65 protein-coding genes, 1 pseudogene and 2 riboswitches (1 of these 68 running past the window's edge) are annotated in these 56,117 nt (G+C 48.6%); of the genes and pseudogenes, 19 read left to right on the top strand and 47 right to left on the bottom strand.

From position 1 onward, the window contains the following. Positions 1-337 carry the 5' portion of a TetR/AcrR family transcriptional regulator gene (locus tag FO441_RS00330; protein ID WP_145284140.1) on the bottom strand. The gene continues 263 nt to the left of window position 1, outside the view, so the window shows 337 of its 600 coding nt (coding positions 1-337); the start codon lies at positions 335-337; its stop codon lies off the left edge, out of view. A 132-nt stretch (positions 338-469) separates the two neighbouring features. Here FO441_RS00330 and FO441_RS00325 point away from each other — a divergent pair, with 132 nt between their 5' ends. After that, positions 470-3,772, top strand: a complete 3,303-nt coding sequence (locus tag FO441_RS00325) for an efflux RND transporter permease subunit (protein WP_145284136.1) — start codon at positions 470-472, stop codon at positions 3,770-3,772. 68 nt (positions 3,773-3,840) lie between these two features. Here FO441_RS00325 and FO441_RS00320 read toward each other — a convergent pair whose 3' ends face one another. The 6 genes from FO441_RS00320 to FO441_RS00295 form a co-directional block, all read right to left on the bottom strand. Then, positions 3,841-5,085, bottom strand: a complete 1,245-nt coding sequence (locus FO441_RS00320; protein ID WP_145284134.1) for a Glu/Leu/Phe/Val family dehydrogenase — start codon at positions 5,083-5,085, stop codon at positions 3,841-3,843. A 70-nt stretch (positions 5,086-5,155) separates the two neighbouring features. Beyond that, positions 5,156-6,349, bottom strand: coding sequence for an ornithine--oxo-acid transaminase (locus FO441_RS00315; RefSeq protein WP_145284130.1), 1,194 nt, complete (start codon positions 6,347-6,349; stop codon positions 5,156-5,158). 72 nt (positions 6,350-6,421) lie between these two features. Then, positions 6,422-7,963 carry an L-glutamate gamma-semialdehyde dehydrogenase gene (gene pruA, locus FO441_RS00310; protein ID WP_145284126.1) on the bottom strand — a complete coding sequence of 514 codons (1,542 nt, stop codon included), beginning with the start codon at positions 7,961-7,963 and terminating at the stop codon, positions 6,422-6,424. 298 nt (positions 7,964-8,261) lie between these two features. Then, positions 8,262-8,636: a S1 domain-containing post-transcriptional regulator Ygs gene (ygs, locus tag FO441_RS00305; protein WP_145284122.1), complete on the bottom strand. Its 375-nt coding sequence runs from the start codon at positions 8,634-8,636 to the stop codon at positions 8,262-8,264. Between the two features lie 162 nt (positions 8,637-8,798). After that, positions 8,799-9,005: a hypothetical protein gene (locus FO441_RS00300; protein ID WP_145284120.1), complete on the bottom strand. Its 207-nt coding sequence runs from the start codon at positions 9,003-9,005 to the stop codon at positions 8,799-8,801. A gap of 127 nt (positions 9,006-9,132) precedes the next feature. Next, entirely contained in the window at positions 9,133-9,723 is a 591-nt protein-coding gene (locus FO441_RS00295) for a peptidylprolyl isomerase (RefSeq protein WP_145284116.1), read from the bottom strand. 189 nt (positions 9,724-9,912) lie between these two features. Between FO441_RS00295 and FO441_RS00290 the strand changes: the two genes are divergently transcribed. From FO441_RS00290 to mnhG, 7 genes are read left to right on the top strand one after another with little or no spacing between them, the layout of a single operon-like run. Continuing rightward, positions 9,913-12,321 carry a Na+/H+ antiporter subunit A gene (locus tag FO441_RS00290; protein ID WP_145284113.1) on the top strand — a complete coding sequence of 803 codons (2,409 nt, stop codon included), beginning with the start codon at positions 9,913-9,915 and terminating at the stop codon, positions 12,319-12,321. Then, positions 12,296-12,763 carry a Na(+)/H(+) antiporter subunit B gene (locus FO441_RS00285; RefSeq protein WP_145284110.1) on the top strand — a complete coding sequence of 156 codons (468 nt, stop codon included), beginning with the start codon at positions 12,296-12,298 and terminating at the stop codon, positions 12,761-12,763. The genes FO441_RS00290 and FO441_RS00285 overlap by 26 nt, the downstream gene beginning before the upstream one ends. Next, entirely contained in the window at positions 12,763-13,104 is a 342-nt protein-coding gene (locus FO441_RS00280) for a Na(+)/H(+) antiporter subunit C (RefSeq protein WP_145284107.1), read from the top strand. Before FO441_RS00285 ends, FO441_RS00280 begins: the two co-directional genes overlap by 1 nt. After that, on the top strand, positions 13,094-14,587 hold the full coding sequence (locus tag FO441_RS00275; protein ID WP_145284104.1) for a Na+/H+ antiporter subunit D: 1,494 nt from the start codon (positions 13,094-13,096) through the stop codon (positions 14,585-14,587). The genes FO441_RS00280 and FO441_RS00275 overlap by 11 nt, the downstream gene beginning before the upstream one ends. Beyond that, entirely contained in the window at positions 14,588-15,067 is a 480-nt protein-coding gene (locus tag FO441_RS00270; RefSeq protein WP_145284102.1) for a Na+/H+ antiporter subunit E, read from the top strand. Next, entirely contained in the window at positions 15,064-15,363 is a 300-nt protein-coding gene (locus tag FO441_RS00265) for a Na(+)/H(+) antiporter subunit F1 (protein ID WP_145284099.1), read from the top strand. Before FO441_RS00270 ends, FO441_RS00265 begins: the two co-directional genes overlap by 4 nt. Continuing rightward, a complete protein-coding gene (gene mnhG / locus FO441_RS00260; RefSeq protein WP_145284096.1) occupies positions 15,341-15,739 on the top strand; it encodes a monovalent cation/H(+) antiporter subunit G in 399 nt (132 codons plus the stop codon). Before FO441_RS00265 ends, mnhG begins: the two co-directional genes overlap by 23 nt. 39 nt (positions 15,740-15,778) lie before the next feature. On the opposite strand, the gene FO441_RS00255 is transcribed toward mnhG, so the two are convergent. The 6 genes from FO441_RS00255 to FO441_RS00230 all read right to left on the bottom strand — a co-directional run bounded on the left by FO441_RS00255 (position 15,779) and on the right by FO441_RS00230 (position 20,048). Continuing rightward, positions 15,779-16,156: a PaaI family thioesterase gene (locus FO441_RS00255; protein WP_145284093.1), complete on the bottom strand. Its 378-nt coding sequence runs from the start codon at positions 16,154-16,156 to the stop codon at positions 15,779-15,781. After that, a complete protein-coding gene (locus tag FO441_RS00250; RefSeq protein ID WP_145284090.1) occupies positions 16,149-17,636 on the bottom strand; it encodes a leucyl aminopeptidase family protein in 1,488 nt (495 codons plus the stop codon). Before FO441_RS00250 ends, FO441_RS00255 begins: the two co-directional genes overlap by 8 nt. A gap of 11 nt (positions 17,637-17,647) precedes the next feature. Next, positions 17,648-17,965 (bottom strand): YuiB family protein, encoded by a 318-nt coding sequence (locus FO441_RS00245; RefSeq protein WP_186365431.1) that lies wholly within the window; start codon positions 17,963-17,965, stop codon positions 17,648-17,650. A 71-nt stretch (positions 17,966-18,036) separates the two neighbouring features. Then, on the bottom strand, positions 18,037-19,242 hold the full coding sequence (locus tag FO441_RS00240) for an NAD(P)/FAD-dependent oxidoreductase (protein ID WP_145284087.1): 1,206 nt from the start codon (positions 19,240-19,242) through the stop codon (positions 18,037-18,039). Positions 19,243-19,368: 126 nt separating this feature from the next. Then, on the bottom strand, positions 19,369-19,731 hold the full coding sequence (locus FO441_RS00235) for a HesB/IscA family protein (RefSeq protein ID WP_145284084.1): 363 nt from the start codon (positions 19,729-19,731) through the stop codon (positions 19,369-19,371). 53 nt (positions 19,732-19,784) lie between these two features. Next, positions 19,785-20,048 carry a DUF1450 domain-containing protein gene (locus FO441_RS00230; protein ID WP_145284080.1) on the bottom strand — a complete coding sequence of 88 codons (264 nt, stop codon included), beginning with the start codon at positions 20,046-20,048 and terminating at the stop codon, positions 19,785-19,787. Between the two features lie 103 nt (positions 20,049-20,151). On the opposite strand from FO441_RS00230, the gene FO441_RS00225 reads away from it, so the two are divergent. After that, positions 20,152-21,210, top strand: a complete 1,059-nt coding sequence (locus FO441_RS00225; RefSeq protein WP_145284077.1) for an NAD(P)/FAD-dependent oxidoreductase — start codon at positions 20,152-20,154, stop codon at positions 21,208-21,210. Positions 21,211-21,253: 43 nt separating this feature from the next. Here FO441_RS00225 and FO441_RS00220 read toward each other — a convergent pair whose 3' ends face one another. Further along, on the bottom strand, positions 21,254-21,496 hold the full coding sequence (locus FO441_RS00220) for a NifU family protein (protein WP_145284074.1): 243 nt from the start codon (positions 21,494-21,496) through the stop codon (positions 21,254-21,256). Positions 21,497-21,594: 98 nt separating this feature from the next. On the opposite strand from FO441_RS00220, the gene FO441_RS00215 reads away from it, so the two are divergent. After that, complete coding sequence (locus FO441_RS00215) at positions 21,595-21,903, top strand: YuzD family protein (RefSeq protein ID WP_145284071.1); 309 nt, start codon at positions 21,595-21,597, stop codon at positions 21,901-21,903. Positions 21,904-21,943: 40 nt separating this feature from the next. On the opposite strand, the gene FO441_RS00210 is transcribed toward FO441_RS00215, so the two are convergent. The 4 genes from FO441_RS00210 to FO441_RS00195 form a co-directional block, all read right to left on the bottom strand. Further along, a complete protein-coding gene (locus FO441_RS00210) occupies positions 21,944-22,486 on the bottom strand; it encodes a biotin transporter BioY (protein WP_145284068.1) in 543 nt (180 codons plus the stop codon). A 120-nt stretch (positions 22,487-22,606) separates the two neighbouring features. Continuing rightward, positions 22,607-23,563 (bottom strand): 2-hydroxyacid dehydrogenase, encoded by a 957-nt coding sequence (locus FO441_RS00205; RefSeq protein WP_145284065.1) that lies wholly within the window; start codon positions 23,561-23,563, stop codon positions 22,607-22,609. Further along, on the bottom strand, positions 23,564-24,328 hold the full coding sequence (locus FO441_RS00200; protein WP_145284062.1) for a TIGR01457 family HAD-type hydrolase: 765 nt from the start codon (positions 24,326-24,328) through the stop codon (positions 23,564-23,566). Beyond that, positions 24,318-24,749 carry a DUF86 domain-containing protein gene (locus tag FO441_RS00195; RefSeq protein ID WP_145284059.1) on the bottom strand — a complete coding sequence of 144 codons (432 nt, stop codon included), beginning with the start codon at positions 24,747-24,749 and terminating at the stop codon, positions 24,318-24,320. The genes FO441_RS00200 and FO441_RS00195 overlap by 11 nt, the downstream gene beginning before the upstream one ends. Before the next feature lie 88 nt (positions 24,750-24,837). On the opposite strand from FO441_RS00195, the gene FO441_RS00190 reads away from it, so the two are divergent. Further along, positions 24,838-25,104 carry a DUF3055 domain-containing protein gene (locus FO441_RS00190; protein WP_145284056.1) on the top strand — a complete coding sequence of 89 codons (267 nt, stop codon included), beginning with the start codon at positions 24,838-24,840 and terminating at the stop codon, positions 25,102-25,104. A 58-nt stretch (positions 25,105-25,162) separates the two neighbouring features. Here FO441_RS00190 and FO441_RS00185 read toward each other — a convergent pair whose 3' ends face one another. The 6 genes from FO441_RS00185 to FO441_RS00160 all read right to left on the bottom strand — a co-directional run bounded on the left by FO441_RS00185 (position 25,163) and on the right by FO441_RS00160 (position 31,599). Next, the gene (locus tag FO441_RS00185) at positions 25,163-25,576 is read right to left on the bottom strand and encodes a YutD family protein (RefSeq protein ID WP_145287238.1); all 414 of its coding nucleotides are present in this window, start codon (positions 25,574-25,576) and stop codon (positions 25,163-25,165) included. Between the two features lie 4 nt (positions 25,577-25,580). Continuing rightward, on the bottom strand, positions 25,581-26,501 hold the full coding sequence (lipA, locus tag FO441_RS00180) for a lipoyl synthase (protein WP_145284053.1): 921 nt from the start codon (positions 26,499-26,501) through the stop codon (positions 25,581-25,583). 141 nt (positions 26,502-26,642) lie between these two features. Continuing rightward, the gene (locus FO441_RS00175; RefSeq protein ID WP_145284050.1) at positions 26,643-28,235 is read right to left on the bottom strand and encodes a Na+/H+ antiporter NhaC family protein; all 1,593 of its coding nucleotides are present in this window, start codon (positions 28,233-28,235) and stop codon (positions 26,643-26,645) included. A gap of 81 nt (positions 28,236-28,316) precedes the next feature. Beyond that, a riboswitch (Lysine riboswitch) is annotated at positions 28,317-28,479 on the bottom strand. Between the two features lie 47 nt (positions 28,480-28,526). Beyond that, positions 28,527-29,843 carry a bifunctional metallophosphatase/5'-nucleotidase gene (locus tag FO441_RS00170; protein ID WP_145284047.1) on the bottom strand — a complete coding sequence of 439 codons (1,317 nt, stop codon included), beginning with the start codon at positions 29,841-29,843 and terminating at the stop codon, positions 28,527-28,529. A gap of 10 nt (positions 29,844-29,853) precedes the next feature. Then, positions 29,854-30,675: a sulfite exporter TauE/SafE family protein gene (locus FO441_RS00165; protein WP_145284044.1), complete on the bottom strand. Its 822-nt coding sequence runs from the start codon at positions 30,673-30,675 to the stop codon at positions 29,854-29,856. A gap of 75 nt (positions 30,676-30,750) precedes the next feature. Next, positions 30,751-31,599: a DUF72 domain-containing protein gene (locus FO441_RS00160; RefSeq protein WP_145284042.1), complete on the bottom strand. Its 849-nt coding sequence runs from the start codon at positions 31,597-31,599 to the stop codon at positions 30,751-30,753. 51 nt (positions 31,600-31,650) lie between these two features. Here FO441_RS00160 and FO441_RS00155 point away from each other — a divergent pair, with 51 nt between their 5' ends. Together FO441_RS00155 and FO441_RS00150 are read left to right on the top strand one after the other, a co-directional pair. Beyond that, positions 31,651-32,355 carry an ABC transporter ATP-binding protein gene (locus FO441_RS00155; RefSeq protein WP_145284039.1) on the top strand — a complete coding sequence of 235 codons (705 nt, stop codon included), beginning with the start codon at positions 31,651-31,653 and terminating at the stop codon, positions 32,353-32,355. Beyond that, entirely contained in the window at positions 32,352-33,113 is a 762-nt protein-coding gene (locus FO441_RS00150) for an ABC transporter permease (protein ID WP_145284036.1), read from the top strand. The genes FO441_RS00155 and FO441_RS00150 overlap by 4 nt, the downstream gene beginning before the upstream one ends. A gap of 63 nt (positions 33,114-33,176) precedes the next feature. On the opposite strand, the gene FO441_RS00145 is transcribed toward FO441_RS00150, so the two are convergent. Then, the gene (locus FO441_RS00145) at positions 33,177-33,734 is read right to left on the bottom strand and encodes a thioredoxin family protein (RefSeq protein WP_145284033.1); all 558 of its coding nucleotides are present in this window, start codon (positions 33,732-33,734) and stop codon (positions 33,177-33,179) included. Between the two features lie 127 nt (positions 33,735-33,861). On the opposite strand from FO441_RS00145, the gene FO441_RS00140 reads away from it, so the two are divergent. Further along, positions 33,862-34,803 (top strand): EamA family transporter, encoded by a 942-nt coding sequence (locus FO441_RS00140; RefSeq protein ID WP_145284030.1) that lies wholly within the window; start codon positions 33,862-33,864, stop codon positions 34,801-34,803. A 23-nt stretch (positions 34,804-34,826) separates the two neighbouring features. On the opposite strand, the gene FO441_RS00135 is transcribed toward FO441_RS00140, so the two are convergent. Genes FO441_RS00135 through FO441_RS00125 form a run of 3 tightly spaced genes read right to left on the bottom strand, consistent with a single transcriptional unit; the run spans position 34,827 to position 37,645 of the window. Beyond that, positions 34,827-35,759 carry a prenyltransferase gene (locus FO441_RS00135; RefSeq protein WP_145284027.1) on the bottom strand — a complete coding sequence of 311 codons (933 nt, stop codon included), beginning with the start codon at positions 35,757-35,759 and terminating at the stop codon, positions 34,827-34,829. A gap of 21 nt (positions 35,760-35,780) precedes the next feature. Continuing rightward, on the bottom strand, positions 35,781-36,107 hold the full coding sequence (locus tag FO441_RS00130; protein ID WP_145284024.1) for a hypothetical protein: 327 nt from the start codon (positions 36,105-36,107) through the stop codon (positions 35,781-35,783). Beyond that, positions 36,104-37,645: an NAD(P)H-hydrate dehydratase gene (locus tag FO441_RS00125; RefSeq protein ID WP_145284021.1), complete on the bottom strand. Its 1,542-nt coding sequence runs from the start codon at positions 37,643-37,645 to the stop codon at positions 36,104-36,106. The genes FO441_RS00130 and FO441_RS00125 overlap by 4 nt, the downstream gene beginning before the upstream one ends. A gap of 252 nt (positions 37,646-37,897) precedes the next feature. Between FO441_RS00125 and FO441_RS00120 the strand changes: the two genes are divergently transcribed. Together FO441_RS00120 and FO441_RS00115 are read left to right on the top strand one after the other, a co-directional pair. Next, on the top strand, positions 37,898-38,500 hold the full coding sequence (locus FO441_RS00120) for a M15 family metallopeptidase (RefSeq protein WP_281287263.1): 603 nt from the start codon (positions 37,898-37,900) through the stop codon (positions 38,498-38,500). A 208-nt stretch (positions 38,501-38,708) separates the two neighbouring features. Further along, complete coding sequence (locus tag FO441_RS00115) at positions 38,709-39,263, top strand: M15 family metallopeptidase (protein ID WP_186365476.1); 555 nt, start codon at positions 38,709-38,711, stop codon at positions 39,261-39,263. A gap of 93 nt (positions 39,264-39,356) precedes the next feature. Here FO441_RS00115 and FO441_RS00110 read toward each other — a convergent pair whose 3' ends face one another. The 14 genes from FO441_RS00110 to FO441_RS00045 form a co-directional block, all read right to left on the bottom strand. Beyond that, on the bottom strand, positions 39,357-40,235 hold the full coding sequence (locus tag FO441_RS00110; protein WP_145284018.1) for a YitT family protein: 879 nt from the start codon (positions 40,233-40,235) through the stop codon (positions 39,357-39,359). A gap of 81 nt (positions 40,236-40,316) precedes the next feature. Beyond that, positions 40,317-41,714 (bottom strand): Fe-S cluster assembly protein SufB, encoded by a 1,398-nt coding sequence (sufB, locus tag FO441_RS00105; RefSeq protein ID WP_145284015.1) that lies wholly within the window; start codon positions 41,712-41,714, stop codon positions 40,317-40,319. Between the two features lie 5 nt (positions 41,715-41,719). Next, positions 41,720-42,172: a Fe-S cluster assembly sulfur transfer protein SufU gene (gene sufU, locus FO441_RS00100; protein WP_145284012.1), complete on the bottom strand. Its 453-nt coding sequence runs from the start codon at positions 42,170-42,172 to the stop codon at positions 41,720-41,722. Continuing rightward, positions 42,162-43,382 carry an aminotransferase class V-fold PLP-dependent enzyme gene (locus FO441_RS00095; protein ID WP_145284009.1) on the bottom strand — a complete coding sequence of 407 codons (1,221 nt, stop codon included), beginning with the start codon at positions 43,380-43,382 and terminating at the stop codon, positions 42,162-42,164. Before FO441_RS00095 ends, sufU begins: the two co-directional genes overlap by 11 nt. A 21-nt stretch (positions 43,383-43,403) precedes the next feature. Next, positions 43,404-44,720, bottom strand: a complete 1,317-nt coding sequence (gene sufD, locus FO441_RS00090) for a Fe-S cluster assembly protein SufD (RefSeq protein ID WP_145284006.1) — start codon at positions 44,718-44,720, stop codon at positions 43,404-43,406. 14 nt (positions 44,721-44,734) lie between these two features. After that, complete coding sequence (gene sufC / locus FO441_RS00085) at positions 44,735-45,520, bottom strand: Fe-S cluster assembly ATPase SufC (RefSeq protein ID WP_145284003.1); 786 nt, start codon at positions 45,518-45,520, stop codon at positions 44,735-44,737. 212 nt (positions 45,521-45,732) lie between these two features. Continuing rightward, complete coding sequence (locus FO441_RS00080; protein ID WP_145284000.1) at positions 45,733-46,068, bottom strand: DUF4870 domain-containing protein; 336 nt, start codon at positions 46,066-46,068, stop codon at positions 45,733-45,735. Between the two features lie 148 nt (positions 46,069-46,216). Next, positions 46,217-47,104: a MetQ/NlpA family ABC transporter substrate-binding protein gene (locus FO441_RS00075; RefSeq protein ID WP_145283998.1), complete on the bottom strand. Its 888-nt coding sequence runs from the start codon at positions 47,102-47,104 to the stop codon at positions 46,217-46,219. A gap of 39 nt (positions 47,105-47,143) precedes the next feature. Beyond that, entirely contained in the window at positions 47,144-47,839 is a 696-nt protein-coding gene (locus FO441_RS00070) for a methionine ABC transporter permease (protein ID WP_145283995.1), read from the bottom strand. After that, positions 47,836-48,855, bottom strand: coding sequence for a methionine ABC transporter ATP-binding protein (locus FO441_RS00065; protein ID WP_145283992.1), 1,020 nt, complete (start codon positions 48,853-48,855; stop codon positions 47,836-47,838). Before FO441_RS00065 ends, FO441_RS00070 begins: the two co-directional genes overlap by 4 nt. Positions 48,856-48,952: 97 nt before the next feature. Beyond that, a riboswitch (SAM riboswitch) is annotated at positions 48,953-49,053 on the bottom strand. 38 nt (positions 49,054-49,091) lie between these two features. Next, positions 49,092-49,409 carry a thioredoxin family protein gene (locus FO441_RS00060; RefSeq protein ID WP_145283989.1) on the bottom strand — a complete coding sequence of 106 codons (318 nt, stop codon included), beginning with the start codon at positions 49,407-49,409 and terminating at the stop codon, positions 49,092-49,094. Further along, the gene (locus tag FO441_RS00055) at positions 49,360-49,767 is read right to left on the bottom strand and encodes a toprim domain-containing protein (protein WP_186365430.1); all 408 of its coding nucleotides are present in this window, start codon (positions 49,765-49,767) and stop codon (positions 49,360-49,362) included. Before FO441_RS00055 ends, FO441_RS00060 begins: the two co-directional genes overlap by 50 nt. A gap of 61 nt (positions 49,768-49,828) precedes the next feature. Continuing rightward, positions 49,829-50,209 (bottom strand): glycine cleavage system protein GcvH, encoded by a 381-nt coding sequence (gene gcvH, locus FO441_RS00050; protein ID WP_145283986.1) that lies wholly within the window; start codon positions 50,207-50,209, stop codon positions 49,829-49,831. 68 nt (positions 50,210-50,277) lie between these two features. Further along, positions 50,278-50,634, bottom strand: coding sequence for a Spx/MgsR family RNA polymerase-binding regulatory protein (locus tag FO441_RS00045; RefSeq protein WP_145283983.1), 357 nt, complete (start codon positions 50,632-50,634; stop codon positions 50,278-50,280). 141 nt (positions 50,635-50,775) lie between these two features. Between FO441_RS00045 and FO441_RS00040 the strand changes: the two genes are divergently transcribed. Then, entirely contained in the window at positions 50,776-51,093 is a 318-nt protein-coding gene (locus FO441_RS00040; RefSeq protein ID WP_145283980.1) for a thioredoxin family protein, read from the top strand. A 43-nt stretch (positions 51,094-51,136) separates the two neighbouring features. On the opposite strand, the gene aroD is transcribed toward FO441_RS00040, so the two are convergent. Next, positions 51,137-51,880: a type I 3-dehydroquinate dehydratase gene (gene aroD / locus FO441_RS00035; RefSeq protein ID WP_145283978.1), complete on the bottom strand. Its 744-nt coding sequence runs from the start codon at positions 51,878-51,880 to the stop codon at positions 51,137-51,139. 250 nt (positions 51,881-52,130) lie between these two features. Here aroD and FO441_RS00030 point away from each other — a divergent pair, with 250 nt between their 5' ends. Then, the gene (locus FO441_RS00030; protein ID WP_145283975.1) at positions 52,131-52,451 is read left to right on the top strand and encodes a DUF3243 family protein; all 321 of its coding nucleotides are present in this window, start codon (positions 52,131-52,133) and stop codon (positions 52,449-52,451) included. A 47-nt stretch (positions 52,452-52,498) separates the two neighbouring features. Here FO441_RS00030 and FO441_RS00025 read toward each other — a convergent pair whose 3' ends face one another. Together FO441_RS00025 and FO441_RS00020 are read right to left on the bottom strand one after the other, a co-directional pair. Then, on the bottom strand, positions 52,499-53,956 hold the full coding sequence (locus FO441_RS00025) for a Mur ligase family protein (RefSeq protein ID WP_145283972.1): 1,458 nt from the start codon (positions 53,954-53,956) through the stop codon (positions 52,499-52,501). Between the two features lie 107 nt (positions 53,957-54,063). After that, positions 54,064-54,435 (bottom strand): YbgA family protein, encoded by a 372-nt coding sequence (locus FO441_RS00020; RefSeq protein WP_145283969.1) that lies wholly within the window; start codon positions 54,433-54,435, stop codon positions 54,064-54,066. Positions 54,436-54,586: 151 nt separating this feature from the next. Between FO441_RS00020 and FO441_RS00015 the strand changes: the two genes are divergently transcribed. After that, positions 54,587-55,042 (top strand): DUF305 domain-containing protein, encoded by a 456-nt coding sequence (locus FO441_RS00015; protein WP_145283966.1) that lies wholly within the window; start codon positions 54,587-54,589, stop codon positions 55,040-55,042. 170 nt (positions 55,043-55,212) lie between these two features. Here the strand turns inward: FO441_RS00015 and FO441_RS00010 are convergent, their stop codons facing one another. Continuing rightward, positions 55,213-55,635: a universal stress protein gene (locus FO441_RS00010; protein ID WP_145283964.1), complete on the bottom strand. Its 423-nt coding sequence runs from the start codon at positions 55,633-55,635 to the stop codon at positions 55,213-55,215. Positions 55,636-55,999: 364 nt separating this feature from the next. Continuing rightward, positions 56,000-56,117, bottom strand: a pseudogene (locus FO441_RS12675) (IS30 family transposase); the annotation flags it as partial.

Here is a 56,117-nt window from a genome sequence, read left to right as displayed (position 1 = left end):
GGTCTCCCCCTGGGCCAAGCAGAATGGCGATGCGCTCTCCGTGATTCTTGATATACTCGGACACGCCGTTGATCGACTCTTCAATAACACCATCGTTATTCTGTATTTCTTTCAATGGATCTATTATCATATCTTCTGTAGGCATCAATGCCGATTTCTGTATTTCCAGCACTTCATAAACATCCGAAAAATATGTATAGAATGTTCCTCTATTGTACCCGGCGAGGTCTGTAATATCTCTGACGGTGATCCTTTCTATCGGCTTTTCGACATAAAGCGACCAGAAGGCTTCCAGCAGATTATTCCGTGTCACTTCTTTTCGACTTAAATTCGCCATATTTCCCTCTCCTTTTCAACACTCGTCGCTCGATTGTTTATTGATTCCTTTATATAATTTAACTAGCATTGAATATTGTACAACATGTTGTTGGATTTTAGTAAACATATAAAATAATTAGGAGTGAAAATTTTGAAGTTAGCGGATTTTTCGATAAGAAGACCGAAATTTACCATCGTCGTCATGATCATTCTGATACTTCTCGGAGCTGTATCACTGACCAGACTGCCTCTCCAGCTTCTGCCGAATGTGCAGCCGCCGGTTGCTGCGGTGGCAACCACATACCAGGGCGCCGGACCTGAGGAAGTGATGCAGGATGTTACACGGCCACTGGAAGCCGAACTGTCGACCGTCAGCGGTCTGACGAACATCAGCTCGCAATCACAGGAGAGTTCATCCATCGTCATTCTTGAGTTCGGCTATGATATGACAATCGATGAAGTGGAAAATGAAATCACCCGCACCATCGGTGATGTCGATCTGCCTGAGCAGGCGGGTGAACCTTCCTTCCTTGAATTCGATATTACCATGTTCCCGAGCATGACCATGGCTGTTACATCCGAAAACGAAAGTGTCAGCGAATTCCAGGGTCAGGTGGACGACCTGATCAGTGAACTTGAAAATATCAACGGTGTCGCTTCAATCAGTGAAACCGGAAATATTACGGAAGAGATCAGTGTCACACTGGACACCGAAGCACTGGAGCAGTATCAGCTGAGCCAGAGTGATGTCGCAGGCATCATCGAAGCGAACAACATCTCCATTCCGAACGCCACCATCGTCGATGAAGAGGCGGGAGAGTCCATCACTACACGCACAGTCAGCAGCATCGACGGCGTGGAGTCCCTCCAGCAGCTGACTCTGCTCGATCTGCCTGAGAATGGCGGCACCGTGACACTGGATGATGTGGCGGACGTCGCCATCACCGAGGTGGAGAACGATGTCATTACACGCCTGAACCAGGAAGATGCCATGCAGATCGACATGAGCCTGTCTTCAGATGCCAATGCTTCGACTGTAAATGCCGAATTCCGCTCCGTACTGGAAGAGCAGCTCGCCATGGAGGAGTTCGAAAACCTGACGGTGGAGACGCTGTACGATGAAGGGGAATACATAGATGTTGCCATCAACAGCGTCTACCTTTCACTGATCAGTGGTGCGATTCTTGCGATGGTTGTCCTGTTCGCCTTCCTGCGCAACCTCAAATCACCGCTCATCATCGGTATCGCCATTCCATTTTCAGTCATCACGACATTTGCACTGCTGTTCTTCACCGACATCAGCATCAATATGATGACGCTCGGTGGACTTGCACTCGGAATCGGTATGCTTGTCGACAATGCCGTTGTCGTCATTGAAAACATATACAGGCACCTATCCATGGGCAAATCACCAAAGCAGGCAGCAAGCGACGGCGCCAAGGAAGTTGCAGGTGCAATCACTGCATCGACCATGACGACTGCTGCCGTCTTCCTGCCGGTCATATTCGTCAGTGGACTGGTCGGCCAGCTGTTTACGCCATTTGCGATCACCGTCGTATTCAGTCTGCTGGCATCACTGTTTGTTGCACTGACTGTCGTACCCATGCTTTCAAGCCGCATCCTCAAGCCACTGCCGGAAAATGCAGAACACAGACGTCAGAACCGCTCCTACATGAAAGGCATCAGAAAACTGTCACGCTGGACACTTGCCCACCGCATGCTGGTGCTTTTCCTGACAGCAGTAATACTTGTCGCTGGTGCTGCCGGCATCTATCTGCAGGGCATCAACCTGCTGCCTGAGAGTGACGAAGGCGCACTGACTGTTGAAGTCACCATGCCGCAGGATGCCATCCTTTCCGACACAGAAGAGACTGTGCAGCGTATAGAAGAAAAACTTGAAGAATATTCCGAAGTGGATTTCTATATGAGTACCATCGGCTCCGGTTCCACCATGAGCCCGGTCAATGAAAGCAACGTCGGCAGTGTCATGGTTACACTTGTCGATCCAGGTGAACGCAACGTGACAACCAATGAATTCATCAGTGAAATTGAAAATGAAATAGAGAATGTCAACACTGCAGCCGAAATCGGTGTCAATCCGGTATCGCAGACAGGCACCGGATCCGACCCGAATACGTTGACACTGAATGTTGCCGATGAAAATTCAGAGCGTCTTGTGGAGTCTGAACAGACCATCATCGAAGCTTTGGAAGAGGACAGCAGAATAGAGAGCGTTGCTTCAAGCCGTGAGGATTCAGTTCAGGAACTCCAGGTCAGAGTCGATCGTGCTGCTGCACGTGAAAATGGCCTCCAGCCTGCTGAAATCGGTACGTCCATCTACGAGGCGACAAATGGCATTTCTGCTTCGACTGTAGATGAGGGAAGCAACTTCCTGACAATCAACGTCAAGTATCCTGAAAGTGTTACATCCAGCCTGGATGCGTTTGAAGATATCCAGATTGCAAATGGTCAGGGAGAATATATCCCGATCGGTGATGTATCAGAATTCCAGGAGGCTGAAACACTGCCATTGATCAATCGGGATGACCAGAGAGAAACATCAGAACTTACAGTCAGCTATGACCCGCAGATGAGCCTGAATGAAGCCGGAAGCCATGTACAGTCGATTCTGGATGATACCGACTTCAGTGATGAAACCGAGACTTCCATCGGTGGCGATCTTGAGCTGCTGACTGATGCAATCCCTCAGCTGGCACTTGCAGTCGTACTCGGCATCGTTTTCATCTACCTTGTCATGGTTGCCCAGTTCGAATCGTTCAAGCACCCATTTGTCGTACTGTTCTCCCTGCCACTCAGCATCATCGGTGTGATGTTCTCGCTGATCATCACAAACAATCCGCTCAGCGTCATTGCTGTAGTCGGCTTCATCCTCCTGCTTGGTATCGTCGTCAACAATGCAATACTTCTGATCGACTACATCAATCAGCAGAAGGAAAAAGGCATGCCGACGCTTGAAGCAATCGAAAAGAGCGTCCAGGACCGTTTCCGTCCGATCGTCATCACCGCACTGACCACTGCACTTGGTATGCTGCCGCTTGCCATCGGTATCGGTGAAGGTGCCGAACTTGTCGCACCGATGGGTATTGTTGTCATCGGCGGACTGGTCAGTAGTACATTCCTGACACTGTTCATCATTCCGATCATATACAGCTATTTTGACAGCGAAACAAGCAAGATGAACAAGAAGTATATGACGCCGGACGGTGACATCATTACACAGAAGGAAATTGATGCACAAAAACGCGAGGAAGAAAAGAACAGCCAGTCCGATGACTATGGCTACAGCTACAGCCCAGCCACGGACGACACAGACTATGATGCACCGAAAGTACAGGAGGAAGCACCATCACACGAAAAACGTGATGGCGATGCCGACTATATCGAAGAGCTCAAACAACTGCTCGACAGAATGAAAGAAGACAGAAGAAAGTAATAGAGAATCGCAAAAAAACCGGCTATCCGATGGATAGCCGGTTTTACTATGCAATGTAATGGATGGACCTATGCCCAGCCTCTGTAGCGTGCAGCTTCTGCAGTACGCTTGATGCCGATGATGTATGCTGCAAGTCTCATATCAATATGACGCTTCTCATGAAGATCGTAGATGTCATTGAACGCTTTCTTAAGCTTTATTTCGAGCTTCTCGTTCACTTCATTCTCATCCCAATAGTAGCCCTGGTTGTTCTGTACCCATTCAAAATAAGAAACGGTTACGCCACCGGCTGATGCAAGAACATCCGGTACGATGAGTTTCCCGTTGTCTGTAAGAATACGGGTCGCTTCCTTCGTTGTCGGGCCATTGGCCGCTTCACATATGATATCCGCCTTGACATCGTATGCATTATCTTCAGTAATCTGATTGGCGATTGCCGCCGGAATGAGTACATCACAGTCGATGCTGAAAAGCTCCTCATTCTTCAGTACTTCATCGAACAGGTTCGTCACCATGCCGAAGCTGTCACGACGATCGAGAAGATAGTCGATATCGAGACCATTCGGGTCATGAAGCGCACCGTTGGCATCCGAAATACCGACGATCTTGGCACCTTTGTCGGATAGGATTTTCGACAGGAAACTGCCGGCGTTGCCGAAGCCCTGGATGACGACCCGTATATCCTCCATTTTCATGCCGCGCTTCAGAAGTGCCTGTTCCAGGCAGATGATGACGCCCATCGCTGTGGCACGGTCCCGCCCCTGGGAACCGCCGAGAACAAGCGGTTTTCCGGTGATGAATCCAGGAGAGTTGAATTCATCGATCATGCTGTACTCATCCATCATCCACGCCATGATCTGGGAGTTCGTGAAGACGTCCGGTGCCGGTATATCCTTTGTCGGTCCGACAATCTGGGAAATGGCACGTACGTAACCGCGGCTGAGCCTTTCGACTTCTGCAATGCTCATCTCACGCGGATCGCATACGATGCCCCCTTTGCCCCCACCATACGGCAGGTTCACTATGCCCGATTTCAAAGTCATCCACATCGATAGTGCGACAACCTCTTCCTCATTGACATCAGGATGGAATCGCACGCCCCCCTTGGTCGGTCCAACAGCATCATTGTGCTGTGCACGGTAGCCGGTGAAGACTTTCACGGAACCGTCGTCCATGCGTACTGGAATACGCACTTTCAGAAGACGCATCGGCTCTTTGATCAGTTCATACATTCCCTCATCAAAGCCCAGCTTGTCCAGAGCTTCATGGATGATGGCCTGTGTGGAAGTGATAAGATTAGATTTATCTGACATTTTATATCCGCCTCTTTTATGGAACTGTTTTCACTGTTATTGTAACATATTAACTGCTGTTTGAAAGGGTTTATTTGGAGAGGACCTGCTTCACTTTTTCAAGCGCCCAGTCCAGGTCTTCCTGCGAAATGATGAGGGGCGGCGCAAAGCGGATGACCGTATCATGCGTTTCTTTGCACAGGATGCCCAGGTTCTTCAGTTCCTCGCAATATGGACGTGCAGATTCTGTCAGATCAACCCCGATGAACAGACCGCGTCCTCTCACTTCCTTGATCAGCGGACTGTCGATCTTCTCAAGCTCACCTTTGAAATAGTCACCGAGTTCAAGTGAACGTTCCACTAGATTTTCGTCAATCAGTACGTCGAGTGCGGCTTCGGACACTGCACATGCGAGCGGGTTGCCACCAAATGTGGAGCCGTGGGATCCCGGATTGAACACTTCAAGCACTTCCTTGTCGGCCACGATGCACGAAATCGGGAAGACACCACCGCCAAGCGCTTTGCCGAGTATGTACATGTCCGGTTTGACATCATCCCAGTCTGTCGCAAACATCTTGCCGGAACGGCCGAGTCCTGCCTGGATTTCATCGGCGATGAATAGGATATTTTGTTCATCACACAATTCTCTGACGGCTTTCAGGAAGCCTTCCGGTGGAATGTTGATGCCGGCTTCACCCTGGATCGGTTCAAGCAGAATTGCTGCTGTATTTTCAGTCACTGCCTCCCTGATCTGTTCAATGTCACCAAAATCGACAAGCTTTATGCCGTCGAGCAGTGGACCATAGCCGCGGCGGTACTCCGCTTCTGAAGACAGGGATACGGCAGCGAGCGTACGGCCATGGAAGTTCTGGTTCATGGCGATGATCTCCGCCTTGTTGTCCGCCACACCTTTCACGTCGTAGGACCAGCGGCGCGCTGCTTTGATCGCTGTTTCGACCGCTTCGGCTCCCGTATTCATCGGCAGTACCATTTCCTTGCCTGCAAGTCTGCATACCTTTTCATACCATGGACCGAGCCTATCCGAGTGGAATGCCCTGGATGTCAGAGTCAGCTTATCCGCCTGATCTTTCAGCGCCTGGATGATTTTCGGGTGCCTGTGCCCCTGGTTGACTGCGGAATATGCACTGAGCATGTCCAGATACTTGTTGCCTTCCGGATCCTTCACCCATACGCCCTCTGCTTCCGAGATGACCACCGGCAGCGGCTTGTAGTTTGGTGCACCATACTGTTCTGTCTGATTGATGATTTCCTGTGATTTCGTCATTGTCTCATCCTTTCCAAAAAACAGCGGGTGTGTGCCCGCTGTTCTGATTGTGATTTTTGATTGAAGTGCGTTCTAGAACTGTTCTGAAGACGTCTTGCCCTGCATGTGAAGCGTCAGGTAGTCCGGACCGCCGGCTTTGGAATCCGTGCCGGACATCTTGAATCCGCCGAATGGCTGGTAGCCGACAATCGCAGCAGTACAGCCACGGTTGAAGTACAGGTTGCCGACATGGAAATCGCGGCGTGCCTGTTCGATGTGCTCGCGATTCTTTGTGATGACCGCGCCTGTCAGACCGTAGTCTGTTGCATTGGCATAGTCGATCGCCTGATCGAAGTCCTTCGCTTTGGCAAAGCCCACGACCGGCCCGAAAATCTCCTCCTGCATGATTCTATCGTCATGCTTGAGACCTGAGAATACTGTCGGGTGAACGAAGTGTCCTGTTTCATTTTCAGTTTCCCCGCCTACTTCAAGTTTACCTTCTTCCTTTCCGATTTCAATATACTTCTGAATTTTTTCCAGTGAAGCATCGTCGATGACCGGTCCGACATCGATATCCGATTCCGGATTGCCGACTTCGAGCTTCTTCGTCTTTTCAACGACCTTCTCGAGCAGTTCATCGTGGATATCATCGAGTGCAATGACACGGGAACAAGCTGAACATTTCTGCCCGCTGAAACCGAATGCCGAAGTGACGATGGCTTCTGCTGCAAGTTCGAGGTCGGCGTCGGAATCGACGACAATCGTATCCTTGCCGCCCATTTCAGCGATGACGCGCTTCAGGTGCGTCTGCCCTTCCTGGACGACAGCAGCCTTCTCGAAGATGCTTGTACCGACGTCACGGGAACCTGTGAATGAAACAAAGCGTGTATCCTTATGCTCGACCAGGTAGTCGCCGATATCTCTTGAAGAACCAGGGATGAAGTTTACAACACCTTTTGGCAGGCCTGCCTCTTCCAGTACTTCAACAAATTTATATGCGATGACCGATGTACGGGATGATGGCTTCAGCAGTACAGTGTTTCCTGTAACCGCAGCTGCCGCCGTCGTACCTGCCATGATGGCAAATGCGAAGTTCCATGGGGAGATGACAAGGCCGACCCCCAGTGGAATGTAGTGGAACTGGTTGTATTCGCCCGGGCGGGATTCCACATGATCGCCGTCTTTCAATTTAAGGTGATTGCGGCCATAGTATTCGAGGAAGTCGATCGCTTCCGCTGTATCTGCATCCGCCTCTTTCCATGGTTTGCCGCCTTCTTTTATAAGCAGTGCCGTAAATTCGAACTTCCGTTTGCGGATGATGGCTGCTGCTTTGAACAGTACATCGGAACGGAATTCGAATGAGGACTTTCTCCACGTCTCAAACGTTTCGAGTGCCACGTCCATTGCCTGCTGAGCATGTTCCTGGCTCGCCTGGGACAGCTGGCCGATCGTCTCCTCTTTATGTGCAGGGTTGTAGGATTCCTTCTTGTCATCTGTCATGACACGTTCTCCACCGATGATCAGTGGATAATCCTGACCGAGATACCCTTTTACTGTATTCAGACCTTCTTCAAGTTTTTTACGGTTTTCCTCTTTCGAAAAGTCCGTAAATGGCTCATGTTTATACGGTATCATTAAGATAACCTCCTTAAAATATTGAACTCTATAAACAATAATGAACGCTTTGTCAGACTTTTTCAAGCTTTTTGATAAAGGCGATGTGAGCGCTTCAGTACGCTCTGCAAAGGTATTCAGCACGATGGATATCTATGCTCGTACAGTCAACTGCATGCCTCCCGGATTAATGGTTGCGCTTTCATTAATGAAAAGGGTATACAATTTACAGAATAAATAGAAAGCCTGCAGATCAATAATCTGCAGGCTTTCCATTTCGTTAGCAATGCGCTTCTTTACATGTACTCGGCCAGACATTCTACTTAATACGTCGTTTCGCTGTTTCAATCCATTGCGGCATCTTTTGTCTAAGGGACTCGAAGCCATATTTTTCCGTATCCTTGATCTGATCCAGGACTGAACGCCTGTCCCGTTTTCTCTCCTCATTCCTGAAGTATTCATTATCTTTCAGGGTAAGGTTCAGTTTGCCGTTCTTGTCCACACTCAGCACTTTCGCCTTGACGATCTGGCCTTTGGATAAAAACTGATTGACATCGTGGACATAATCGTTCATCACTTCTGAAATATGAATGAGTCCTTCTTGATTATCAGGGGTTTTGACAAAAGCACCATACGGCTGGATACCAGTTACTTTGACCTTTACAAACTGGCCTTTCCGATATTTTTTTGTCACATGGATTACCCCACTAACTTTCAGTAGTTCATACGCATTCATTATTTTATCATAATAGGAAGTGATTATCTAATCATCGGCCGGATGAGATCAAAAAAACGCAAGGACCGCCTCCCCTGAGGCGCCTTGCGTTCCTGTAATGATCAAGACCCGCAGCATCCACTACGGCCTCCTTGATCCATCCCGGTCTTCCCGTTCAATTCTTTCCATCACCTGCTGTTCAAAATCCTTCATCTTCTCCTCCTGGCGCTCGGAGTGGCGCTTGAAGATGCGATAGACGACATAGGCGAGCAGAATTGTCAGCCCGAGGACAAGCAGAGCGGGTATATATTCGGTTTTATCTTCAGGAAAATATAAAAACTCCATCATAGTCGATCACTCACCTTTACTGCCTACAGTATATCAAAAACCTGTTCCGAGTAAATTGGCGATTAATGACCATTTTGTGATCATTTGATATGAAAAAGCGGGCTTCTGAACCCGCTTTTTCATATTTCTATCCAGTTACGCTGATTGTATTGATGACAACGTCCTGCATCGGGCGATCCTGTGGTCCTTTTTTGACATCTGCAATCTTCTCGACAACATCCATGCCTTCGATTACGTGGCCGAACACAGTGTGGCGCTGGTCGAGCCATGGTGTGCCACCCTGCTTCTCGTATGCTTCGATGATTTCAGCCGGATAGCCTGCGCCTTCCAGCTGGCTTAGCATCTGCGCCGGCACTGCTTTTGCCTGGACGATGAAGAACTGGCTGCCGTTGGTGCCAGGTCCTGCGTTCGCCATGGACAGTGCGCCGTAGAGGTTGAAAGCTTCTGTTGAGAACTCATCCTCGAAGCTGCCGCCGTATATGCTTTCTCCGCCCATGCCGGTACCAGTCGGATCACCGCCCTGAATCATGAAATCCTTGATGACACGGTGGAAGATCTGACCGTCATAATAGCCATTTTTGGCATGTGTTGTAAAATTCTCGACCGTCTTGGGTGCGATGTCCTTGAAAAGCTTTACTTTCACGTCACCGTGATTTGTCTCGATGACAGCCTGCACTTCATTGCTGCCAACTTCAGATGATAGCTGGGGATAACTCATATTAGTGCCTCCTAGTTTCATTTCTTGCAGATTCGGTAATTCAAATGTGAAAATTTTATGACAGAAGACTGCTTTTTTCCTAATTATACTATACAGCTATTTTCAATATTTTCAAACCCTATAGATTTATTTAACACTGCCAGTACTGTATAATCGTTCTATATAATGTTGAAAAAAGGAGGATATATTTTGACGCTAATACATCTGGCGATCATACTGCCTGTACTCGCTGCCATAGTGGTACGCATCATCTACAGGTATTACAGGCGCCTGCACCTGGGCTGGTTCGTACTTCTGGTCCCACTGGCCATATTCATATATCTGCTGACGTTCATCCCACGGGTGGGCGATGGCCAGGTGGTATATGAAACCATGCATTTCATGCCGAGAATCGGCATGAATTTTGATGTCTACATAGACGGTCTTGGACTTTTGTTTGCCCTACTGATTTCCGGTATCGGCGCACTTGTCGTACTCTACTCGATCGGCTACCTGTCGAGAGAGGAACACCTTGGCAATTTCTATGTCTATCTCCTCATTTTCATGACCGCCATGCTTGGAGTCGTTCTCAATGATAACGTCATCATGCTCTATCTTTTCTGGGAGATGACTTCAATCTCGAGCTTCCTGCTCATCGCCTTCTGGCATACACGTGAGCCTTCGCTCTATGGTGCCCAGAAATCCATGCTCATCACCATGTTCGGTGGGTTCATGATGCTCGGTGGGTTCCTGCTGCTGCAGAACATCACCGGTACGGCAAGCATCAGAGGCATGCTGGAATCGGTTGCTCTCATCCAGGAGAGCCCGCTGACGCCGTTTGTAATCGTACTGGTGCTGCTTGGTGCATTTACAAAATCAGCACAGTTCCCGTTCTACATCTGGCTGCCGGACGCAATGGAAGCACCGACACCTGTCAGTGCGTACCTGCACTCGGCGACAATGGTCAAGGCGGGCATCTATCTTGTTGCAAGACTGACACCACTCTTCGCCTTTTCGGAGACGTGGGTCTGGATCATTCTGCTCGGCGGACTGATTACAATGACATGGGCTTCCTTCAATGCCATCAGCAAGGATGACTTGAAAGCAGTTCTTGCATTCTCCACCGTTTCCCAGCTCGGACTGATCATGTCCCTGCTCGGCCTCGGTGCACTCAGCGTCCTGACCGGAGCAAATGAAGCCCATTTCTCGGTCGCTGTCGTTGCCGCGGTGTTCCACCTGATCAACCATGCCACCTTCAAAGGGGCACTGTTCATGCTGACGGGCATTGTGGATCATGAAGCAGGAACGAGAAGCCTGAAGAAGCTCGGCGGACTGCTGACAGTCATGCCCATATCATTTACGCTGACAGTCATTACCGCATTGTCCATGGCAGGACTGCCGCCATTCAATGGGTTCCTGTCCAAGGAACTCTTCCTTGAAGCCATGATTGATATCAGGGAAGCGGATTTCGCTTCACTGGCGAGTGTCAGCTTCATCTTCCCGCTGCTCGCAATCGTTGGCAGCATCTTTACATTCGTATATTCGGTCCTTCTGATATATGGCGTATTCTTCGGGAAACGCACATACGATACACCGAAGGAGCCGCATGAAGCACCCGCGCTCATGCTGATTTCACCGATCATCCTGTCGGTTCTCGTCGTGCTGTTCGGCTTCTTCCCGAATATACTTTCAGGAACAATCATCGATCCGGCTGCAATGAGCATCATGGCGTCCGATACACCACTCGGCACCCATCTGTACATGTGGCATGGTTTCAATAACCCGGCACTGTGGGCGACCGTCGCCATCGTCATCATCGGTGCACTGCTCTTCTACTTCAAAGACAAGTGGATGTTCATCTACGACTACCATAAGGAACGTTTTACCCTGAACCACCTTTATGATCAGGGTCTCATATACAGCCGCCTCGGTTCACGCAAGCTGACGGATGGCTATATGACCGGTTTCCTGCGCTCCTACCTGGTATACATCTTCCTGTTTTTCGTCATCATGGGGGCAGTCACCTTCATGAATACAGGATTCAATATGGATTACGGCAGTCTCGCACCAGTCGGTATACAGGAGATCGCCATGGTTGTGATCATACTCGCATCGCTTGTCGTCATACTTGCAACGCGGTCCCGGCTCGTCTCCATCATCATGCTCGGGGCAATCGGGTTTGCCGTCTCGCTGTTCTTCGTCTTCTTCAGAGCAGCGGATTTGGCGCTGACACAGCTGGCCATCGAAACAGTGACGACCGCCCTGTTCCTGGTCTGCTTCTATCACCTGCCGAAAAGAAGCAAGCATCCCGAGCGGATGCGCTTCAAGACTACAAACTTCATTGTTGCAGCCGGTGTCGGCATCATGGCCATACTGATCGGACTCACAGCATATTCAAACCGCCTGTTCGACCCGATCAGCCAGTTCCATATTGATAATGTGTACGAACTCGCTGCCGGCGGCAACATGGTCAACGTCATACTCGTCGACTTCCGTGGTTTTGATACATTATTCGAAACACTGGTGTTCGGTATCGCCGGTGTGGGCATATACAGTCTGATGAGACTAAGATTGAACAGAAAGGGGAAACAGGATGAAACACACATTGAAGAAAACTGAAGCAGGCAAAGGGCAGAAACAGATGAATGATGTATTTCTGCAGTTTGTCTCGAAAGTCGTCTTCTTCATCGTCATCATGTTCTCATTCAACCTGTTCTTTGCAGGCCACTATACACCAGGTGGCGGATTTGTAGGCGGTCTGCTTGCTGCTTCCGCCCTCATCCTTCTGCTGATTGCATTTGATAAGAAGACGATGGAAAAAATGATACCGATCAATTTCAGGCTTGTGCTGACTGTAGGCCTGCTTTTCGCAGCAGGCATTCCTACGCTGTCATTCCTGTTCGGTACACCGTTCTTCACCCATCAGCACACGTACGTGGAAATTCCGATATTCGGCGAAGTGGCGCTGCACTCTGCAGTACTGTTCGATATCGGGGTATTCCTGACTGTCGCTGCGACTGCACTATTCATCATCTCACTTGTCGGGGAGGCTGAAGACTGATGGAAATTGTCATAATCATACTTGCCGGCATCCTCATCGGTGCCGCCGTCTATCTGATGCTGTCCAAAAGCCTCATCAGAATCATCATCGGTACTGCGATAATGAGCCACGGTGTCCACCTCATGCTTCTGACGATGGGACGACTCAAGCGCGGAAGCATACCGGTGCTCGATGAAGAAGTGTCGAACTACTCGGACCCGCTTCCCCAGGCGCTGATTCTTACCGCGATCGTCATCGCATTTGCTTTGACCGCCTATACGCTTGTACTGGCACTCAGAAGCTACCGGGAACTCGACACCGATAACGTCGAAGAAATGAAAGGAGTGCCACATGACGACTAATATTCTACCTCTATTGCCGATCATGATTCCTTTTTTCGCAGGCATCATCATGCTCTTTGTCGGAAAAAGGCCTATCGCCCATAGAGTCATCGCTGCAATCAGTGGATTGCTTCTCATACTGTCAGCGCTGTGGCTGGTCGTCCATGTCTATCAGAATGGCACAATTGTCACATTCCTGGGCAACTGGGCCGCACCTTTCGGTATCAGTGTGGTCATCGACATGGCAGCGGCCCTGCTGCTCACGACGACTGCAATCATCACTTTTCTAACTGTCGTATATTCCTATCAGTCCATTGGTATCGAACGGGAGACATTCTACTACTACGTGATGGTCATGTTCATGATCACCGGCGTCAATGGCGCGTTCTCTACAGGGGACATATTCAATATGTTCGTCTTCTTTGAAGTCTTTCTGCTTGCTTCATATGTCCTGATCACACTGGGGGGGACAAAGATCCAGCTTCAGGAAGGATTCAAATATATTATTGTCAATATCATATCCTCCAACTTCTTCGTACTCGCTCTTGCCTACCTGTATTCGGTGACGGGTACGTTGAACATGGCGGATATCAATGTCAAACTTGAAGGATTCGACGGCAACTATAGCATCATGAGTCTGGTTGCAGTCGTCTTCCTGTTCGTTTTTGCCACAAAGGCAGGGGTTTTCCCTCTGTACTTCTGGCTTCCAGGATCCTACTATGCGCCACCGATGCCTGTACTTGTGCTCTTCGGTGCCCTGCTTACAAAAGTCGGTGTCTATGCCATTGCGCGGACGTACAGCCTTTTCTTCATCGACAACACTGCTTTTACGCACCAGATGCTCCTGTTCCTGGCACTTCTCACCATCGTCATGGGCTGTATTGGTGCATTGAGCTATACGGATATGAAAAAGACGATCATCTATAACATCATCATCGCGGTCGGCATCATTCTTGTCGGTGTTGCAATGATGGATGAGACAGGCATGCTCGGCGCCTTCTACTATCTGATTCACGACATGATCATAAAGGCGGCACTGTTCATGCTGGTCGGCTTCCTCATCTACCGGACAGGCGAGACGAATGCAGACCGCCTGGGTGGACTGATAAAGATCCACCCATTCACAGGATGGATGTTCTTCATCGCCGCACTGGCACTGGCAGGGGTCCCCCCGCTATCAGGCTTCTACGGCAAACTCTTCATCGTACAGTCCGCGTTCGAGAATGGCCAGCACATTGCGGCCATCATCGTCCTGGCTTCAAGTCTGGTCGTGCTGTACTCCATCGTCAGCCTGTTCATCAAAGCATTCTGGGGTGAGGAGATGGATTTCAATACACTCAAGCCCGTCAAGAGCGGTAAGATCCTGTTCGCATCGATCGCAATGGTGATCGTATCGATTGCTTTCGGTCTTGCGGCGGATGTGCTCTATCCGCTGTTTGAAATGGCTGCACAGTCCTTCTATGATCCATCCTCCTACTCCCAATATATAACGGAGGTGGAATAGATGGCTTTGCAAATACTGCTTAATCTGGCACTGGCCTTCCTATGGATGTTCCTGTCATCGAGCTTCTCGGTTGCTTCGTTCTTTGCAGGATATCTGCTTGGTTTTGCGGCAATCTACATGCTCAGAAACTTTCTTCCGGAAGCAATCTATACGAAGCGGCTGTATGCCATAATCCGCCTCTTCTTCCTATTCATCTGGGAAATGATCAAGGCGAATATCGACGTAATAAAAATCGTACTCAGTCCAAAGATGGATATACGTCCCGGATTCTTTGCCTATCCATGCGAGCTTGAAGATGAGTGGTCGGTCAGCCTGCTGTCCGCGCTCATTACACTTACACCAGGTACGGTCGTTGTGGCAATCTCGGATGACCGCTCCACCCTGTATGTCCACGCTCTCAACATGAGTGACAAGCAGGAAGAGATAGACGCCATCAAATCCGGTTTTGAAAATGCAATCAGCGAGGTGAAGCATTCATGAATACATTTCTTGATGTCATCATCATAGTAAGCATCATCATTCTGGCCCTCTCCATGATCGGCATGGTATATCGAATGGTCAAGGGGCCCACTCTGCACGATAAGGTAGTCGCGCTTGATGCTTTCGGTGTGCTCCTGATGGCCATGATTGCACTGATTGCAATGCGTCTCGATACGACCTATCTGCTCGTTGTCATACTGCTGATCGGCATACTGGCATTCATTTCAACCATTGCATTTGCGAAATTCCTGGAGAGAGGTGTGATCATCGATAATGATAGACATTATAATGACTAGCATCATCACCTTCTTCATACTCGCCGGGGCCTTCCTGGCAGCCGTCAGTGCAATCGGAGTCATCCGTCTGCCGGACGTCTACACCAGACTGCATGCATCTTCGAAAAGCTCCACACTTGGTGTCATGATGATGATGCTCGGCGCGTTCCTCTACTTCTGGTTCGTCGACGGGTATGTCGACAGCAAATTGTTTCTGGCCGTACTCTTCATCTTCATTACAGCGCCTGTATCGGCGCACATGCTGTCACGCAGTGCATTCCATTCCAATATAAGCCCTTACAGGATGACGGTCATCAATGAACTTGCAAGAGACGAGGAAGGTGCAATCGAGCTTCCGAATGAACCTGAAGAACATGAACATAAGGAAGATGAATAAAAACATAAAAAAATGGATTCCGATTGGAATCCATTTTTTTCATCTCTTCTTTTTTACTGCCATGGTGCATCGTGAAAGGCAGACGAGACTATTTTCCTCATCCGTAATTTCAATCTCCCATATCTGTGTGCTGCTGCCCTGATGACGGCATCTTGCGGTTGCAGTCAATGTACCCGACTGCTTCGTTTTTATATGGTTCGCATTGATCTCCATGCCGAAGGCGATCTCATCTTCTTCGATGAGTGCTGCTGCACCCATGCTTGCGGCCGATTCGGCCAGGACGACATTGGCGCCACCATGCAGATACCCGAAGGGCTGCAGTACTTTTTTTGAAACCGGCATCTCCATGACCATAAGACCGGGAGCTTCATTTACAGCGACGATATCAAGAAGTTCGATCAGACCGGTCCTATCCATGGAAATGACCCGTTTCGAACATTTTTACAATAGTATGGATCATTACACCGGTCGCACCTTTTGGTCCAGAAGGTGTCGTTTTTGAGGTGGTTCCCGTTCCGGCGATATCGAAATGGATCCACGGCGTACCATTTGCAAACTGCTTGATGAAGCAGGCGGCAAAGGACGCACGGCCAGGCTTCTCGACATGGTTCGTCAGATCGGCGACTGCAGACTGGCGGACATTCTTCTCTTCCACCTCCGAGATGGGCAGCTGCCATACGGCTTCCCCGGTCTGTTCCGTCATTTCAATCAATGGGTTCAGGAAGGCGGCATCCTTATTCGTAAAGACGCCCGTCCGTTCCTCACCAAGCGCTGCCACTACAGCACCTGTCAGTGTAGCAAAATCCATGATCAAACTCGGTGAGTACTGCGATGCGTGGAATACGGCGTCTCCAAGTACGAGGCGGCCTTCCGCATCCGTATTCTTCACCTCGACCGACTGGCCGCTGTAGGATATATAGACATCATCCGGTCGCATGGCATTGCCATCAATCATATTCTCAGCAAGTGCAACCACCCCGATGATATGTACAGGCAAGGACATGTTCGAAACCGCGTGGACCATGCCGATGACGTTGGCGGCACCGCTCATATCATATTTCATTTCGGGCATACCAGTCTTTGATTTGATCGAATAGCCGCCTGTATCATAAGTGACGCCTTTCCCGACAAGCGCTACAGGCTTGTAGCCCTTTGCGTCCGGATGACGGTATTCGATTGTAACGAGGCGCGGTTTGGCATATGACGCTTTGCCGACTGCGGTGATCAGACCATAGCCTTCCGCTTCAAGTGTCGCCGCGTCTTTGACTTCTCCGGTCACGTAGGGATGGGACTCGAAGATTTCTGCAATCTTGTCTGCCATGACTTCGGGCGTCATCAGATTAGGCGGTGTCTCGCTGAAATTTCTGGCCATGATGATGCCTTCACCAAGTTTTCCATAATGGGATACCGTCTCTTTGATATCAACACTGCTCGTTATTGAAAAAGCTGCTGTTTCACTGAACAGCGGTGCCTGGTCCACCTTATACGAATTGAATTCATATACGCTGATCTCAGCCATGATGGCAACCAGTTCAGCGGCCATATGCGAATCGACGGGGAACGTATCGAGCAGTATCTGCCCTTTGACCGTGTCCGTCTGTTTGAGGAACTGGAACATGACGCCAAGTGCTTCAGACAGTTTGACCCGATCAAGGGCTCGGGCGTCACCAAGACCGACAGCAATGACTTTACGATAGTCGCGCTGGATGATTGCTCCGGTAGTCGTTACGACGCCGAATTCGGTCGACAGCACATCTTCCTTGATGATAGCGTCGAGCTGGCCGTTGAGCAGTGTATCGACCTCTTCGTAGTTGTCCATCTGCGCGGGCTCATGAGGCAGCCCGATTATGATTGGTTCTTCTGTTGCGACATACTTGTCACGGAATTGAAATTGCATCATTTATCCTCCTAGAACATCTGGTATCCGGCTTTGCGCAAGTATCGGATTGTCATGCCTGCCAGTATCGTTCCGATAAAACCACTGCCGAGCATAAGAATGTCGGCAATATGCAGATTGACAAGCCTTTCTCCCAGAGTACCGAAAGCCTCGGATGTATTTGTAAAATATTCTGCTGATGATATGCCATCAACGATGAGCAGAACGATGAATGGATAGACGCCCACCATCAGCCATGTCATTTTCAGTATCATATTCAGAATGAAGCTGATGCCATAGAATAGGACAAAGAAAAGCAGCATGGATATTGCGAGTTGTATAATTGACATTTTCTATTAACCTCCACATGAAAAAAAGACATGGGCATTGAATCAATACCCATGCCTGTACTATCGATTTATCAGAGCATCTTGCCTTTTGAAACGGCAAGCATCGGTCCGCCGATTTTGAATATCGCTCTTGAATCGATGACGCGCTTCATGAACGCAGCTTTGCGGCCTTTGATTTCACGACCCATTACAAGACCGATGCCATCTTTCGAACCAAGTGAGCAGACTGTACCGCGGTCATTATAGGAGAACGGCTCAAGCTTTTCACCTTTCAATGACAGCTGGATGTTCTTCGCTGTATGCTCGGCAAGCTGCATTGCAATCTGGGCAGTTGTCGGCCATGGACGGGATGCCTCGTTGTTCATGACTGCTGCCACATCGCCAATCGCGTAGATGTTGTCGTAGCCTTCAACAAGCAGTTCCGCATTTACCATGATGCGTCCCCGTTTGACCCCGTCGAATGACTCGTCCATCAGGCTGTTGCCGCGTACACCTGCTGTCCATACGATGCTGCTCGCTTCGAGCTGCTGCTTTTCGCCATCCACTTCAACGACAAAGCCATTTTCATTCGCAGCAACAATCGGTGTGCCGACCATGAAGTTGACACCACGGTCCTTGAGGTAGTCCATGGCATAGTCCACGAGGTTTTCAGGGAACATCGGCAGCATTTTCGGCGCTGCTTCGACACAGGTGATATTCACTTTGCTGTAGTCGATGCCATGGCGTTGACATAGTTCAGGAATGCTTTCCACCAGTTCACCGAGGAATTCGATGCCTGTAAAGCCGGCACCACCGACAAGAATCGAAATATCCTTGTCATCATTGGACTGCTTGTATTTGGCAAAATTGCGTTCGATTTCCTGGCGTGCAGCAAGTGCAGTCTGCGGGTTGACGAGAGAGTGTGCATGCTCCGCCATGCCCTCGATGCCGAAAGTTTCACTTTCGAAACCGAGTGCAACGACAAGAATGTCATAGTCGAATGTGCCCTGTGTCGTTTCCACCTGCTGCTCGTCCTTGTTGATTGCTGTTACTTCAGCTGGTACAAAGACGACCTTCTGGGTGTCGATGACTTTATTTATCGGGTAGACACCCTCTTCCCAATCGATGGTACCTGCAGCTGTTTCATGCAGCCAAGTCGCCTCGTAGTGGTATTCATCCTTATTGATCAGTGTAATGTCGGCATCTTGATGAGATAGCAGTTTTTGAAGTTTGGTCACAGTCTGCAGCCCAGCATAACCTGCACCCAGCACCAGAATTTTCTTTCTCTCAAAGCTCATTATTCAGTCACCTTTTCTCTCCGATATTTGAAATCCACATAAATTTAGACATAATGAAATCGCTAATATTATTCTCTTATAATATTAGCGATTTTCTTCACATATATCAAGCGGTTTGCTAAATTATCAGCAATCCGGCTGGGGAGTTCCAGCGTTTGACTCCGTTCTGAATGAGGAGCCACAGCCACAGGAGAGTGTCGCGTTCGGATTTTCTATTGTAAAGCCGCCACCCATCAGCGACTGCTTGAAATCTATAACAGTTCCGTCGATGACGGGAATGTCATACTTGTCCACCAGTACTTTGACACCATGGAACTCGTATACTTCGTCGTTTTCGGCCTTGTCCATTTCTGCTGCCATGCCGTATGTCAGACCTGTACAGCCACCACCCTGGATCTTGAATCTGAGATAGCCATCTGCCATGTCATTGCCTTCCAGCATATCACGTACTTCGTATGCGGCGCTTTCAGTCAAAGTTATATGAGACATTTCATCACCTCTTATTACCTTTTGATTACATCAATTATAAAGCAATTGCCGGACTAGTTCAAATCATCGGTCCAGTCCTCAAGCTCTCTCTCGTTCCTGTCTATTCTTTTGTAGATCTTCTCAAGCAGTTTCTCGGGTGTCATTGCACTGACGATCTGCCCATCCACAAGGACAAAAAATGCCTTGCTGCACAGGCCGCAGTTATTCAGGCATCCGTAGTCCAGCACATCGATTCCGGGATCTTCGTCCAAAGTGCGGTACACTTCTTCAGTCCCCTTAAGCATATTCGATGAACAGAACTCCACAAGGGTAAACATCGCACTCCCTCTTTCTCTGTATTATTACCTACTTTCATTGTAGTTTATCCTGTTAAACATTATAATGAAAGTAATAGAATTTCTAAACAAGGCGGTACTGACTATGAAAACTATTGTATGTCTCGGAGGGGGATATGGAAACATGCGCTTTATTCAGCGCATTCTGCCCAAATTACCATCCGACTATACTATTACGCTCGTTGACAAGAACCCTTTCCATGGGTTGAAGACAGAATACTATGCGCTTGCTGCTGGAACCAAAAGCGAAAAGACGGTCCGGGTGGACTTTCCTGATGATGACAAGGTCAATGTGATATATGATACCATTACCAGCATCGACCTCGAGGGGAACCAGGTCATCCTTGAAAACCAGACACTGGGCTATGATACACTCGTCATCGGTCTCGGATGCGAAGACAAGTATCATGATGTACCAGGTGCCAGCGAACATACCTACAGCATCCAGACGTTAAGACAATCCCGCGCCACCTACGAAAAAATCGGTTCATTGAGCCCAGGTGCCAAAGTCGGCATCATCGGTGCCGGACTCAGTGGCATCGAAGTGGCCAGTGAACTGCGGGAAGCCCGCGGTGACCTCATCATCAAGCTGTTCGACCGTGGCGACCGCATTCTGCCGATGTATCCGGCACGCCTCAGCGCCTACGTCAAAAGATGGTTCGATGAAAATGATGTCGAAGTCATTCCGAATTCCAACATCGTCAAGGTTGAAGCAGACAAGGTCTACAATAACAATGACTCACAGGATCTCGATATGATCATCTGGACGGCAGGCGTCCAGCCGGCTGAAGCAGTTCGCGAGATGCCGGTTGAATTCGGAGCTGGTGGGCGTGTTGTCCTCAACCAGTACCATCAGATACCAGGATTTGAAAATGCCTACGTCGTCGGTGATTCCGCTGCACTCGAGCACGCGCCTTCCGCCCAGGTGGCAGAAGGACAGGCGGAGCAGATCGCAGAAGTCATCGATACGCTTATAAAAGAACGGCCACTTCCATCCGAAATGCCTGAAATAAAGATGCAGGGCATTCTCGGTTCACTTGGCTCGAAGGAAGGGTTCGCCTACCTCAAGGAGCGGACCGTAACAGGTCGTATTGCACGCATGCTGAAAAGCGGCGTCCTATGGATGTACAAGCTCGGCAACTAAAGAACAGCCCCCGCAGATTGCGGGGGCTGTTGATGTATATGGCTTAGAATACCTGTTCCACTTCCACAAAACCTGGAACTTCTTCAAGCAGTGCACGTTCAATGCCGGCTTTAAGCGTAATGGTGGAGCTTGGGCACGTGCCGCAAGCACCGAGAAGGCGCAGCTTGACAATACCATCCTCTACATCCACAAGTTCACAGTCTCCGCCATCTCTAAGTAGGAACGGGCGCAATTTATCAAGTACTTCATCGACTTGTTCAAACATTGTATCCTGGCTAGTAGTCATGAAATTCACTCCTTATTCTTTCATACGCAAATGATTATATGTATATTATAATGGATATGGAAAGAAAAATCCATCATCTGAAAGGCGGATGTTATCCTATGAAGTACGTGATCAACGTCTATGGACGTGATGTCATCTGCGCCAGCTGTGTCAATGCGCCTGGGTCAAAGGACACATACGAATGGCTTGAAGCGGTCCTCAGTCGAAAGTATCCGGAAGACGATCTGAATTTCAACTATATCGATATCGACCGGAATGATAATCTTTCCGACTTTGACGAAAGCATCATCGAACGCATCAATGAGGATGAGCTGTTCTATCCACTCGTCACCATCAATGATGAAATCGTCCAGGACGGCCATGTGCAGCTGAAGCCGATCCAGAAATCGATGGCGGAGCAGGCATGAGCCTTGCCACTGGAGAGTATCCAGTGGCTTTTTTGTTCACTCAGCTGCTTGCGAGATCAAGCCCGCGTGCATGGAGCGTCCGTGCAAACAGGCTGGTGAGCACGGCGACTATGACATCCTTCACGATGAATGGCAGCACAGCCACTTTAAGTGCTTCAATCGCGCTCATCGGCGTGCCGATGACAGTATTCATGATGAAAATGAAGTACAGGAAGCCGAACAGAAAGACAAAGAACAGGGCGAGCAGTGTGAAGCTCACTGTACCGGCAAGCGGCGTTCTGTAGGCAGTACCAAGCCCGGCGCAGAAGGCAGCCGGTATCAGACCGACGATGAAACCGAATGTCGGAGAGACTACGGTTGCAATGCCGCCACCTCCGGCAAAGACCGGCAGGCCGACAAGCCCCATCAGCATATAGACCGTGGCGCTCAATGCACCAAGCTTCGGTCCGAGCAGCAGACCGGCAAGCAGTGCCATCGGTACCTGGAATGTGACCGGTACCGGGCCGATGGGCAGACGGATCTGTGCACCGACTGCAATCAGCGCTGCAAACAGCGCAACGTAGACCAGATGTTTTGTTGACATGAAATCCCCCTCTTTTCTGATTAGAGTACCATCATACCACTAACATCATTATTTGTTAACCATAATTTATATATGGTTAACAATGTTTTTGAAAATAAAGCCCCCTCTGGGGGCGTGAAGCTATTTGACAGGCGTAATCGGATTGCCGCCGTTCAGTACTTCCATAATATTATTGACGCACAGGTTCATCATATTGTTTCTTGTGTCCACCGATGCACTGCCGATATGCGGCAGCAGTGTCATGTTATCCATATTGACGAATGGATGATCCTTGCCGATCGGTTCATTTTCAAATACATCAAGGGCAGCCCCTCTGATCTGACCCGTCTCCACTGCACGAGCGAGGTCCGCCTCCACAACATGGGCACCCCGGCCGATATTGATGAAGAAAGCACTGTCTTTCATGCGCTGGAACGCTTCCTTATCAAAACGGTGCTTCGTTTCATCTGTCAGCGGTGCCGCACACAGGACGAAGTCGGAAGCGGACAGCAGATCTTCGAACGAAACATATTCTGCGCCGAGGGTCTCACCGAGTTCGGACTGGCTCCGGTTGTGATAGAGCACTTTCGTACGGAAACCGCTGAGCCTTCTGGCAAACGCGGCACCAATCGATCCCATGCCGAAAATGCCAACCGTTTTGCCGAATATGTCGGTGCCAGCCATATGATACGGGCTCCATCCGGACCATTCGCCTGCCATCAGCTGACGGTTCGCCTCAAGCACCCGGCGTGCTGCTGTCAGCATCAGAGTGAATGCAAGCTCCGCAGTCGTCTCTGTCAGGACGTCCGGCGTATTTGTAATGATGACGTTGTGCTGCTTCGCCGACTCAAGATCGATGTTGTCATAGCCGACCGCAAGATTGGCCACCACTTTGAGGTTTCGAGCATTCGACAGCATCTCTTCATCGACTTTATCACTGAGCATTGTCAGCACACCATGGGCATCCGCTGTCTCTTCAAGGAAGCGGTCACGCGGCATCGGCTTTTCCGCTTCATCCCATAGTACGACTCGAAAGTCCTTTTCAAGCTTCTGGATCATCGTCGGATTGATCTTTCGGGTGATTACGATCTTCTTCATCTATTCCACGCTCCATTCACTCAGTTGGTTGATCATATGTGCAGGCTGCATCGCCTTTTCCTTCACTATTTCTGCACGTGTGACGCCGGTGTTGACGTGGAGTGTATCCACTCCGTTATCGAGTCCGGTCAGTATATCGGTGTCGTAGTTGTCCCCAACAAGCAGGACATTATCCTTCGGCAGCCCGAGTGCCTTGATTGCGGCTTCCAGAATGATCCCTTTCGGCTTGCCGATGACGATCGGTTCCACATCTGTTGTACTTGCGAGTACAGAGACGAGCGCGCCATTTCCGGGCAGCAGCCCTTCATCACTTGGAAATTTTCTGTCGGGGTTGGTCGATATGAACCCTGCGCCGGCTGAAATCAGACGGGCGCCAAGCGCCAGCTTATCGTAGGTGATCTGCCTGTCGAGCCCCATTACTACAAAGTCCGGACTGTCATCTGTAATGACACATCCCGCTGCTTCCAGCGTCGACCGCAGACTGTCCGTGCCGATCACATGGACCGATGCCCCCGGTGCCTCCACTTCCAGATAGGCAGCTGTTGCCATAGCGGATGTATATAGCGTTTCCGAATGGATATCAAAACCCATGTCGATCAGCTTCTGCGCTGCCTCTGCCTGCGTTTTGGTCGCATTGTTCGTCAGAAAAACATAAGGGATATCTGCCTGGTTCAACCTGTCTATGAAGTCGATGGCACCGTCGATGACCGTATTTCCGTTATACATCGTGCCGTCAAGGTCAATCAGATAGCCTTCATACTTCATGCTGGTCACCTCTGAACGCTGTAATTGCCTGCCCTTCATTCTCAAAGAAATCAAAGACATTTTTCCTGTAGTCCTGATAGGCCGAAAGATGTTCCTCGAAGTCGGCCTTCATCTCTTCATGATCAAGCCGTGTATAGTTGCGCGTCAGTTCGCTGCGCCATCTGAATGTTTTCTGGAAACGGCGGTTGTCCTCGGATGGAATCACCCCTTCATTCTCCATGATGTCCATGACATCCTGATAGCTGCCCGGATCACGCAGTATGAAAGCATCTATTATCATATTGCCGACATCAACGACCGCTTCAATGAGCATATGGCAGGACCGCTCAAGCGCAAGACCTTCCCTTTCTTCAAACGTCCCCGTAAGACGTTCTATATAATCCAGACGTTCAATCAGTAAGTCCTTATCTACGAAATACATACGTCGCCACCCCTATCATCGTTCTTTTGTAACTATTACAATAATATGATAGCATAATTCCAGTACACTTGAACTGGAGGGGAACTCTTTGATCGACTTCTTTCTTTATGATGAATCGGAAGATACCAATACGCGCTATGTCAGCTTTGTCGGAGAGCATGCCCGATATGATCTGGCAATCATCCAGACCGATCGCTACTTCGGCAAGAGCCTGGTGCTGAACACCCAGAGCAGCCGTTTCGGAATCATCGGTTCCGATGACCTCGAGGAGGAAGGGTATATCGCTCATATACTCGGGCTCAGTGACGAGGAAGCAGCCGAAGTGGAAGCGTTCCTATCGGAAATCATCGTCTGACTGCACCGTATAAATCAAGCCTGCATTCCCGGGAAGGGAATGCAGGCTTTTCTGCTGTTCATCCACTTGGCTTTCTTGCCGCAAGTGTTCTGCTGTTCGTCTGTGCATCTTCCTGTTCTTCATGCGCTTCATTTTCCACATCATCCACAGGCGCATCAGCAGTATTATCGGACGCCTCTTCGCGCTCCTTCAATTCCGTCTTGGAAACTTTGCGCAAAACAAAGTAGGCGCATCCGAAATTGCAGTACTCGTAGAGGTAGTCCTGGATGGCGCTATACTTCTTGTCCCGCTCGACCTTCTTCTTATTGTCGCGGTAGAAGCCGGTCAGCCTCAGCTTTTCGTAGCCGATGTCTCCGACGATGTAATCGTATTTGTTGAGTACTTCGCTGTATTTGCTGTCAAACTGCGTTTCATCAAAAGCATCCCGGTAGTTCTCGACCAGTTCGAAATTCATATGGTCCACCGTAATCATAGTTCTACTCACCTTTCAATAGTTCATCGCCTTTCGCCTGTCTGGCCTTGGCCGCTTCGTTCACCTGCTCATCCGCATGATAGCTTGAACGCACCATCGGCCCTGCCTGGCAGTGTTTGAACCCTTTTTCCATGGCCACTTTCCTGAGCTTTCCGAACTCGAGTGGTGTATAGTATTTCTGCACTTTGAGATGTTTTCTCGAAGGCTGCAGATACTGTCCGATCGTCATGATATCCACATCATGCGCCCGAAGGTCATCCATTGTCTGGTGGATCTCCTCCACCGTCTCCCCAAGACCGACCATCAGGCTCGATTTTGTCGGTATTTCAGGATACATCTCCTTGGAACGCTGCAGGAACTCAAGTGTCCTGTGATACTTCGCCTTGGCACGCACTCTTGGCGTCAGACGCTCGACCGTCTCGATGTTATGATTCAGTATATCCGGTTTGGCATCCATCAGCGTCTTCAGACTATCATACTCGCCACCCATATCGGATGGCAATACTTCGATGGTCGTAAACGGATTCTTCTCCCGTACTTTTCTGACAGTCTCTGCATAGACAGCCGACCCACCATCCTTCAGGTCATCCCTTGCCACTGCAGTAATGACAACGTGCTTGAGATTCATCAGCTCGACGGATTCCGCCACACGATTCGGTTCATCCCAGTCAAGTTCATTCGGCAGGCCCGTCTTCACGGCGCAGAACCTGCATGCACGCGTACATACCGCACCAAGAATCATGAATGTCGCAGTGCGGCGCTCTCCCCAGCACTCATGGATATTTGGACATTTCGCTTCTTCACATACGGTATGCAGGTTCTTCTCCCGCATCATCTTCTTCAGTCCGGTATAGTTCTTATTCGTGTTCAGTTTGATCTTCAGCCAGTCGGGTTTTCTTAGAATTTCTTCATTTTTTGTGGCCATGTTGCAATGCCTCCCTTATTTATGTAGATGTCATACTCATATTATCATAATTATACTGATAAAGTAGGAAAAATTGAAATTGTTGAAATTGTTGGATGATAGAAAAACCTCCACTCGAAAGTGGAGGTTCCATGATCAGTATTATGATTGAGTATTCCTTCTGGCAATCGGCGTGTAGACGACTTTTGCCACAACAAAAACAAGTATGATCAGCACGAGCAGGGCACCAAGCGATAGCAGCAGGCTTGAGGTCAGTCCGAGAACCAGATAGCCGACAAGCGCAATCAGTGCAGACAGGACCGCGTACGGCAGCTGGGTCATGACGTGGACGATATGGTTGCACCCGGCACCTGTCGAGGACAGGATCGTGGAGTCGGATATTGGTGAGCAGTGGTCGCCGAATACCGCTCCGGCCAGTACTGCTGCGATACTTGGCAGCAGCAGGTCCGTTGCACCGAGTGAAATCATGATCTCACCGGTGATCGGGATCAGAATGCCGAAAGATCCCCAGCTCGTACCCGTCGCCAATGCCATCAGACAGGCCACTGCGAAGACAACCGCAAGCAGGACGCCTGTCGGGAGGCTGGATTGTTCGACCATGGCACCGAGCAGTTCTCCTGTACCGAGCTGACCGATCAGGTCACCGATCATCCATGCCAGTGTCAGTACGAGGATGGCCGGGAACATCGCCATGAATCCGGTCTTCACGCCAAGCCAGATTTCACTCTTGCCGAAGTCGCTGTTGTGACGCGTATCCTTGAAGAAGTAGAACAGGCTGAGCACCAGGCCGACAACACCACCGATGACAAGCGAATGTGTTACGAGTGTATTTTCGAAAATGCTGAAGATATCCACAGAACCGCCGGTCATTGCACCTGTAATGAACATCGCCACAATGACAGTCAGTGCCAGACCGAGAATCGGAATGATCAGCGCTTTTGCCGAGCCATCCTGATGGACGGGAAGCGCTTCATCCGTTTCTCCGGGCACTTCACGTGGATTCTCCACGACGCGGCCTTCATTGAGCGCCAGCGTCTCATGCTTGCGCATCGGACCGATATCGAACCGGGTAGCGATGACGATGAACATCATGGCGATGGCGGTCAGTACATAGAAATTCATCGGAATCATGTAGACGAACGCCTGGAATGGCGAAATGGCAACAAGACCGGCTGCTGTAAGCAGCGGTGCCACAAGTCCCATGATGCCGGCACCCCAGCTTGATATGGGTGCGATGACGGAAACTGGTGAAGCCGTCGTATCGATCAGATAGGCGAGCTTTGCTCTTGAAACGTTGTATTTATCGGTAAGCGGTTTTGCCACCTGGCCGACGATCAGTGCACTGAAATAATCATCGATGAATACGATGATGCCGAGCAGTGCTGTTGCGAAGTTCGCTCCCCTGCGGGACTTCACTTTTGTCAGGGCCCATGCAGTGAACGCCTTTGCGCCACCCGACATGTTGATGAAAGCCGTCATGATGCCGAGCAGACTGAGAAAGATGAGGATGAAGGCGTTCCACGTGTTGATGGTGCCGCCATCGACAAAAATCATGGCAAAGCTGTTCCAGATTATCCGGAGTGTTTCAACGATGCCTGCACCGGCAACGACAAACGCCGAAGTGATGATGCCGACACCAAGGCTGATGCCCACCTTGCGGGTCAGTACGACGAGAACCAGTGTCAGTAATGGCGGGATGAGGGAGATGTACTCCCAGTTGAGTATACTTTCCATATATATCCTCCTGAAGTTTATTTGGACTACAAAAAAGACGTCACAGCAGCATTACAGAATCAGCCACCGTGACGTCTCTCACCAGGTTGTAGCGCATCATCGCAATGACAGTGCCAGACCTGTTCGACCTGACCCCAGAACATCACCCCGCCGGGCGCATCCTTCGGCAACTGCTCCTTTCCATGAGTTCAAAGCATGCCTGCTCCCTCACGTACTCCTAGCCGTTGCGACCTCTACTTTTCGTTCTTCAATTGTTATAGAATATTATATCATATATTGTCTGTTTTTCAACTACAGTTCCGAGCTGTAGATCTTGACGATATCCCTCAGGAATTCAGGCATCTTGTATACTTTTCTCGAGTATCGGAACTGCGGGAAGATCCTGCCGAATGTATACATGTCCAGAGTGCCGAGTGTATAGTGCCTGCGGTCCTCGATCACTTCGCCGTTGATGTAGTATTCACGTTCGGACTGGACGTAGCCGATATTCTCGGCGACGAAGCAGCCGAATATGTCACCTCTGAAACCGAGGCCCCGTATGATCTCATCCTTGAATTCGTGCTTTGAGGCCTGGCTGAATATCTCCTTCAGCTCCCGTCCTGTCAGCTCGATCTGCACTGTATTGATCGCATGGGGCAGGACCTTGTGCAGATCATAGTCCGTCAGCATGCCACCTTCAAACGGTTTTACGATGAGACCTGTATGGATCAGGCTGGCATCGCTGTCCGTAAACAGGCGGACCATACGGGCGAGTGATGTGATGAAACTGCTCGTCGAATAGAGCCTGCGCTCGATCGGCGCCGCCGAATCCTTGATCACAGTGGAGAGCATATCACGCCCCATCTCATAGTAGTGGTCATCGCTGCTCGTAAGCAGATCCGTATCATAGAGACGTGCACGCTTGCCGACAAGCGTCTTCTCGTCAAATTCGAGTGTCACTTCACCCACGTAGTCACCGTAGCGTCCGGCAGCGGCGAGCAGCGTATCGCCGATCCACTCGCCTTCTTCGAAGTAGTGATGTGTATGGGAGCTCAGTATGACATCGATTTCCGGGAACATCATCGCAAGGGACTCGTCGTCATATCTGCCAAGATGGCTCATCATGACAATGCAGTCGACTTCAGTATTGATTTCACGGATCGCCTCGAGGATCCAGTCGAAGCTCTCCGATACTTCCCATCCGAGTGCCTTATAGAATGGGGTGAACTCGACGGTGGCAGCGATGAAGCCGAACTTGATGCCATTGATCTCCTTGATGACGTACGGTCTGAAGTATGGAGACTCACTGCCGACCTCACGCAGGTTGGCGCAGATGACGTCGAAATCCGCATTGTCGTACAGGGATTTGAGATCCTCCTTCTGCAGTGTGATGCCTTCGTTATTGCCGATGGTCGCCACTTCGCATCCGGCATCATTCAGAATATCGATATTGCCTTTGCCGAGCGTCGCTTCGGTATAGGGATGCGATCGATCGACGTGATCTCCAAGGTCGACATACACCATATTATGCTTATGCTGACGTTTTTTGTTGTGCAGAAAATCTTTTATTTTCAAGTAGTTGTATAGATGACTATGAATGTCATTTGTATGAAATAGTTTCACTTCCATCGAATCACCTCTATATGATGGTCTGTAGAATCATGTATACGCCAAGGAGCAGCAGAACCGTACGCAGCACGACAACCATCGTATCGGAATTGAAGCGCCGGTTGATCGAGACACCGATCTTGGCACCGAAGAATGCAGCCGGAACGATGAACAGAGCATACCAGAAATCCACATTGCCCTGCAGGACATGTCCGACGGCAGCTGCTGTGCCGGAAAAGAAGACCATCATCATGCTCGTTCCGATGGCGATTGACGCCGGCATGCGGAATACGAGCAGCATGAGCGGTGTCATCAGCGCCCCGCCACCGATGCCGAAAAGACCTGTGAAGAAGCCGACGATGAATGTTGAGAGGATGGCGATCCAAGCGGGAAAACCATAGTGGTGAACGTCCCCCATGTTGTCGACATGCGGCTCCATATAGCGTTCATTCTGGAAGATGGAAATCGGTTTGATCCTGTCCCTGATGATAAGCAGTGTGCTTAGAAAAATAAGAAATATACCGAAGTAAAGGTTGAAGCTGTCGATGGTGAAGAACTGGCTCGCGTAGGATCCGACAAAGGCGCCGGGCATGATTCCGATGAGAAACCGCAAGCCATTTTTCATATCGACCTGGTTGCTCCGTCCATAGGAGATCATTGCAGACAGGCCGATGACAATCAAAACGAGACTGGAAGTGCCGACGGCACTCTGGGGGGTGATGCGCTCCAGTATCCCTGCATTGATACCGAAGAATATGAGCAGCGGCACAATGATGACCCCGCCTCCGATGCCGACCAGGGCACCGAGAGCCGATGCGAAAAGCCCGATCAGTATGAGGATGATGTATTCCATTCGTATTGCTCCTTTAGAAAACCAGAAAATCCTGGCTGTAGTTTCCCTTCGGAATTTCCCCTTTGTCTTGATTCCCTAGAATAATTTAAGCTGTTTCGGCGACAGTCCATCATAGCGTATCCCCATCAGCGTCATGAAGTCCTGGGCGTTGCCTGCAGCATGGCCGCCGGAATTGTTGTTGAAAACAATATAGATATCCTTTGTCTTATGCTTCAGAATTTCGACCTGTCTTTTCAGCCATTCCAATTCCTGTCTGTTATAATCATATAGGTACCTTACGTTGCGCCATTCCTCGCTGGTGCGGTCCTTTTGTGTCCACCCGTGCACATTGCGCCCATGGAGCCGGATGAAAGCCGTCCGATTGGTCACCCGGTTGACGAAAGGAATGCTTCCGATGCCGGCCTGCGGTTCATCGCAGATGCTGTGGATGATATTATTATTGTCGAGAAAAGACAGTGTCTCTTCCCTGTACTGTTCCTCGAACCATGTCTGGTTCCTGAATTCGACCGCAACCTTGTATGGCTGCAGCTGCTCTGTTGCGTATTTCACATAGCGAATGTTTTTGTGGTTGCAGTCGAACCACGGCGGGAACTGAAGAAGGACGAAGCCGAGTTTGCCTGCCTTGTCCATGGGACGCAGCATATCACGATACGCACTGAAAACATCCTTGATGGAATCATAATGGTCGCGATAGTCGCTATGGCCGGTCATGTACTGGTGGGCTTTGACGACAAATCTGAATTTATCCGGCGTTTCATTACACCATTTTTCGATCGTTGAAGTACGCTGGATGGCATAGTAGGTGGAATCCAGCTCGACAATCGGGAAATATCCGGCGTATGTAGCCAGTTTATCTTTTTTATTTGAAAGGTCTGTGTAGAGGTCATGATGATCCCCCCAGCCCGTCAATCCAATATAAATCATAGAAATCACCTTGCTTTATTGTAACACAACTTTTAAGGAGCACACTTCAATATGAGTATAATCGAATTTGAAAATGTAAGCCATCGGAACATCCTCCATAATATCAGCGGACACTTCAACGAAGCCAGAATTACAACTTTTGTCGGCCCGAGTGGTGCGGGTAAGACGACGTGCCTGAAGCATATCAACGGGCTGCTGTCGCCTGGCTCCGGCAATATATTTTTCAGAGGTGAAAATATTCAGGATATGGACATGGTCGAACTGAGAAAACGCATCGGCATGGCCTTCCAGAGTGCACCGATGATCGGCGGAACAGTATATGACAACCTCAACCTGCCAAAAGCCATATTCAATGAGAGACTGGAGCAGGACCGTGCGGTCGAACTGCTCGAACGCGTCGACCTTGGTGGCATCCCGCTTGACCAGAACATCAAGTCACTGTCCGGCGGCGAGAAGAGCCGCATATCGATCGCCCGCACGCTGGTCAATCGCCCCGAAGTTCTGCTGCTCGACGAAATCACCGCAAGCCTCGACTACCGCATGGTCAAGGAGGTCGAACGCCTCATCGTCAGACTGCAGCGCGAATACAATGTCACTGTCATCTGGATTACGCATGATCTTGATCAGGCTCGGCGCGTCAGTGATGACATGTGGTTCCTGGCAGCCGGGGAACTCATCGAATACGGGAATGCCGCGTTCATCGATGAATCCGATAATCCACTCATCAAAAACTTTCTCGAGGGGGAAGCACTTTGACATACGCCCAGCTCGCCCTGTCACTCATATTCATCGCAATCCCGCTCGGACTGGCACTTGTACTGAAACTCGGCCTTGAGAAGGATATCATCATCGCGACCGTCCGGTCGATCATACAGCTGCTGATCATCGGCTACATTCTGACCTTCGTTTTCGAGAGCGACAATCCGGTCTACATCATACTGATGATCCTGCTGATGATTGCTGCAGCTACGCAGAATATCATAAAAAAAGGGGATGGTATCCCGGGCATCACATGGATGATCGTCTTCACCCTCGTCGTTGTGGAAGTCGTGACGATGGGCATCATGCTCGGGTTCGGCATCATTCCGTTCGTTCCGGAGGAAGTCATACCGATCAGCGGGATGATCATCGGCAACTGCATGGTCCTCTCCCTCCTCTTCCTGAACAGATTCAAGGATGAAGTCGACCGCAGCGATGAGACCATCGAACTCATCCTTTCCATGGGCGGACAGCCGAAAGTGGCCATCGATAAAAGTCTGAAGTCCGCCATACAGACCAGCATGATACCGACCATCGAAGCACAGAAGACGATGGGCCTCGTCCAGCTTCCCGGCATGATGAGCGGACTGATCATCGGGGGTGCCGCTCCGATGGAAGCCGTCATGTATCAGCTTCTGATCCTGTTTCTGATACTCACCACCGCAGCCATGTCCTCAGTCATGGTCGGGTATCTCGCCTATCCGAAGCTGTTCAACCAGAAAATGCAGTTTGTGGGGCTGCAGTATCGGAAATAGAAGGAGATGTTGGAGATGAAAAGAGGTGCCCTTTGCCGGGGCACCTCTTTTGTCATCCAATCACTATATATTTTTCTCAAGCTTCCCCTTGATGCTCTCATACGTTTCCTGCCAGAACTTTTCTTCAGTGACGAAGCGGGCTGTCAATGTTTTGATGGCTTCTTTGAATGCGGCATCGTATTCCGGAGAGTCTTTATCGGGCAAGCTGTCCATCAGCTGATCGACTTCATTTTGGACTGCTTCTGCCCGGGGACCCCAGTACGTAACCTCCTGTCCGTTTTCATCAATGAAGATGAATATCGGAATGGAGCGGGATCTACCATTGGTCAAGTACTGGTCCATGAGTTCCAGATTGCTGTCCCTAAGTATCATGCGGACTTGCATATGGCTTTTTTCCGCGAGATGGAGCAGGATCGGGATATTCATCATGGCATCCCCGCACCAGTCTTCCGTAATCGCAATGACACGGAGTGACCGTGCTTCAAGGCGGCGGAAGAAGTCATTGTCCTCCGGTATCTGGAACTTGTTGTATACTTTCTGCAAGTTCTCCTTGTGCTGCGCCATGCCTTCTATATAGGTTTCGGTCACGATTGCCTGGTCATACCATTGATCAAGTGCCATTCTTTCTCCCCCAATATGTTCAAGATGCCATCAGTATATCATGATGATGCTCGAAACTTTGAGTGATGCGCATTGAATTTCCTGATGGTTTCGACTATTCTTTTAATAATGGAAAGGAGGCATATGTATGATATCTGAATCGAAACATATCCGCGGTCTGATCTTTGTTCTGATTGGCGCCACACTATGGGGTGTCGGTGGAACGGCTGCAGACTACATATTCAGAAATACTCCCATTACTGTGGAATGGTATGTTGCCTTCAGACTTACTGCCAGCGGCATCATTCTCCTTGCTGCGTACTGGCTGTTTTCGAGAAAGCAGCAGCCGGTTCGCCTGGACCGGCGCACCTTCGCCATGCTCGTCATCTACAGTCTGCTTGGAATGACAATGGTGCAATATTCATTCATGGCAGCAATCGGCCATGGCAATGCAGCGATCGCCACAGTACTCCAGTACACAGGTCCCATCTACATCATCCTGTGGCTGGTCATCCGCCGATATGCAAAATGGAGCGCTGCCGATGCATTCATCATCATCGGCATGATTGCAGGTGTCATACTGCTCGCGACAAACGGGGACTTCTCCACGCTCATCGTATCTCCGCCTGCCCTCATATGGGGGCTGGTATCCGGAGTGGCCCTCGCCTACTACACCTTGCACGCACAAATACTGCTGTATCGACTGCACCCGCTTCAGCTTGTCGGTGGCTCGATGTTCATCGGCGGCATCGCAATGAACTTCATCCATCCCATCTGGCAATTCGACCGTGAATTCGAATGGACTGCGGCGCTGGTTACAATACTGCTGCTGTCAGTACTGATCGGGACAACGCTTGCCTTCCTGCTCTATATCAGCAGCCTGAAGCATATTTCTTCAAAGGAGGCGGGTATTCTCGGAACGCTGGAACCTGTATCAGCAGTCGTCAGTTCCGTCATATGGCTTGATATCAGCATGGGCTTGTACCAGTTTGCCGGCATCGCCATCATACTTGGCATCGCAGTCTACATCTCCGTCGGCCGTAGGGCAAAAACAAATAAGGAAGCCGTCCCAAGCACACAGGAATCATGACCTGCAGTGCCGGGATGGCTTTTTTACATCTCCGGAAACAGGCCGAGCCATATTGCTGTTGCCATCGCCAGCAGCAGCAGGACTTTTTCGTATGCTGTGACCTGTTCAACATCGTCCACATTTATTTTCAATACCATGTATATGCCATATCCGAGCAGAAGCAATGTACCGACTGCTGCAATCGGACGATCCCAGATGACCGAGATTGCGAGCAGCCCGACAATGACCAGATAGAATAGTGCCGGAGACGGAGCTGCCTTCACGCCGAATTGTCTTGCCGCCCATACGACAGTGGTCTGCTTCATCGGTGTCGCATTGCGGTCGGCTTCTATATCCGGAACATGGTGGATCATGACCCAGGCCATGCACCACAGTGCATTGATGAGGGCGTTCTGCCATGCCCACAATGGAATGTCGTCCAGCATGAGCCATGGTGCCGCAAGGCCGAGCAGCAGAATGGATGGGAAAAGGCTCAGCCATTCTCCAAGAAACGGCCGGTAGGCGAATCTGAAAGGTTTCAATGAATAGCTGATGGCCCCCCACAGCCCGACAATTGTAAGTATCGCGAGTTCCATCTGTCCGAATGTAATGAAGAGTGCGGTCGCAATCAGCAGGAGCAGGGTGACAACGAGTCCGATACGCACCAGCATATCCAGTGTCATGACGCCATTCTGCAGCACGCGGCTGCCGCCTGACAGCATGCCCGGGCTCTCCTGGTCCGTCCCTGATTTAAAATCGGCAATATCATTGAATACGTGTGTCAGTACCCCATGAACAAGAAAAGCACCGACGACGAGCAGCAGAAACAATAGAAAAAGATCAACGTTCGATATATCATACCCGAATGCCAGCGGCAGTATGGTCGATATGATGGTTGCAATACTTGATGCAACGACCGCAACGACTCTGAGCAGCATGCCAAACCCCTTCAGACTGTATGATTCCTGTTTTTCCATAACCTTACCCCTTTCGCCCTCTTACCTTTTTTCTCTTTCCATCTCCTCTACTGCACGTTCAATCTCCCGCTTCCAGCGTCTCCTGCCATTGACGACGAACTTAAGTGATGCGTCATCCTGCAGAACAACTTCAAGACCATTTGGAATGGGGATGAAATTCATGATGCGGTGGCTGATGAGATTGACTGCTGCCACATCCAGAAGATCGATCTCCGTCTGCTTCCTGTTAAGATTCATGGCATGCGGAATATGGTGGATGCGGGTCGTTGTCAGATGCATTTTCCCACCAACCGAAACGCCATTTCTGAACAGGTTGCCGTTGCCGCTCCTAAGTGCCTTTTCCTTCATTTCTCTCCCTCCATCTGCTTGAGCACTTCCCTGCTCGCTTCAATGATATCATCAGGAACCACTCCATAATGCGAGCCCTTGAGTGCCGCGCGTTCTCCGGAAACTGCATGGATATGGACCGCCGCCCGCATGGCATCTTCGGGCCGTGCCCCCTGTGCAAGGAAGGCTGTGATCATGCCGGTCAGAAGGTCTCCGGTGCCCCCTTTGGCCAGTGCATCATTGCCGAGCGGGTTCACCCAGATGCCCTCCGGTGTGGCCACAATGGTACGATGGCCTTTAAGGACAAGATATACATTATGCCGGCTCGCAAAATCATGAGCGATTCCGATCCGGTCCGCTTCCACTTCTGGTACAGTCTTGCCGGTCAGTGTCCCCATTTCCCCAGGATGCGGTGTCAGGACGACCGGGCCCTCATAGCGGCTCAGCAGTTCCATCTGATCTTTGATATGAAACAGACCGTCCGCATCGATGACGATCGGCTGTGCATCAAGATGGTCGATGATATCCCGGATGAACTCAGGTCCCGCTTCAAAGCGGCCCATGCCGGGCCCGATGGCAACTGCAGTTACCTTTTCAAAAAGTTCAGGTGCCACGCCTGTTCCGTTGAAATGTCCGCCATCACTCGGCAGTGTCCGAATGAGTGCAGTCTGATTCTGGCTGGCGATGACTGGATATGTCTCTTCAGGAATGACAAGTGTCGATAGACCGGCCCCGCAGTGGAAAGCAGTATGTGCACTGTAGAGCGGTGCACCGACGAACGGTTTCGATCCGCCAAAGACAAGGGCATGGCCGAACGTACCCTTGTGGCCGAACCGTGGCCGCTTTGGCAAGGAAGCTGCCGCAAGTTCATGGGTGATGACTTCCGGCAGCTTCATGCCGAGTGCGTCCGCAAATGTTTCCGGCACGGAAATGTCCTTTACGTGCCAGTTCCCGACGACGGATGGACCATCCTGCAGGAAGAAGCCAAGTTTCGGCATCGCAAAAGTATACGTATCATCCGCTGCCACTGCGACGTTTTCAACCTTTCCCGTATTGCAGTCGAGCCCGGAGGGGATATCGACTGAAATGACATGGAGATCATGCGCATTCGCCTGCTCGATGATCTGGCTGAAAGGCTCCCTTACAGCACCTTTCACGCCTGTACCGAGCATCGCATCCACCAGTACTTCCGACTGTTTCAAAGTTTCATCCAGACTCGACATCCCTTCCTCGACCAGGCGAAGCGGCAGTCCACGTCCTGTATGGATCTGATATTGCGTTCTCGCGTCCCCTTTGAGATTTCCTTCATCGACAAGCAGCCATACAGCAGGGCTATAGCCGGCATCAAACAGCCGTCTGGCGATGACAAGGCCATCGCCGCCATTGTTTCCGCCGCCGACCAGTATGGTGATATGTACAGATTGATCCGGATAGGAACGCATGATTGCTTCGGCAACATGATTGCCGGCAATCTCCATCAGCACCGCACCGGAAATTCCGATCTCCTCCATTGCATACCTTTCGATTTCAAGCATCTCTTCCCGCTTTACGATTTTCAATATAATCCCCCATTCAATCTTTACACCATTATACCCTTATTTCTGGAAAATAAATAACCTCCATCAAATTCCTATTGGCATATCAGAACCAGTAATCATCGATAACCTTTCCAATATTAGAGTAATATTACAGCAGGATTAACGTTTCTTTTCAAATCGCGGAACAGGGTTCAGAAAATCATTGAAAAATGATATGATATCAAAGTTGCGTTTTAGATGGAATATTACACATATAAGGAGATGCTTCAATTAATGATAAATAGATTGAAATCCCTGTCGATGATGCTTTTCAGTTTCATATCATTGTCAGGCATGCTTTTCGCTGACCTGGATGATATTACTATAGATGGTAAAAATGATGATGTTGTTATTGATAATAAAAATAAAGATGAAGATAAAGAAAAAATTGAACTGGATTTTGAAGAAATGCCGGATGCACTCCATCCTGAAGTCGAAAAGAAAGCTGAAGCACTTGAGGAAAAGGCTGAAGAAAAAGATATCGATATTACAATCACTTCCGGCTTCCGTTCATTTGAAGCGCAGGACGCACTATACAGCAAAGGCAGATCACTTCCTGGACAGGTTGTCACCAATGCACGGGGCGGAGAGTCCTACCATAACTACGGTCTCGCCATAGACTATGCAATTGAAGCAGATGGTGAAGTCATCTGGAATACGGATTACGACGGCAATGACAACGGAAAATCCGACTGGTTCGAAGTCGCCGACATCGCCAAGGACCTCGGTTTTGAATGGGGCGGCGACTGGGAATCCTTCAAGGACTATCCGCATCTTGAAATGACTTTCGACTACTCGATCCGTGAACTGCAGAAAGAATATGAAGATCAACTTTAATAGATGAAACATTGAACGGTGCACTGGTATATAATATGCCAGTGCTTTTATTTTGAAATGAAAGCACTTTTTAAAATTAATTTTGTTAATATTCTCAAAATAATATTACAGTTGTATTACTATTTGCTGCTGTTTATTGAAAATTGATTATGGAATGGTATGGTTAGGATGCACGCCAAATATACATATGAAGGAGAAAGATATGCTTATGAAAATGAACATCAAATCTCTATCCGCATCACTCTTCACTCTGCTGGTTGTACCGGGCTTCATTCTGTCGGCCCCGCAATCCGTTTCAGCGGAGCAGTGGAATGGAAATACGTACGAAACAAACCAGCCTGAAGGACTGCACCCGATTGTCGCAGAACGTGCAGAAATACTTAGACAGAGAGCCGCCCAGATCGGCATCGTCATCAGATTTACAGACGGCTTCCGTTCATTCGAGAAACAGAATGCACTATTTGCACAAGGTCGCACCACTGCCGGCAATATTGTAACGAACGCCCAAGGTGGGGAATCTTACCATAACTACGGACTGGCCGTCGACTATGCACTTGAAGTCGGTCCAAACGTCATCTGGGATCTCGAATACGATGGCAATGGCAATGCCAGATCCGACTGGTTCGAAGTCGCGCGCATTGCCAAGGAACTCGGCTTCACTTGGGGCGGAGACTGGGAGAGCTTCAGAGACTATCCGCACCTGCAGATGGATTTCGGCTACTCTTTATACAACCTGCAGACTGGCAACCACTACCTGTACTAGAAGAAGGCACTATGAAACCCACAACGATGAAAATAGCATCGTTGTGGGTTATTTGCATGCATTACAATATTTCAAAGCAGAGGGAAGACTATTCTATTTTGCCTGATGGTGAACATCTTTCTTTACAAACGAGCCTTTTCTGACATCCGCTACATCATACACAGCAAGGAATGCCTGGGGATCCAGCCTGCCGATTATTTCTTTTAACTTCTGTTCTTCCAGCCTGTTGATGATGCACGTAATCTGTGTCAACGGCATCCTGGTATAACCTCCCATAATCTCATTGTAAGTACATGTCCTTCCGAGTTCTTCCCTTATTGCTTCGATAATGGAATCAGGATGTACTGTAATGATGGTGAATGTTTTCGATCCACTGAGTCCTTCTTCAATGAGATGAATCACTTTGGAGGCAATGAAGTATGCGATCGCTGAAAGAATCGCGCCTTGAAATCCGAACACGGTCGATACAAGCAGAAATACAAAGGTGTTCAGAAATAGTATCAGGTCGCTTGTTCCAAATGGCAGTTTCCTTGAAAGCAGTACAGCGAACATGTCTATGCCATCGAGGGCGCCTCCATTACGCAATGCAATTCCCATCCCTACTCCGATGATGACACCGCCAACAACAGTGATCAGAAGTGAATCGCCTTCGATGATGGCTGGGATATGATGCATGATTGCAGTAAAATATGCCAGTGACAGTATACCTGCTACAGACAAAGCTGCAAATTTAGTACCGATCTGCCGATATCCGAGCCAGATGAAGGGAATATTCAATACAGCAATCAGTAAACCGAGCGGTATGTCGAATAATGTGGAACCGACAATGCTGATGCCGGTTACGCCACCATCAGACACCTGGTTGGGAATCAGAACGGATTCAAGACCATAGGCCGTAATGAATGCACCAGCAACTACCATTATAACGCGTCCGATAAAATTAAATACATTTCTTGTCGTCGTCTTTTTCATGACTGTTCAGCTTCCTTTTCAGGCTTGATGTTCTAGCAAAAAACTCCCTGCCACAGCGTGACAGGGAGTCCAGTACTGTTATTAACCGATGGATCCTTCCATTTCGAAAGAGATTAGACGGTTCATTTCGACCGCGTATTCCATTGGCAGTTCCTTTGTGAATGGTTCGATGAAGCCCATTACGATCATTTCTGTCGCTTCGACTTCGCCGATACCGCGGCTCATAAGGTAGAAGAGCTGCTCCTCGGATACTTTTGAAACTTTCGCTTCGTGTTCCAGCGAGATGTTGTCGTTCAGAATCTCGTTGTAAGGAATTGTATCTGAAGTGGACTCGTTATCCATGATGAGCGTGTCGCATTCGATGTTGGAACGTGCATTGTCTGCATTTCTACCGAAGTGGACCTGACCTCTATAGGATACTTTACCACCTTGTTTTGCGATGGATTTGGAAACGATTGTAGACGATGTGTTCGGTGCAAGGTGGATCATCTTCGCTCCGGCATCCTGCAATTGTCCTTTACCTGCAAGTGCGATGGACAGTGTCATGCCACGTGCGCCTTCGCCTTTTAGGAATACTGCTGGGTACTTCATGGTGATCTTGGAACCGATGTTGCCGTCGACCCATTCCATTGTACCGTTGGCATCAACGAAAGTACGTTTTGTAACAAGGTTGTATACGTTGTTTGCCCAGTTCTGGATGGTTGTATAGCGGCAGTATGCATCCTTTTTGACGATGATTTCAACGACAGCGGAGTGCAGTGAATTCGTCGTGTAGACAGGTGCCGTACATCCTTCTACGTAGTGTACGCTGGAGCCTTCGTCACAGATGATCAGTGTACGCTCGAACTGTCCCATGTTCTCCGAGTTGATACGGAAATATGCCTGCAGTGGTGTATCCAGTTTTACGCCTGGTGGGCAGTAGATGAATGATCCACCGGACCATACTGCTGAATTGAGTGCAGCAAACTTGTTGTCAGTATACGGAATGACTGTCGCCCAGTATTCTTTGAAAAGCTCTTCGTTTTCGCGGAGCGCAGAATCGGTATCCTTGAAGATGACACCTTTGTCCTCGAGATCCTTCTCCATGTTGTGATATACCACTTCGGATTCATACTGTGCAGAGACACCTGCAAGATACTTCTGCTCTGCTTCAGGAATACCAAGTTTGTCAAACGTACGTTTGATCTCATCCGGTACTTCGTCCCATGAGCGTTCTGTATGCTCGGAAGGTTTTACATAGTATGTGATGTCATCGAAGTTGAGTTCGGAAAGGTCGCCGCCCCAAGTAGGCATCGGCGTTTTATAGAAATGTTTCAGCGATTTGAGTCTGAAGTCGAGCATCCATTCGGGCTCTTCTTTCATTTTGGAAATTTCACGTACAATTTCTTCTGTCAAACCACGGTCTGAACGGAAAATGGATACGTCTTCATCGTGGAAACCATATTTGTAATCGTCAATTTCCGGTGCTTTTTTAGCCATATCAATCACTCCTTATTATTAGTGCTGCCTTGGGATTTAACCCCTTTTTCAAGTGCTTTCCATGAAAGAGTTGCGCACTTGATGCGTGCTGGGAACTGGCTGACACCTGACAGGGCTTCGATGTCGCCCATGTCTTCGGTGATTTCATAGTCTTCGCCCAGCATCATTTTACTGAATTCGTCCCCCATGGCGAGTGCTTCGTCAATCTTCTTACCGGTGATGGTTTCTGTCATCATCGATGCACTGGCAATGGAGATGGAGCAGCCTTCTCCATCAAATTTGACATCTTTGACAATATCATCAACGACATTGAACGTCAGACGGATGCGATCTCCACAAGTGGGGTTGTTCATATCCACCGTCAGTGTGCCGTCTTCGAGTGTGCCCTTATTGCGCGGGTTCTTGTAGTGATCCATGATGACTGAACGGTAAAGCTGGTTGAGGTTGTTAAAATTCATAAGAGAAAAACTCCTTCGTTCGCTTAAGCCCTTCTATAAAGACGTCAATCTCTTCTTTGGTGTTGTATATATAGAAACTTGCTCTTGCAGTTGATGAGACCCCGAGCCACTTCATCAGCGGCTGTGCACAATGGTGACCGGCCCTGACAGCAATACCTTCACTGTCAAGTGCAGTCGCAAGGTCGTGCGGATGGACGTCAGTCAGATTGAAAGTGATGAGACCGGCACGTTTGTCCGGACCATAGATTTCGATACCCTCCACTGTACGCATGCGCTCAAGTGCATAGTTTACGAGTTCCTGTTCATATTCCAGAATGGCTTGTGGGCCGATTTCTTCGATGTAGTTGATTGCATGGGCCAGTCCGATTGCTTCCGCAATCATCGGCGTGCCTGCTTCGAACTTCACAGGAAGATCCGTCCACGTGGATGTTCTGAGATCGACAAAATCGATCATATCCCCACCATATTCGATCGGCTCCATATCATCAAGCAGTTCGCTTTTGCCATAGAGTACGCCGATGCCCGTAGGACCGAGCATCTTATGGCCGCTGAATGCATAGAAATCCACATCCAGGTCCTGTACGTCCACTGACATGTGCGGTACTGCCTGGGCACCATCAACAGAAATATAGGCATCATTCTTCCGGGCAACTTTGGCGATCTCCTTGATGTCGTTGATCGTACCAAGCACATTGGAGACGTGGGTGATGGCAACAATCTTCGTCTTTTCGCCAATCGCTGCTTTCACATTCTCCATTGTGAGTGTGCCGTCCGCTTCCATCGGAATGAATTTCAGTTCTGCCTGCCTACGCTTCGCCAGTTCCTGCCAAGGCACTATATTGGCATGGTGCTCCATCTCCGTCACGACGATTTCGTCACCCGGTTCGATGACCATGTCCCCGAAACTGCGTGCGACAAGGTTGATTGCTGCAGTGGTTCCCCGCGTGAATATGATTTCCTCATACCGCTTGGCATTGATGAATGATCTTACTTTCATACGCGCCTTTTCGTAACCATCTGTTGCTTTTGTGCCGAGCGTGTGTACACCGCGGTGTACATTGGAATTGTATTCCTTATAGTAGGCAGTCATTGCATCTATTACAGGTGCGGGTGTCTGACTCGTCGCTGAAGTATCCAGATAGACGAGTTCTTTACCGTTGACCTGTTGATCAAGGATCGGGAAATCCTTTCTGATATCTTCGACATTCATGCGGGAAAACCCCTTTAAAGCTTATTTTGAGAGTACTTTCAGCTCGATGACTTCCTTAAGCTGCTTTTTGACGGATTCGATCGGCAGTGCGCTGACTACCGGATCAAGGAATCCGTGGATGACAAGTCTTTCCGCTTCCTTCTGTGAAATACCGCGGCTCATCAGATAGAAGAGCTGGATCGGATCCACACGGCCGACGGAGGCGGCGTGACCTGCTGTTACATCATCTTCGTCAATCAGAAGAATCGGGTTGGCATCGCCGCGTGCTTTTTCGCTCAGCATGAGTACTCTGGACTCCTGCTGGGCGTCACTGCCCGCTGCACCATGCTTGATGTAGCCGATACCGTTGAAGATGCTGGAGGCACTGTCCTTCATGACGCCATGCTTCAGGATGTGTCCGACAGAATCCTTTCCGTAGTGGATGATCTGTGTTGTGAAGTTGAGCTTCTGCTCACCACGGCCCACAACGACTGTCTTCAGGTTGGAGTTCGAGTTGTCGCCCATCAGGTACGTTGTGTTGTCATTGATGACGTTGGAATCATTCATCAGGCCAAGTGCCCAGTCGAGTGTTGCATCTCTGCCGACGATTCCGCGTCGGTTGATGTAGCCGGTGAATCCTTCAGCGAGGAAATCCACTGCGCCGTAGTTGATTTTGGCATTATCTTTGGCAATGACTTCGGAAATGATATTGATCTGCTCATTGGATCTATCAACGTTGGAAAGATAGTTCTCCACGTAGGTCAGCTCGGAGCCTTCATCCGCCACGATCAGTACGTGGTTGAAAAGGGAAGTCTTTTCATCGTCGTGCAGGACGACCATCTGTACCGGATCTTTGATCTGCACATTTTTAGGGACATAGACGAACAGTCCACCATTGAGCATTGCTGCGTGGTATGCTGCAAGTTTGTGCTCATCGATTTTGACGCCTTCGGTCATGAAGTACTTCTCGACGAGTTCAGGGTGATTTGCACTTGCTTCGATGATGTTTTCGATCACTACACCCTGGTCGAGCAGTTCATCGGAGACCTGCAGGTACGCTGGCGTATTGTTGTGCTGCACGTATATATTCTTCGTGTGTTCAATGTCGAGCAGATTTCTTACCGCTTCCGGCAGTTCTTCAAGAGAACCATAGACTGCACTGTCTGTTACAGGCTCGGAAACAGTGAAGAAATCCCATTTATTTATTTTTGTTTTATCTGGTTTGGGCATTTCAAGATTTTCAATAGTTGCCAATGCTTCTTTCTTCTTGCTGATGAGAAGTTCAGATTCTCCACGTGATTCTGCACGGGAGATGACTTCATCAGCGTTGATAACAAATTCATTAACTTCAGTAGCCATGGTCATCCTCCTGTCTATTCTACATCTGCAGCGATAGTTTCGTCGTCAATGCCAAGTTCTTCCTTGATCCAGTCATACCCTTCAGCTTCAAGACGCTGGGAAAGTTCCTGGCCGCCGGATTTCACAACACGGCCCTGCATCATTACGTGTACAAAGTCAGGTGCAACGTAGTTCAGAAGACGCTGGTAGTGCGTGATGATCAGCGCGCCGAATTCTTCGCCACGGAGTTCATTGATGCCTTTTGATACGACTTTGAGCGCATCGATGTCAAGACCGGAGTCGATTTCATCCAGGATGCCGAATTTCGGTTCGAGCATCATGAGCTGCAGGATTTCGTTACGCTTCTTCTCACCACCGGAGAATCCTTCATTCAGGTAGCGTGTTGACATATCGAGGTCCATTTCCAGATAGTTCATGTTCTTATCGAGCTTTTTGATGAACTGCATCAGGTTGATTTCGTCGCCCTCTTCACGCTGTGCATTGATTGCAGAACGGAGAAAGTCGGAATTCGTTACACCGGAAATTTCGGATGGATACTGCATACCGAGGAAGAGACCTGCCTGTGCACGCTCATCCACTTCCATCTCAAGTACGTTTTCACCATCAAGAAGTACTTCACCTTGAGTCACGTCATATCTCGGATGTCCCATGATCGCCTGGGCAAGCGTCGATTTACCCGTACCATTCGGTCCCATTACAGCGTGGATTTCTCCCTGCTTGATTGTGAGATCGACACCTTTCAGTATTTCTTTGCCGTCTATTTCGACATGTAGATCTTTGATTTCTAGAACAGAAGCCATTTATTAACCCTCCAACAGATAATTTATATGTTATTCTCCATACCAGTTTATAATAATTCTAAATAATAGTCAAAGTCTGGCATGGGATTTGATTTACTATTACATTATAACGTAAATGCGCTGCACTTTAAACCTTTACACTCCTCCGGTACGCCTCAAAACGACAAAATAAACCCCACGACTGATAATGGTCATGGGGTAAATGAAAATGATTATTTGATGATATCGAGAGTGAATGGTGGTTTGTACATAATGCCATCATTTGCTCTGATGGCACCGACAATCAGAAACACATAGAACAGCACGGTGATGATCGGTCCGATGATGAGACCGATGAGAATAAAGGATGACAGCCAGGCGATGAACATGTAGATGGTATAGGAAATCCCAAAATTCGCCACGTTCCTCAATGCTTCTGCTGTTACCGGATCATCATCCTTCTTCAGCACCCAGATGAGCAATGGTCCTACAACTGCTGTAAACGCGGAGACGATAAACGATACCATGACAAGCGCTTTGTCGAAAAGCTGCGTATTCTGTCCATACATTTTCCTTCCCCCTCCGGGATTCATGATTCTACATTATAAATATACCCCCAAAATGGAAAAAGTAATAGTGATAAGTACTTCAATTGATAATCCGGCCCTCTTTTTTTCAATTGAAAAACCTCCGGCCATCCGGCCGGAGGTTCATCTGCTATTGTACAGGAATGACTGCACCTTCGTAGTTGTCTTCGATGAACTGCTTGATTTCATCGCCTTGAAGCACTTCAACGAGTCTCTGGATATCTTCACGATCCTCATCGCCAGTACGCACTGCGACCAGGTTGGCATAAGGAGATTCGCCATCTTCAACGACAATGGAATCCTCAACCGGGTTCAGTCCGCCATCAAGCGCGAAGTTGGAGTTGATGATGACTGCCGGCGCTTCATTGTTCTCATACATTGAAACGAGCAGTTCCGGCGCTGTCTGGTTGTTGAATTCGAAGTTCTTCGGATTTTCAGTGATATCGTCGAAAGTTGCATTCTGGATTTCGATGCCTTCTTCGATTTCAATCAGGCCTGCATCGACGAAGAATGACAGGAAGCGTCCTTCTTCAGCCGGGTTGTTGGATACAAGGATCGTCGAACCATCCGGCAGATCCTCGAGGGATTCATAATCCTGTGAATACACAGCCATCGGCTCGATATGGACGTTGCCGGCGCTCGTAATGTCATAGCCGTGGGATTCCTTCTCTGTTTCAAGATATGGTGTGTGCTGGAAATAGTTCGCATCCACTTCCTCATCCGCGAGCAGACGGTTCGGTGTCGTATAGTCGTTGACGATCGCTATGTCGAGCTCGATGCCCTCTTCTTCGAGAATCGTTGCTGCTTCCTCAAGAATTTCAGCATGAGGTGCTGGTGAAGCTGCGATGGAGATTGTTCCGCCCGCCTCTTCAGCTTCTTCGTTTTCTGCCGTTTCGGATGTTTCGGCGCTTTCTTCGCTATCCTCGGTTGTCGCTGCTTCTTCCGAGCCGCCGTTGCCGCACGCAGCCAGAACAGCTGCAAAAATTGAGATGATCATCAGCAAAAAGTATTTCTTCATGTACTTCTACCTCTTTCCCTATTGTATTTATTTTATTGATTACCGCTTATCGACCGCTTTGGCAGTCAGATCACCTATGATCTGGATGATAAAGACAATAACCAGAATTACTACTGTTGCGACCAGAGTGACATCACTCTGGTTTCTCGTGAAACCGACCATGTAGGCCAGATTGCCAAGTCCTCCTGCGCCGATGACACCTGCAATCGCAGTCGACCCGACGAGCATGATGGCAGTGACCGTTATACCTGATATGAGGGCCGGCAGTGATTCCGGCAGCAGCACCTTGCGGATGATCGTCCATGTGCCTGCACCCATCGATTCCGCTGCTTCTATGACACCCTTGTCGATCTCCTTGAGTCCAATTTCGACGAGACGTGCATAGAATGGGGATGCACCGATGATGAGAGCGGGCAGCGCACCCTGGGATCCCATGATCGTGCCCATGACCACTTTGGTGAATGGGATGAGCAGGATGATCAGAATGATGAAAGGAATGGCTCTGAATAGATTGACGAGAAATGCCGTAACGCCGTATACCGGACTGCTGGCTGCATGTTCACTTTTCGAGGAGAGGAACAGGATGATTCCGAGCACCAGTCCGAAAATGAAAGTGAATACAGTCGAAATGACAGTCATGTAGAGTGTTTCATATGTTGCTGTTAAAACATCGTCCCACCGCACATTCTCAAAGGAGAACATTTCAGCAAACGCATTGATAAATCCAATCATCATCCTTCTACCTCCACTGTTACATCGTGCTCGGCCAGCTCTCTTTCCAGGTTCCCAAGGTCCGTTTCATTGATGTCGATCGCCACATAAAGGTGGCCGTATGATTCATTGTTGGTCCGCTTGATATTGCCTGAAAGAATGTTGAGATCAAGATTATACTTCTTGATGACCTGGGAGACGATCGGTGCCTTCGACTGGGAGCCGACAAAGCCGAGCTTCAGTATTTTCGAAGTCGGGAACATTTCCCTGACCTCCTCGAAAGAGAGCGCCGTCTCCTCGTCGTTGATGTCATCTTTGACGAACCGCTTCGTCACACCATGCTCCGGATTCTGGAAAAGTTTGAGAACGGGACCGGTTTCGACGACCCGTCCGCCTTCCATTACCGCTGCACGATCACAGATCTTGCGGATGACATGCATTTCGTGCGTAATCAGCACGATGGTCAGATCCATCTCATCGCGTATCCTGACGAGCAGATCCAGCACTTCATCCGTTGTCTCGGGATCCAGTGCACTCGTCGCCTCGTCACACAGGAGCACCTCGGGTTCATTCGACAGTGCCCTTGCGATGCCGACACGCTGCTTCTGTCCGCCTGAAAGCTGGCTCGGGTAGTTGTCCTCGCGTCCCGTCAGGCCGACCAGCTCGATCAGTTCCGCGACACGCCGCTTCTGATCCTTCTTCGGCACACCGGCGATTTCGAGCGGGAAACTGATATTCTCCGCAACAGTTCTCGACCAGAGAAGATTGAAGTGCTGGAAAATCATCGATACTTTCTGGCGCTTTTTCCTGAGCTTCGTCCGGTTCATCGTACTGATGACATCCGCTCCAATCACCACTTCGCCTGAGGAGGGCTGTTCCAGGCCATTCAGCATCCGGATCAGCGTGGATTTACCAGCACCCGAGTAGCCGATGACACCAAAAATCTCACCCTGGCGAATGTGGAGTGTCACATCATCCACTGCCTGTATATCATTGTTTTTAGTTTTGAAAATTTTAGTTGCATTACGAATGTCGATCATATGCCTCATCCTGACTTGTATATTGGACAGTACAGACTGTCCGCCTATAGAAAAAGCCTACTCAAAAGTTGAGTAGGCATTGGTTTCGACCATCAGCCTCTCATCTTCGATCAAATCGATCATGTGAATTGGCACCTTGTCGTAATGACGGTTGCCGTGGTTTCATAGGGCACTTCCCTCCACCACTCTTGATAAGAGTTTTTATTAGATTGTTATTAATAGTACCATCTGTATTCCTATTCGTCAACAAGGAATTCATCCATTACTTCAGTCAGATAGGGAACCGACTGGAATGCATATATTTCTTTTGTGAGTTCGCCATTTTTGAACAGCAGCAGTGCCGGCGTGGATCTGATCTCATATGTTTCAATAAAGTCCTTCTGGTAGTTCAGATCGATTGATGCATATGAGAAGTTTCTCAATTCCGCCACCACGTCGAGCATCCGCTCGGCAATCTGGCAGTTGGCACATATCGGCGCATAGCCGAATATGATCAGCGTCTCTTCAGACTGAATACGGCTGGTAATATCTTGTACTCTGGATTCTTTCATCATTACTGAACTTACCTTTCATGATCAGGCTCGTATCTACATAGAAATCATGTCTCATGAGGACATTGGCGAGATAGTCCCGCGGGCAGCGGCCCACCTCACCGAACTTCGGGTCGATATATATATGTGTGCTTTCACTCAAGTGTTTTTTAAACCATTTCCGTATGTTTCTGCCTTCTTTATCTGCGTCGGACAGAATATAGATTTCAGAACCATTCAGCTGGTCGAGAATATCATCCAATTTTGCGATACCCATTGTACCATGGGTGCATATGATCTGTACAGGTTCAATCAGGACTTCTTCGATACGCCGTTTATCCGTCTTTCCTTCGACAATAAGCACTTTATCGGAAAAATACATAGTCATCACCCTTGGTATGATATTTTTAAAAAAACTCCAGACCGGGTCCAGAGTTTACACTTTATGCGTCCACCATTTCATCATAGGCATCGGCATTCATCAATTTATCAAGTTGGGATTCGTCGGACAGTTCAACAACAACCATCCATGCGCCTTCATATGGAGATTCATTGACAAGCTCCGGGCTGTCTTCCAGTCCTTCATTGATTTCAACTACAGTACCACTGACAGGTGCGTAGAGTTCAGAGACCGTCTTGACGGATTCAACGCTGCCGAAAGATTCGCCGGTAGTGAGTTCATCACCTTCAGCAGGCAGTTCTACAAAAACAATATCACCGAGCTCGGATTGAGCGAATTCCGTAATACCGATTGTTGCCTTGCCATCTTCAACTTTGACCCATTCATGATCTTCTGAATACTTGTATTCTTTAGGTGTTGCCACGACAATAACCTCCTTTTTCTACTACACTCATATAATCTCATAAGTCCCACTGTGAAGGCAAGGCTAATCTAGCTGCTCACGAGCTTCCTGTATTCCGCCTCTTTGAAGCCGAGCAGCACGCTTGTACCATCGTATAGCAGTGGACGCTTGATCAGCATGCCGTCCGAGGAAAGCAGTGCAAGTTTTTCATCCCGGGACATGTCATCGAGACGATCATTCAGATCTAGGTCCTTATACTTTCTACCCCTTTTATTGAAAAGCATGTCTATATCCGTGCCGGAAGTTTCCAAGAGCTCACGAAGCACCTCGGCACTCGGTGGACTTTTCACCATGTCGACGCTGTCGAACTCGACGCCACTGTCCTGAAGAAATTTCTTTCCTTTGCGGCATGTAGTGCATTTCGGGTATTCATAAAATGTAATCATTCGTCATCCTCCAGAAGGTTTCTTACTTTTAATATACGTAAAAGCTGTTCGCCATTGCAAGCCAAATAAGCATGTATCTTCCATATTCCGAATGAAAGATGATAGAATGAAGCTAAATAAATTGATAAAGGAGTACTTATGATGGAAGCGATCAGACAGTATGATGACTATAAAGAGAAAATACAGGGCGATGATAAGATCATCATCAAATTCTTTGCAGACTGGTGCCCGGACTGCACGCGCATGAACATGTTCATCGACCCGATCCTCGAAGAGTACAACCAGATCGACTGGTACGAGCTCAATCGTGACGAGCTGCCTGAAGCGGCAGATGAAAATGACGTCATGGGCATTCCAAGCCTGCTCATCTTCCAGAATGGCGAGAAGCTCGGCCATCTGCACTCTGCAGATGCCAAATCACCGGAATCGGTCAAGGATTTCCTCCAGAACACCCTCTAGATACGACAAACGTCCAGCTCGTCGAGCAGGACGTTTTTATTTTCTATTCAAATATCTTCAAGTTGTTTTTCAGATCCTGTACATGGAACTGCCCGGGTGCTGCCTTGTGTGAAATATAGCCATAAGTCAGGCAGGAGCCGAAAACGCCGCCTGCTACACGTGTAATCTTGCCAAGCTCTCCCATGCTGATGCCGACCACCTGGCACTTCAGCTGCTGGCGCGCATCATGTACCGCAGTCAGAATGCTGAGGACATCGCGGCCATCCGCAGGGTTGTAGGCGAGCTTCAGAATATCACCGCCGCGTTCATTCATATCCTTGTATGTTGCCATTATTTCATCAAAGTCCGGCGTATCCCTGAAATCATGCTGGCTCAGCACGACCAGCACTCCTTTTCGCTTCGCTTTCTCGATAAGTGCATCAACAATGTCTTCGTACATGAAGAATTCAACATCAATCAGCTGGATGTCACACTCATCGAGCACCGAATTGAGCAGCGATTCATACTCGACCGCCGTCTTCTGACCCTTGCCGCCTTCACTCTGGGTCCGGTAAGTATAGAGAATCGGGTAGTCCTTCAATGACTCGATAATATGATTGACGAGCGCGAGGTGCGCTTCATGACTCAGCGCATCAAATGCATCACTTCTGATTTCAATAACATCGACTGCCGATGGATTGTCCAGCACACCCTGTATCTCCTCATCCACCGTCTCCTTCGAATGATTCGAGAAAGAAACCACCACCTTCGGCTGCCCACTTCCGATATCCACACCTTTAACATTCATACATATCCCTCTCATCATCGCTATTTATTTATATACAATATAGAAAGTATCGAGAAAATTCAAATATAATATCAAACTTCCGTTACTGGATATAAAATTGTTTAAGTGTGCCAGGAAAAGGCTATCATATGATTAGAGCATTAATAATCCGGACACTCCCATTTCTACCGGAAGCTCATGACACTACACTCCCAAATTGGAATACGGTGCGTATTATTACGACATTAGAAAATTATAGGAGGAATTAAGAATGGCTAACGAAGAAATGAATAATCCAGAACAAAAAGCACAGAACATGGATCAGGAAGACAAAGATCAGATTCTTGAGAGCTACAACAAGTTCATCAATTATCTCGGCGATCAGGTCTCCAAAGGTGAAAAACTGGGCATGGACGAAGACCAGCTGTCCAAAGCAGCGAAAAGAGTTGCTGACTACCTTGCAGGTCATGAAGAACCACGCAACCGCGAGGAGCAGGTACTGAAACAGCTCTGGAAATCAACAGACAGCAGCGAAGAAAAAGATACAGTCGCAAGAGTGCTTGTCAGAATGGCACAGAAAACGAATGGCTAGGCATTCACTATAGCAAGTAGAAGACACTTTTCAATGAAGTGTCTTTTTTATTTGTCCAGATAGCTGAAGATGAATGCCTTGTCATCATGTGCAAGCAGTTCGCCCCGGTAGTGCTGGGGTTCATTGATGCCTGTCAGCAGAATGACGGACGCGTCATCCGCATGATTGATGGCCTGGACAATGCCTTCCTGTCTGGAAATTGCTGTAATCGTATTCGTTTCATCATATGATTCAGGCAGCGAGGACTGCATCATCTTCAATATTTCGTACTCATCCTCATAGCCGACCTGCTCTGCAGCTAGTACGAGACGATGGAGGTTCTCAGGCACCATCTCCATTGTCATCCGGATCTTCTCATAACCTCTGAGACCGATGCCGGTGACCATGACAATCAGCTTCTTATCGACCTTCTCCGCATACTTCATGGCGTTGATGATGGATTCATTGATTGCGATTGGCGTATGCGCGAAATCAAGAATGAAGTCGTATGTGTTTTTCGAGAACAGCTCGAAGCGGTGGACCGGCGGGCTGATCTTGCGGGAAGCATCGATGACCGCATCCACATCATACCCGAGCTTCAGCAGAGTGAATATGCTTGTCGCCAGATTGATGTAGTTATGTCCCCCAAGGAACCGTGGTTTTACAGTATAATGGGCAGCACCCACACGAAGATCGATATGATCGATGTCGGTGCGGAAGCGGTAGTACGTATCCTGGTGCTTCGAGAAATGGTATGAATCGTCCATGATGCTCCGGTATTCGGGAACATCTGCATTGACGAGACACTGTTCACTTAATGAAGCAAGCTTCAGTTTGGAAGCCAGATAGTTCTCCATCGTCTTATGGTAGTCCAGGTGCTCTGGACTGAAATTGTTGAATACACCGATCTCGTTGCTGATGAAGTCCGTCCGCCGCTGATCGAGCGCAATGGAGGTGGCTTCATAGACAATGTAGTCATAATCGCGCAGCGCAAAGTACTTGATGACCTCCGCAAACTCGAAGTGCATCGGCGTCGTCGGCGTCGAATGTGTGAACACCACTTTTTCATATGTATGATCGAAAATCCCCAATGTCCCCACAGTCGCTACTTTGAGTCCGAGTTCGGATAGCAGGCGCCCGATGAAATGGCTCGTTGTCGTCTTGCCGTTGGTGCCTGTGACAGCAATATATTTCAGCTGGTTCATATGTTTTCCATAAAAAAGCTCCACCATTCTGATGGATACATCGTTATAGTTCCTGATATAGATGATATCAACCTGATTGTGGAATGCTTTGAATGCATCCGCTTTGAAATCAGTGATGATGAGTCCCGGTGCATATTCGAGTGCCGCTTCCAGGTACTTTCCGGAATTTCCTGACGCCTTCAGCATGAATACATCCCCTGCACAAAGATCCTGATACATTGAAGTAATCCCACGGACTTCATCCTGCATACGTACTGACTCTGATAGATTGTGTTTGGCTATATTCTCTTTGATCGCTTCTATAACTTCAAATACCTTCATTAAATTCCCCTTCGGCTACTCTGTGGTAAATTTACTCGTGCCACTTCTTTCAACTATAAAGCAAATGCAATAAATTTAAAACCGTATGAAGCACATTTTTCTTATTTCTACAGCTCAAGTAATGATGACTGGCACAGATATTCCACATTATATTTTTCCGACAGGTCGTGCAGAAATGCAATGACTGCCGAATCAGGTGTATCACCTGATAGGAAATCATGCTTCAATTTCCCATACTGCACCTTTTCCGCTTCATCACACCTGTTCTTGAAATACCCCCACATATGATCGAACGCATTCACCATGGAGCCTCGTGTCGGCGGTACCGCTTTTGCCGATTCAATGAGATGTGCCACTGCATCATAGGACGGTTCGCCCTTCAAAGCCGCACGTATCTGCTCATAATGCTTCTGGCTATGATACATGACCCTGTACTTTTCATACGCCCATAGCTGTTCAATACGGCCTCGTTTCTTCATGAAGCATCACCCTTCAAAAGTTACTTACCCTGAATAAGAGAGTTATAATCCTGCAAGTAAGGGGAGCAGAGGGCAGTTTACAGTAGAAAGCCGGCGGGAATAATCAAGTAACGCATTAGAAACACTATTATTGAAAAAGGAGAAGATCAAAATGAAAAAATACGGCAACTTTTTCGCTATGGTACTGACATCCACACTCATCATGTATGCCTTGATGTATTCCACCGTCTTCCAATGGAACCATCTTTTCTTCAGTGAAATGCGTACATACATGGGTGTCTATATGGGAGCCACCATGGCCATTGTCATGCTGTTCTTCATGCGTCATATGTATACGAACAAGAAAGCGAACATTGCCATATACCTGGTCAGCGCCCTGTTGATTGCAGGCTCATTATGGATGGCGCGCAGCCAGCAGTTTGTGGATGATGTCGATTATATGCAGGCAATGATTCCCCATCACTCCATCGCAATTCTGACGAGTGAACGCGCCCAGATTACAGACCCACGGGTAGAAAAGCTGTCACAGGAAATCATAAAAGCACAGCGCAGGGAAATTGAAGAGATGAAGAAGCTGATTGACGACCTGGAAGAAGAGGAAGATTAGAATAGCCAGCCTACTTTTCATAAAGATGAACTGCACCCCATCTGTTGGATGTGTCCAACAGACGAGGTGCAGTTTTTATGACCAGTTATACAAAAGTATAGGAATTTCAGATCATTTTAGTATATTAAAATGGAGAATCCGATAATCCAAACTAGACTTGATGTTCATGATCATTTGATGATCAGAACCGGTGTATTGACGCGTTTTGCCACTTTATGTGTCACGTGTCCGAGCACATGCTTTATTTCCCGTTTTGAGCGCCTATTGCTCATCACAACAATTTCATAATCATTCTCGTTTATCTCTTTCAGAAGTTCATTGACTACACGCCCTACTCTGAACCGGGTTGTATAGTCGATTCCGAGTTCATCCAACTGATCAGTGAAAGGTTTAAGATCCTCAGTTTTATCGTTGATGATATCCTGAAAATGCTTGCCTTGATACTTCACATTATCTACCTGGTCACTCTCTGCAATTACGTTGAAAATTGTGATTTTCGCTTCTTCACTATTGTCTGTCAGTTTCGCCAACTGTTCCGGCACATTATTGAATGAATTTCCGAAATCATACGGAAGCAGTATATTCTTGTACATTTCTACACACCTCTTTGTTTTTAGTAATGTTCGTGAATCTGAATCAGCGCTCTTTTACTTTTCTTAGAGTGTACCCACGGACTTATTCATCAAAACCAGAAATAGAGTATCTTTCTGGTAGATTTCACATAAAAAACCTCCGATCCAATAATGGATCGGAGGTCAATATTTTGTTTGATTCTTATGGAGACGGCGGGAGTCGAACCCACCTCCAGAGACTACGTTACCTGGAAATTAATTATAGTAATCTGCATTATATCAACATGTTACTCACTAGTAAGATATATTTATTTACGAACTTGATTCAAAGAACTTCACTTAAAATATATCTCATATATTTTTTAGGTTATACATTTTTCGTTTGTCAAAATAAGCTAGACAGTTGCTTGTCACCCATGTAACTCAAAAAGACTTCCAGTGGTGTGTGGTAGTTTAATGATTTTCTTGGATATGGTTTCTCCTGGCGGCAACCGATGAGATAA

The sequence above is a fragment of the Salinicoccus cyprini genome (assembly GCF_007713705.1).
Lineage (GTDB): Bacteria > Bacillota > Bacilli > Staphylococcales > Salinicoccaceae > Salinicoccus > Salinicoccus cyprini.
This window is presented reverse-complemented; position numbering and strand designations above follow the sequence as displayed.

Bases quoted from the DNA above. Each gene is read 5' to 3' on its own strand.
- FO441_RS00320 (WP_145284134.1), bottom strand. From the start codon at position 5,085: ATGTCAGATAAATCTAATCTTATCACTTCCACACAGGCCATCATCCAT.
- FO441_RS00315 (WP_145284130.1), bottom strand. From the start codon at position 6,349: ATGACGAAATCACAGGAAATCATCAATCAGACAGAACAGTATGGTGCA.
- pruA (WP_145284126.1), bottom strand. From the start codon at position 7,963: ATGATACCGTATAAACATGAGCCATTTACGGACTTTTCGAAAGAGGAA.
- FO441_RS00300 (WP_145284120.1), bottom strand. From the start codon at position 9,005: ATGATGGAGTTTTTATATTTTCCTGAAGATAAAACCGAATATATACCC.
- FO441_RS00295 (WP_145284116.1), bottom strand. From the start codon at position 9,723: ATGAGTTATCCCCAGCTATCATCTGAAGTTGGCAGCAATGAAGTGCAG.
- FO441_RS00285 (WP_145284110.1), top strand. From the start codon at position 12,296: ATGAAACACACATTGAAGAAAACTGAAGCAGGCAAAGGGCAGAAACAG.
- FO441_RS00280 (WP_145284107.1), top strand. From the start codon at position 12,763: ATGGAAATTGTCATAATCATACTTGCCGGCATCCTCATCGGTGCCGCC.
- FO441_RS00275 (WP_145284104.1), top strand. From the start codon at position 13,094: ATGACGACTAATATTCTACCTCTATTGCCGATCATGATTCCTTTTTTC.
- FO441_RS00270 (WP_145284102.1), top strand. From the start codon at position 14,588: ATGGCTTTGCAAATACTGCTTAATCTGGCACTGGCCTTCCTATGGATG.
- FO441_RS00265 (WP_145284099.1), top strand. From the start codon at position 15,064: ATGAATACATTTCTTGATGTCATCATCATAGTAAGCATCATCATTCTG.
- mnhG (WP_145284096.1), top strand. From the start codon at position 15,341: ATGATAGACATTATAATGACTAGCATCATCACCTTCTTCATACTCGCC.
- FO441_RS00255 (WP_145284093.1), bottom strand. From the start codon at position 16,156: ATGGATAGGACCGGTCTGATCGAACTTCTTGATATCGTCGCTGTAAAT.
- FO441_RS00250 (WP_145284090.1), bottom strand. From the start codon at position 17,636: ATGCAATTTCAATTCCGTGACAAGTATGTCGCAACAGAAGAACCAATC.
- FO441_RS00245 (WP_186365431.1), bottom strand. From the start codon at position 17,965: ATGTCAATTATACAACTCGCAATATCCATGCTGCTTTTCTTTGTCCTA.
- FO441_RS00240 (WP_145284087.1), bottom strand. From the start codon at position 19,242: ATGAGCTTTGAGAGAAAGAAAATTCTGGTGCTGGGTGCAGGTTATGCT.
- FO441_RS00235 (WP_145284084.1), bottom strand. From the start codon at position 19,731: ATGTCTCATATAACTTTGACTGAAAGCGCCGCATACGAAGTACGTGAT.
- FO441_RS00230 (WP_145284080.1), bottom strand. From the start codon at position 20,048: ATGTTTACCCTTGTGGAGTTCTGTTCATCGAATATGCTTAAGGGGACT.
- FO441_RS00225 (WP_145284077.1), top strand. From the start codon at position 20,152: ATGAAAACTATTGTATGTCTCGGAGGGGGATATGGAAACATGCGCTTT.
- FO441_RS00220 (WP_145284074.1), bottom strand. From the start codon at position 21,496: ATGACTACTAGCCAGGATACAATGTTTGAACAAGTCGATGAAGTACTT.
- FO441_RS00215 (WP_145284071.1), top strand. From the start codon at position 21,595: ATGAAGTACGTGATCAACGTCTATGGACGTGATGTCATCTGCGCCAGC.
- FO441_RS00210 (WP_145284068.1), bottom strand. From the start codon at position 22,486: ATGTCAACAAAACATCTGGTCTACGTTGCGCTGTTTGCAGCGCTGATT.
- FO441_RS00205 (WP_145284065.1), bottom strand. From the start codon at position 23,563: ATGAAGAAGATCGTAATCACCCGAAAGATCAATCCGACGATGATCCAG.
- FO441_RS00200 (WP_145284062.1), bottom strand. From the start codon at position 24,328: ATGAAGTATGAAGGCTATCTGATTGACCTTGACGGCACGATGTATAAC.
- FO441_RS00195 (WP_145284059.1), bottom strand. From the start codon at position 24,749: ATGTATTTCGTAGATAAGGACTTACTGATTGAACGTCTGGATTATATA.
- FO441_RS00185 (WP_145287238.1), bottom strand. From the start codon at position 25,576: ATGATTACGGTGGACCATATGAATTTCGAACTGGTCGAGAACTACCGG.
- lipA (WP_145284053.1), bottom strand. From the start codon at position 26,501: ATGGCCACAAAAAATGAAGAAATTCTAAGAAAACCCGACTGGCTGAAG.
- FO441_RS00175 (WP_145284050.1), bottom strand. From the start codon at position 28,235: ATGGAAAGTATACTCAACTGGGAGTACATCTCCCTCATCCCGCCATTA.
- FO441_RS00170 (WP_145284047.1), bottom strand. From the start codon at position 29,843: ATGGAAGTGAAACTATTTCATACAAATGACATTCATAGTCATCTATAC.
- FO441_RS00165 (WP_145284044.1), bottom strand. From the start codon at position 30,675: ATGGAATACATCATCCTCATACTGATCGGGCTTTTCGCATCGGCTCTC.
- FO441_RS00160 (WP_145284042.1), bottom strand. From the start codon at position 31,599: ATGATTTATATTGGATTGACGGGCTGGGGGGATCATCATGACCTCTAC.
- FO441_RS00155 (WP_145284039.1), top strand. From the start codon at position 31,651: ATGAGTATAATCGAATTTGAAAATGTAAGCCATCGGAACATCCTCCAT.
- FO441_RS00145 (WP_145284033.1), bottom strand. From the start codon at position 33,734: ATGGCACTTGATCAATGGTATGACCAGGCAATCGTGACCGAAACCTAT.
- FO441_RS00140 (WP_145284030.1), top strand. From the start codon at position 33,862: ATGATATCTGAATCGAAACATATCCGCGGTCTGATCTTTGTTCTGATT.
- FO441_RS00135 (WP_145284027.1), bottom strand. From the start codon at position 35,759: ATGGAAAAACAGGAATCATACAGTCTGAAGGGGTTTGGCATGCTGCTC.
- FO441_RS00130 (WP_145284024.1), bottom strand. From the start codon at position 36,107: ATGAAGGAAAAGGCACTTAGGAGCGGCAACGGCAACCTGTTCAGAAAT.
- FO441_RS00120 (WP_281287263.1), top strand. From the start codon at position 37,898: ATGATAAATAGATTGAAATCCCTGTCGATGATGCTTTTCAGTTTCATA.
- FO441_RS00115 (WP_186365476.1), top strand. From the start codon at position 38,709: ATGAAAATGAACATCAAATCTCTATCCGCATCACTCTTCACTCTGCTG.
- FO441_RS00110 (WP_145284018.1), bottom strand. From the start codon at position 40,235: ATGAAAAAGACGACGACAAGAAATGTATTTAATTTTATCGGACGCGTT.
- sufB (WP_145284015.1), bottom strand. From the start codon at position 41,714: ATGGCTAAAAAAGCACCGGAAATTGACGATTACAAATATGGTTTCCAC.
- sufU (WP_145284012.1), bottom strand. From the start codon at position 42,172: ATGAATTTTAACAACCTCAACCAGCTTTACCGTTCAGTCATCATGGAT.
- FO441_RS00095 (WP_145284009.1), bottom strand. From the start codon at position 43,382: ATGAATGTCGAAGATATCAGAAAGGATTTCCCGATCCTTGATCAACAG.
- sufD (WP_145284006.1), bottom strand. From the start codon at position 44,720: ATGGCTACTGAAGTTAATGAATTTGTTATCAACGCTGATGAAGTCATC.
- sufC (WP_145284003.1), bottom strand. From the start codon at position 45,520: ATGGCTTCTGTTCTAGAAATCAAAGATCTACATGTCGAAATAGACGGC.
- FO441_RS00080 (WP_145284000.1), bottom strand. From the start codon at position 46,068: ATGTATGGACAGAATACGCAGCTTTTCGACAAAGCGCTTGTCATGGTA.
- FO441_RS00075 (WP_145283998.1), bottom strand. From the start codon at position 47,104: ATGAAGAAATACTTTTTGCTGATGATCATCTCAATTTTTGCAGCTGTT.
- FO441_RS00070 (WP_145283995.1), bottom strand. From the start codon at position 47,839: ATGATGATTGGATTTATCAATGCGTTTGCTGAAATGTTCTCCTTTGAG.
- FO441_RS00065 (WP_145283992.1), bottom strand. From the start codon at position 48,855: ATGATCGACATTCGTAATGCAACTAAAATTTTCAAAACTAAAAACAAT.
- FO441_RS00060 (WP_145283989.1), bottom strand. From the start codon at position 49,409: ATGATGAAAGAATCCAGAGTACAAGATATTACCAGCCGTATTCAGTCT.
- FO441_RS00055 (WP_186365430.1), bottom strand. From the start codon at position 49,767: ATGTATTTTTCCGATAAAGTGCTTATTGTCGAAGGAAAGACGGATAAA.
- FO441_RS00045 (WP_145283983.1), bottom strand. From the start codon at position 50,634: ATGATTACATTTTATGAATACCCGAAATGCACTACATGCCGCAAAGGA.
- FO441_RS00040 (WP_145283980.1), top strand. From the start codon at position 50,776: ATGGAAGCGATCAGACAGTATGATGACTATAAAGAGAAAATACAGGGC.
- aroD (WP_145283978.1), bottom strand. From the start codon at position 51,880: ATGAATGTTAAAGGTGTGGATATCGGAAGTGGGCAGCCGAAGGTGGTG.
- FO441_RS00030 (WP_145283975.1), top strand. From the start codon at position 52,131: ATGGCTAACGAAGAAATGAATAATCCAGAACAAAAAGCACAGAACATG.
- FO441_RS00025 (WP_145283972.1), bottom strand. From the start codon at position 53,956: ATGAAGGTATTTGAAGTTATAGAAGCGATCAAAGAGAATATAGCCAAA.
- FO441_RS00020 (WP_145283969.1), bottom strand. From the start codon at position 54,435: ATGAAGAAACGAGGCCGTATTGAACAGCTATGGGCGTATGAAAAGTAC.
- FO441_RS00015 (WP_145283966.1), top strand. From the start codon at position 54,587: ATGAAAAAATACGGCAACTTTTTCGCTATGGTACTGACATCCACACTC.
- FO441_RS00010 (WP_145283964.1), bottom strand. From the start codon at position 55,635: ATGTACAAGAATATACTGCTTCCGTATGATTTCGGAAATTCATTCAAT.